Source organism: Bacteroidota bacterium (assembly GCA_026391695.1).
GTDB lineage: Bacteria > Bacteroidota > Bacteroidia > Bacteroidales > JAGONC01 > JAPLDP01.
The window spans coordinates 1-57,671 of record JAPLDP010000086.1 but is presented as its reverse complement, the minus strand read 5'-3'; the positions used below and the strand labels follow the sequence as shown (position 1 = coordinate 57,671).

At 42.0% G+C, this 57,671-nt stretch carries 48 protein-coding genes and 1 pseudogene (1 of these 49 running past the window's edge); 19 read left to right on the top strand and 30 right to left on the bottom strand.

Annotated elements, in window-relative coordinates:
* The 3 genes from metK to NT175_13365 form a co-directional block, all read right to left on the bottom strand.
* A protein-coding gene (gene metK / locus NT175_13375; protein ID MCX6235687.1) for a methionine adenosyltransferase crosses the window boundary here: on the bottom strand, window positions 1-1,190 show its 5' portion. The gene continues 154 nt to the left of window position 1, outside the view; only the first 1,190 of its 1,344 coding nucleotides appear in the window; its start codon is at window positions 1,188-1,190; its stop codon lies beyond the left edge, outside the window.
* 121 nt (window positions 1,191-1,311) lie between these two features.
* Window positions 1,312-2,223 (bottom strand): gliding motility-associated ABC transporter ATP-binding subunit GldA, encoded by a 912-nt coding sequence (gldA, locus tag NT175_13370; protein MCX6235686.1) that lies wholly within the window; start codon window positions 2,221-2,223, stop codon window positions 1,312-1,314.
* Window positions 2,224-2,265: 42 nt separating this feature from the next.
* Entirely contained in the window at window positions 2,266-2,988 is a 723-nt protein-coding gene (locus NT175_13365; GenBank protein MCX6235685.1) for a hypothetical protein, read from the bottom strand.
* Window positions 2,989-3,118: 130 nt separating this feature from the next.
* On the opposite strand from NT175_13365, the gene rplM reads away from it, so the two are divergent.
* From rplM to tsf, 4 genes are all read left to right on the top strand, one after another.
* Window positions 3,119-3,574 (top strand): 50S ribosomal protein L13, encoded by a 456-nt coding sequence (rplM, locus tag NT175_13360; GenBank protein MCX6235684.1) that lies wholly within the window; start codon window positions 3,119-3,121, stop codon window positions 3,572-3,574.
* Window position 3,575: 1 nt separating this feature from the next.
* On the top strand, window positions 3,576-3,962 hold the full coding sequence (gene rpsI, locus NT175_13355) for a 30S ribosomal protein S9 (GenBank protein MCX6235683.1): 387 nt from the start codon (window positions 3,576-3,578) through the stop codon (window positions 3,960-3,962).
* 99 nt (window positions 3,963-4,061) lie between these two features.
* Window positions 4,062-4,991: a 30S ribosomal protein S2 gene (rpsB, locus tag NT175_13350; protein MCX6235682.1), complete on the top strand. Its 930-nt coding sequence runs from the start codon at window positions 4,062-4,064 to the stop codon at window positions 4,989-4,991.
* A 64-nt stretch (window positions 4,992-5,055) separates the two neighbouring features.
* Window positions 5,056-5,892, top strand: coding sequence for a translation elongation factor Ts (gene tsf / locus NT175_13345; protein MCX6235681.1), 837 nt, complete (start codon window positions 5,056-5,058; stop codon window positions 5,890-5,892).
* 15 nt (window positions 5,893-5,907) lie between these two features.
* Here tsf and NT175_13340 read toward each other — a convergent pair whose 3' ends face one another.
* From NT175_13340 to mraZ, 14 genes are all read right to left on the bottom strand, one after another.
* Window positions 5,908-6,354, bottom strand: a complete 447-nt coding sequence (locus tag NT175_13340; GenBank protein MCX6235680.1) for a GatB/YqeY domain-containing protein — start codon at window positions 6,352-6,354, stop codon at window positions 5,908-5,910.
* Between the two features lie 68 nt (window positions 6,355-6,422).
* Window positions 6,423-8,003, bottom strand: coding sequence for a cell division protein FtsZ (gene ftsZ, locus NT175_13335; GenBank protein MCX6235679.1), 1,581 nt, complete (start codon window positions 8,001-8,003; stop codon window positions 6,423-6,425).
* 90 nt (window positions 8,004-8,093) lie between these two features.
* A complete protein-coding gene (gene ftsA / locus NT175_13330; protein MCX6235678.1) occupies window positions 8,094-9,368 on the bottom strand; it encodes a cell division protein FtsA in 1,275 nt (424 codons plus the stop codon).
* A 4-nt stretch (window positions 9,369-9,372) separates the two neighbouring features.
* Window positions 9,373-10,182: a hypothetical protein gene (locus NT175_13325; GenBank protein ID MCX6235677.1), complete on the bottom strand. Its 810-nt coding sequence runs from the start codon at window positions 10,180-10,182 to the stop codon at window positions 9,373-9,375.
* Between the two features lies 1 nt (window position 10,183).
* The gene (murC, locus tag NT175_13320; protein MCX6235676.1) at window positions 10,184-11,557 is read right to left on the bottom strand and encodes a UDP-N-acetylmuramate--L-alanine ligase; all 1,374 of its coding nucleotides are present in this window, start codon (window positions 11,555-11,557) and stop codon (window positions 10,184-10,186) included.
* Window positions 11,558-11,560: 3 nt separating this feature from the next.
* Entirely contained in the window at window positions 11,561-12,688 is a 1,128-nt protein-coding gene (murG, locus tag NT175_13315) for an undecaprenyldiphospho-muramoylpentapeptide beta-N-acetylglucosaminyltransferase (protein ID MCX6235675.1), read from the bottom strand.
* Entirely contained in the window at window positions 12,675-13,835 is a 1,161-nt protein-coding gene (locus tag NT175_13310; GenBank protein MCX6235674.1) for an FtsW/RodA/SpoVE family cell cycle protein, read from the bottom strand. Before NT175_13310 ends, murG begins: the two co-directional genes overlap by 14 nt.
* 37 nt (window positions 13,836-13,872) lie before the next feature.
* Complete coding sequence (murD, locus tag NT175_13305) at window positions 13,873-15,258, bottom strand: UDP-N-acetylmuramoyl-L-alanine--D-glutamate ligase (GenBank protein ID MCX6235673.1); 1,386 nt, start codon at window positions 15,256-15,258, stop codon at window positions 13,873-13,875.
* Between the two features lie 16 nt (window positions 15,259-15,274).
* Window positions 15,275-16,525, bottom strand: a complete 1,251-nt coding sequence (mraY, locus tag NT175_13300; GenBank protein ID MCX6235672.1) for a phospho-N-acetylmuramoyl-pentapeptide-transferase — start codon at window positions 16,523-16,525, stop codon at window positions 15,275-15,277.
* Window positions 16,526-16,534: 9 nt separating this feature from the next.
* Complete coding sequence (locus tag NT175_13295) at window positions 16,535-18,004, bottom strand: UDP-N-acetylmuramoyl-L-alanyl-D-glutamate--2,6-diaminopimelate ligase (GenBank protein ID MCX6235671.1); 1,470 nt, start codon at window positions 18,002-18,004, stop codon at window positions 16,535-16,537.
* A 13-nt stretch (window positions 18,005-18,017) separates the two neighbouring features.
* Window positions 18,018-20,135, bottom strand: coding sequence for a penicillin-binding protein (locus NT175_13290; protein ID MCX6235670.1), 2,118 nt, complete (start codon window positions 20,133-20,135; stop codon window positions 18,018-18,020).
* A gap of 19 nt (window positions 20,136-20,154) precedes the next feature.
* Window positions 20,155-20,556: an FtsL-like putative cell division protein gene (locus tag NT175_13285; protein ID MCX6235669.1), complete on the bottom strand. Its 402-nt coding sequence runs from the start codon at window positions 20,554-20,556 to the stop codon at window positions 20,155-20,157.
* 2 nt (window positions 20,557-20,558) lie between these two features.
* Window positions 20,559-21,455, bottom strand: a complete 897-nt coding sequence (rsmH, locus tag NT175_13280; GenBank protein MCX6235668.1) for a 16S rRNA (cytosine(1402)-N(4))-methyltransferase RsmH — start codon at window positions 21,453-21,455, stop codon at window positions 20,559-20,561.
* Window position 21,456: 1 nt separating this feature from the next.
* Window positions 21,457-21,918, bottom strand: a complete 462-nt coding sequence (gene mraZ, locus NT175_13275) for a division/cell wall cluster transcriptional repressor MraZ (GenBank protein ID MCX6235667.1) — start codon at window positions 21,916-21,918, stop codon at window positions 21,457-21,459.
* Window positions 21,919-22,154: 236 nt separating this feature from the next.
* Between mraZ and NT175_13270 the strand changes: the two genes are divergently transcribed.
* From NT175_13270 to yihA, 3 genes are read left to right on the top strand one after another with little or no spacing between them, the layout of a single operon-like run.
* Complete coding sequence (locus NT175_13270) at window positions 22,155-23,066, top strand: glycerol acyltransferase (GenBank protein MCX6235666.1); 912 nt, start codon at window positions 22,155-22,157, stop codon at window positions 23,064-23,066.
* Between the two features lie 32 nt (window positions 23,067-23,098).
* Complete coding sequence (locus NT175_13265; protein MCX6235665.1) at window positions 23,099-24,034, top strand: GNAT family N-acetyltransferase; 936 nt, start codon at window positions 23,099-23,101, stop codon at window positions 24,032-24,034.
* A gap of 11 nt (window positions 24,035-24,045) precedes the next feature.
* The gene (gene yihA / locus NT175_13260) at window positions 24,046-24,666 is read left to right on the top strand and encodes a ribosome biogenesis GTP-binding protein YihA/YsxC (GenBank protein MCX6235664.1); all 621 of its coding nucleotides are present in this window, start codon (window positions 24,046-24,048) and stop codon (window positions 24,664-24,666) included.
* Window positions 24,667-24,679: 13 nt separating this feature from the next.
* On the opposite strand, the gene NT175_13255 is transcribed toward yihA, so the two are convergent.
* From NT175_13255 to NT175_13245, 3 genes are all read right to left on the bottom strand, one after another.
* The gene (locus NT175_13255; GenBank protein MCX6235663.1) at window positions 24,680-25,009 is read right to left on the bottom strand and encodes an acetyl-CoA carboxylase biotin carboxyl carrier protein subunit; all 330 of its coding nucleotides are present in this window, start codon (window positions 25,007-25,009) and stop codon (window positions 24,680-24,682) included.
* 124 nt (window positions 25,010-25,133) lie between these two features.
* On the bottom strand, window positions 25,134-26,684 hold the full coding sequence (locus tag NT175_13250) for an acyl-CoA carboxylase subunit beta (protein MCX6235662.1): 1,551 nt from the start codon (window positions 26,682-26,684) through the stop codon (window positions 25,134-25,136).
* Window positions 26,685-26,875: 191 nt separating this feature from the next.
* Window positions 26,876-29,308: an endonuclease MutS2 gene (locus tag NT175_13245; GenBank protein ID MCX6235661.1), complete on the bottom strand. Its 2,433-nt coding sequence runs from the start codon at window positions 29,306-29,308 to the stop codon at window positions 26,876-26,878.
* Window positions 29,309-29,659: 351 nt separating this feature from the next.
* Here NT175_13245 and NT175_13240 point away from each other — a divergent pair, with 351 nt between their 5' ends.
* Both NT175_13240 and NT175_13235 read left to right on the top strand, forming a co-directional pair.
* On the top strand, window positions 29,660-30,235 hold the full coding sequence (locus tag NT175_13240; protein ID MCX6235660.1) for a sigma-70 family RNA polymerase sigma factor: 576 nt from the start codon (window positions 29,660-29,662) through the stop codon (window positions 30,233-30,235).
* A complete protein-coding gene (locus NT175_13235) occupies window positions 30,232-30,990 on the top strand; it encodes a tetratricopeptide repeat protein (GenBank protein ID MCX6235659.1) in 759 nt (252 codons plus the stop codon). Before NT175_13240 ends, NT175_13235 begins: the two co-directional genes overlap by 4 nt.
* Before the next feature lie 17 nt (window positions 30,991-31,007).
* On the opposite strand, the gene NT175_13230 is transcribed toward NT175_13235, so the two are convergent.
* Entirely contained in the window at window positions 31,008-31,538 is a 531-nt protein-coding gene (locus NT175_13230; GenBank protein ID MCX6235658.1) for a hypothetical protein, read from the bottom strand.
* Between the two features lie 85 nt (window positions 31,539-31,623).
* Here NT175_13230 and NT175_13225 point away from each other — a divergent pair, with 85 nt between their 5' ends.
* Together NT175_13225 and NT175_13220 are read left to right on the top strand one after the other, a co-directional pair.
* Window positions 31,624-32,547: a DUF362 domain-containing protein gene (locus NT175_13225; protein MCX6235657.1), complete on the top strand. Its 924-nt coding sequence runs from the start codon at window positions 31,624-31,626 to the stop codon at window positions 32,545-32,547.
* 4 nt (window positions 32,548-32,551) lie between these two features.
* A complete protein-coding gene (locus tag NT175_13220) occupies window positions 32,552-34,189 on the top strand; it encodes a 4Fe-4S binding protein (GenBank protein MCX6235656.1) in 1,638 nt (545 codons plus the stop codon).
* 46 nt (window positions 34,190-34,235) lie between these two features.
* Here the strand turns inward: NT175_13220 and NT175_13215 are convergent, their stop codons facing one another.
* On the bottom strand, window positions 34,236-35,249 hold the full coding sequence (locus tag NT175_13215; protein MCX6235655.1) for a dihydroorotate dehydrogenase-like protein: 1,014 nt from the start codon (window positions 35,247-35,249) through the stop codon (window positions 34,236-34,238).
* Between the two features lie 224 nt (window positions 35,250-35,473).
* Between NT175_13215 and nifJ the strand changes: the two genes are divergently transcribed.
* A complete protein-coding gene (gene nifJ, locus NT175_13210) occupies window positions 35,474-39,013 on the top strand; it encodes a pyruvate:ferredoxin (flavodoxin) oxidoreductase (GenBank protein ID MCX6235654.1) in 3,540 nt (1,179 codons plus the stop codon).
* Window positions 39,014-39,091: 78 nt separating this feature from the next.
* Window positions 39,092-39,559, top strand: coding sequence for a heme-binding domain-containing protein (locus tag NT175_13205; protein MCX6235653.1), 468 nt, complete (start codon window positions 39,092-39,094; stop codon window positions 39,557-39,559).
* Window positions 39,560-39,597: 38 nt separating this feature from the next.
* On the opposite strand, the gene NT175_13200 is transcribed toward NT175_13205, so the two are convergent.
* From NT175_13200 to sppA, 4 genes are read right to left on the bottom strand one after another with little or no spacing between them, the layout of a single operon-like run.
* On the bottom strand, window positions 39,598-40,302 hold the full coding sequence (locus NT175_13200) for a PCMD domain-containing protein (GenBank protein MCX6235652.1): 705 nt from the start codon (window positions 40,300-40,302) through the stop codon (window positions 39,598-39,600).
* Between the two features lie 13 nt (window positions 40,303-40,315).
* Complete coding sequence (locus NT175_13195) at window positions 40,316-42,724, bottom strand: TonB-dependent receptor (protein ID MCX6235651.1); 2,409 nt, start codon at window positions 42,722-42,724, stop codon at window positions 40,316-40,318.
* Window positions 42,725-42,764: 40 nt separating this feature from the next.
* A complete protein-coding gene (locus NT175_13190; GenBank protein MCX6235650.1) occupies window positions 42,765-43,706 on the bottom strand; it encodes a hypothetical protein in 942 nt (313 codons plus the stop codon).
* 6 nt (window positions 43,707-43,712) lie between these two features.
* Complete coding sequence (sppA, locus tag NT175_13185; protein ID MCX6235649.1) at window positions 43,713-45,491, bottom strand: signal peptide peptidase SppA; 1,779 nt, start codon at window positions 45,489-45,491, stop codon at window positions 43,713-43,715.
* A gap of 99 nt (window positions 45,492-45,590) precedes the next feature.
* Here sppA and folK point away from each other — a divergent pair, with 99 nt between their 5' ends.
* On the top strand, window positions 45,591-46,076 hold the full coding sequence (folK, locus tag NT175_13180; GenBank protein ID MCX6235648.1) for a 2-amino-4-hydroxy-6-hydroxymethyldihydropteridine diphosphokinase: 486 nt from the start codon (window positions 45,591-45,593) through the stop codon (window positions 46,074-46,076).
* A 52-nt stretch (window positions 46,077-46,128) separates the two neighbouring features.
* On the top strand, window positions 46,129-46,764 hold the full coding sequence (locus NT175_13175) for a deoxynucleoside kinase (protein MCX6235647.1): 636 nt from the start codon (window positions 46,129-46,131) through the stop codon (window positions 46,762-46,764).
* Between the two features lie 57 nt (window positions 46,765-46,821).
* Here the strand turns inward: NT175_13175 and NT175_13170 are convergent, their stop codons facing one another.
* Both NT175_13170 and NT175_13165 read right to left on the bottom strand, forming a co-directional pair.
* The gene (locus NT175_13170; GenBank protein MCX6235646.1) at window positions 46,822-48,594 is read right to left on the bottom strand and encodes a hypothetical protein; all 1,773 of its coding nucleotides are present in this window, start codon (window positions 48,592-48,594) and stop codon (window positions 46,822-46,824) included.
* A 285-nt stretch (window positions 48,595-48,879) separates the two neighbouring features.
* A complete protein-coding gene (locus NT175_13165; GenBank protein ID MCX6235645.1) occupies window positions 48,880-50,454 on the bottom strand; it encodes an OmpA family protein in 1,575 nt (524 codons plus the stop codon).
* Between the two features lie 694 nt (window positions 50,455-51,148).
* Between NT175_13165 and NT175_13160 the strand changes: the two genes are divergently transcribed.
* Together NT175_13160 and NT175_13155 are read left to right on the top strand one after the other, a co-directional pair.
* The gene (locus NT175_13160) at window positions 51,149-51,760 is read left to right on the top strand and encodes a sigma-70 family RNA polymerase sigma factor (protein ID MCX6235644.1); all 612 of its coding nucleotides are present in this window, start codon (window positions 51,149-51,151) and stop codon (window positions 51,758-51,760) included.
* Entirely contained in the window at window positions 51,723-52,472 is a 750-nt protein-coding gene (locus tag NT175_13155; protein ID MCX6235643.1) for a tetratricopeptide repeat protein, read from the top strand. The genes NT175_13160 and NT175_13155 overlap by 38 nt, the downstream gene beginning before the upstream one ends.
* Here NT175_13155 and NT175_13150 read toward each other — a convergent pair.
* Both NT175_13150 and NT175_13145 read right to left on the bottom strand, forming a co-directional pair.
* Window positions 52,469-55,801 (bottom strand): CHAT domain-containing protein, encoded by a 3,333-nt coding sequence (locus tag NT175_13150; GenBank protein MCX6235642.1) that lies wholly within the window; start codon window positions 55,799-55,801, stop codon window positions 52,469-52,471. The genes NT175_13155 and NT175_13150 overlap by 4 nt on opposite strands.
* Window positions 55,802-56,492: 691 nt before the next feature.
* Complete coding sequence (locus tag NT175_13145) at window positions 56,493-56,831, bottom strand: hypothetical protein (GenBank protein MCX6235641.1); 339 nt, start codon at window positions 56,829-56,831, stop codon at window positions 56,493-56,495.
* Window positions 56,832-57,007: 176 nt separating this feature from the next.
* Here NT175_13145 and NT175_13140 point away from each other — a divergent pair, with 176 nt between their 5' ends.
* Both NT175_13140 and yidD read left to right on the top strand, forming a co-directional pair.
* On the top strand, window positions 57,008-57,400 hold the full coding sequence (locus tag NT175_13140) for a hypothetical protein (protein MCX6235640.1): 393 nt from the start codon (window positions 57,008-57,010) through the stop codon (window positions 57,398-57,400).
* Between the two features lie 14 nt (window positions 57,401-57,414).
* Window positions 57,415-57,552 (top strand): annotated as a pseudogene (gene yidD / locus NT175_13135) (membrane protein insertion efficiency factor YidD).
* Window positions 57,553-57,671: the final 119 nt, after the last annotated feature.

Below are 57,671 nucleotides of genomic sequence, written 5' to 3'. Positions count from 1 at the left end.
TGATCTCTTCCAAAATGCCCATAGGTAGTTGTCGCAAGGAAAATGGGATTTTTCAGCCCGAAGCGCTTAATGATCTGAAATGGTTTAAGCGGGAAGATTTTTTTTACTTTCTCTGATATTTCCCCGTCGGTCATTATATTACCCTGTCCGTTCCTGACATGGGCCGTATTAGCGGTATTGACATAAACACCAATCGGATCGGCGATGCCAATGGCATAGGCTAGCTGCACATGAATTTCATCCGCAACGCCGGCAGCGACAAGATTTTTAGCGATATGACGCGCTGCATAAGCTCCTGAACGGTCCACCTTGGAACAATCTTTTCCTGAAAATGCACCACCCCCATGTGCCCCTTTGCCACCATAAGTGTCGACAATAATCTTGCGGCCTGTAAGCCCTGTGTCACCATGAGGCCCTCCAATGACAAATTTACCGGTTGGATTTACATGAAGAATAAAATGGGAATCGAAAAGATTTTTTAATCGGCCAGGCAGTGTATTGACAACCCGTGGAATAAGTATGCTCAGGATGTCTTCCTTGATCTTCATCTGCATGGCCTCTTCGGCTTTTTTCAGGGAACTAATAGTGTCGTCATCCGGAAGGATGAATTCATCATGCTGTGTTGAAAGTACAATCGTATGTATTCTTAAGGGTTTGCCATTTTCATCGTACTCGATAGTCACCTGTGATTTTGAATCGGGGCGGAGATAGGTCATCTCTTTTTTTTCTTTTCTGATACCTGCGAGCTCCTGTAACAGGATATGCGCCACTTCAACAGGCATGGGCATATAGTTATCCATTTCCTTTGTGGCCATACCGAACATCATACCCTGATCTCCTGCACCCTGGTTTTCACCGTCATTGTCCCTTTCGACTCCCTGACGTATGTCGGATGACTGTTCATGGATAGTAGAAATGATGCCGCATGAACCCGCATCAAATTTGTATTCGGCTTTTGTATAACCTATATCACTGATGGTTTCCCTCACGACCCTTTGAATATCAATATATCCGTTCGTATGCACCTCACCGCTGCAAACGACGAGACCGGTGGTGACCAGCGTTTCACAGGCAACCTTTGAATTCGGATCATAACGCAAAAATTCGTCAAGCAAGGCATCGGATATCTGATCAGCAATTTTATCGGGATGACCTTCGGATACTGACTCGGAAGTGAATAAGTAACTCATTTTTTCTTTATGTTATTTTTATAATACCTCACCCCCCGGCCTCTTTTCCTCAATGAGAGGGGGAAATAGGTGGAGAAGCGGCAAAAGTAGGAATTTATTTTATTAAGGACTTTACAGGGAATCATTTTTTTGTTAATGACTGAAAGACCTTTTCAATGCTTTGTTCTTCTTTTCTAAGGGAAAGTACGGTGAGGTCATGTCTGACAGCGAAATGGAATATGTCCGGCCTGATATCTTTGCCAGGTTGGGCATGTATGATCCATGCATGTTCAGCGTCATGGATAATTTCTATAATTCCAGGGATGTCTGACAATGCAGCCAGATCTATTGCACCGCTGAATTCAACGTGGATGCTTTCATACCCGGCCGACAGATGCGATAAGCGGGATGTGAGGTCATCAGCCACGATTTTTCCGTTATCAATGATGATCGCCCTGCCACATACCGCTTCGACCTCTTGCATAATATGTGTTGACAACATCACGGTCTTTTCTTTCCCGACCTTTTTGATCAGGTTGCGGATCTCAATAAGCTGATTCGGATCAAGTCCCGATGTCGGTTCGTCCAGAATCAGAACTTCAGGATCATGGATAAGTGCTTGCGCGAGGCCAACACGCTGACGGTAACCCTTCGACAATGCCCCGATCTTCTTATTCTGCTCAATATCCAGGCCGGTAATGCCAATGATTTCTTTGATGCGATGCTGTGTTTTCTCTCTGAGTTGATGAATACCTGCAATAAATTCAAGATATTCCTTAACATACATCTCAGGATAAAGAGGATTATTTTCAGGCAGGTACCCTATTTTTTTTCTGACCTCAATGGATTTTTCAAAAATATCGAAGCCATAAACAATTACATCCCCGGCAGTAGGAGGGATAAAACAGGTGATGATCTTCATCAGCGTCGATTTTCCGGCACCATTAGGACCAAGCAATCCTGCCACCTCACCGGGGTGGATAGTGAAGGTGACGTCATCAAGGGCTTTCTGCTGTCCGAAAAGCTTCGTGATATGTCTGACTTCAATGGACATGATGATGATCGAATTTATAATCCGGACGTTCGAACGGCGAAATTACTGAATATTACTTTTTAAATGCCATCTCCTGAAATAATGAACGACAGCCACGATGTGTAAAATCGCTCCTACTGCAAAAATATACCAGTTAAATTTTTGCGGAATAAATCTGAAAGCATAAGCAAGAACTTCATCTTTCCTTGAAGAAGATAATATTTCAGAAAGACTGAATTCACTGGTCACATACCTGATATATTCTTCTGTATATGAAGTGATAATGACCAATGAACCTGCAATAAGCAGGATCCATTCAGTGATATTTATCATTGGGTTCTTTCCCCTGTTTGTGAAATGAATGATCAGCAAAGCCAGGAGAATCATTGTCAGAGAATTAATGATAGAACATAGCACCGGTCCAACCCATACTGATGGGATAAGAAAAAGTATATCCCATGTCATTAATGATTCCGGCCAGTTGAGTATGATTTTTAGAAATAGATAATAAAAAATATCCCAGATGCCAAAGCCCAAGATGAAATATCCAAATCGTTCCATATTGTTTCTCCCTGTTATTATCCCGGCAGTTAATAACATGATGATGGTGGCCGCCTCTCTGAAGATTTCAGTACCGGCTATACGGGGATCCATCAATTTCAGTGGAAAATCAAAACCTCCGGGGTAGTATAGTGCCCGCAAATAAATGACCACAGCGCTCTCAAGAAATGCCATGGCAACAGCGAAAAAAACAAAACTTATCAGAATTTTTGGCCTTTTGTTCATACTGAACATTTTGGTGAGGATATTTCCAAAATTAGGTCATAAAAATTATCATAACCAAATTTTTGTTTAATAAAAATATAATCCTAACTTTGCACCCCTTTTTGCAGGGTGATTTTGAAAACTTAATACGATGGACACGATAAGCTATAAAACCAGAAGTGCTAACAAGCAGACAGTGATTAAGGAGTGGTTGCTGGTCGATGCCGAAGGCCAGATTCTGGGTCGTCTGGCCTCCAAGGTTGCCATGTTACTGCGTGGTAAATTAAAAACGGATTTTACACCACATGTGGATTGCGGGGATAATGTTATCGTTATCAATGCAGAGAAAGTCAAACTGACCGGTAAAAAGATGACCGATAAGGAGTATTTACGTCACACCGGTTATCCCGGAGGGCAGCGTTCCGTTACACCTCAGGTGCTGATGGTTAAAAAACCTACCGCGGTAGTTGAAAAAGCCATAAAAGGTATGCTGCCAAAGAACAGGCTGGGCAGTGAATTATTCCGGAACCTATATGTATATGCCGGAAATGAACATAAACACCAGGCTCAGAATCCAAAAACCGTTAATTTAACATCAATCAAATGATATGGAAGTGATCAATTCTTTAGGCAGGAGAAAGACATCAGTTGCAAGAATATATCTTCAACCCGGAAAAGGTAAAATAACGGTCAATGACCGTGCTTTCGAAGAATATTTCCCCACCACATTTCTTCAGAATATTGTTCGTCAGCCATTTGAAATCACAGGCACACAGGATAAATACGATATTAAGGCGAACATGACCGGCGGTGGCTTTAATGGTCAGGCTGAAGCGTTACGCTTAGCCATTTCAAAAGCCCTTTGCACTATCGATAAGGAATTCAGGCCTCCACTTAAGGCCAAAGGTTGTCTCCGCAGGGATCCGCGTATGGTGGAACGTAAAAAACCGGGACAGAGAAAAGCCCGTAAAAGATTCCAGTTCAGCAAACGATAGTCCTTTGAAATCAAGTTTAGTATCTAAATTGCTGAGACTCACGTACTGTGGCTACCCGGCAATTGATTTAATCAGAAAGTAAACTTAAATCCAGAATAAATGTCAAGAACAAGTTTTAATGAATTACTCGAGGCGGGTGTTCATTTCGGTCATTTGAAAAGAAAGTGGAATCCGAACATGGCACCGTACATTTTCATGGAACGTAATGGTATCCATATCATCGACCTGTATAAAACCATGGCTAAGATTGATGAAGCTGCCTCTGCCATGAAGCAGATCGTCAAATCAGGTAAAAAGGTGTTGTTTGTCGCCACTAAGAAACAGGCTAAAGAAATTGTCGGGCAGCATGTCAGAAGGATAGGCATGCCTTATGTGACAGAACGCTGGCCCGGCGGTATGCTTACAAACTTCGCCACCATCCGTAAAGCCGTGCGAAAAATGGCCTCTATCGATAAAATGATGAAGGCACCTTCTTTCAAGAACCTCTCAAAAAGAGAACGTCTTCAGATCACCCGTGAAAGGGCTAAACTGGAAAAACAACTGGGTAGCATCACCGACCTTAACCGCCTGCCCTCAGCTCTGTTTGTCGTGGATATCCTTAAGGAACATATCGCGGTATCGGAAGCCAAAAAGCTCAATATTCCGACGTTCGCTATCGTCGATACCAATTCAAATCCCAATGCTGTGGATTTTCCAATACCATGCAATGACGATGCATCCAAAGCTATTGACCTCGTCGTCAAAATCATGGTCGATGCTATCGAGGAAGGCCTCAGCGAACGGAAATATGACAGGGATAAACGCGCCGAGGAGGAAAGGGAAATGGAAGATGAAATCAGCACAAGATCAAAGATCATTGAGGAATTGGAAGCTGCTGAAGAGGAAGCGGACGCCAAACTGGCACGAAAGGAATTTGAAGTTGAACCTAAAAAAATGAAGGACATTACCGAAGAGGAAGAAGAAGTGAGAATACCCGGCCGCAGACCCAGAAAAATCATCTCCAAAAGTTCTAAAAAACCTATTAAATAAAATATAATCCAATTATTCATATTATTGATCATTGTTAATTATTAATCGTTAATTATTAAAAATCATGGCAAATATATCAGCAGCAGATGTTCAGAAACTCAGACAACTGACCAGTCAGGGAATGATGGATTGTAAGGAAGCACTCATTGAATGTGATGGTGACTTTGAAAGATCAATTGATTATTTAAGGAAAAAAGGATTGAAGGTTGCATCCAAAAGAGCTGAACGTGAAGCCAACCAGGGCATTGTCCTGTCCGGCGTCAGCAAAGACAATAATTTCGGTATTAATGTGATGGTAAACTGCGAAACCGATTTCGTTTCCAAAAACGAAGAATTCAGCCTTTTCGTCAGCCAGATCGTTGTTCATGCACTGGATAAAAAACCCAGATCGCTTGAGGCTTTCGTTAACATGGATATTAACGGCAGGACAGTAGGGGAGAACCTGACCGACTGGATTGGAAAAACCGGTGAAAAGATGCAGATACCGCATTATGAGGTAATTGAAGCTCCAAGGGTATTTTCATACAACCATTATGGTAACCGTCTGGCAACATTAGCCGGATTCAATAAGACTACCGCTAATAACTTTGAAGAGGTGGGTCATGAAGTGGCTATGCAGATCGCTGCTATGGCACCGGTTGCTATTGACAGGGATGATGTCCCGAAGGATGTCATCGACCGTGAGATTGAAATCGGTAAAGACCAGGCACGTCAGGAAGGGAAACCGGAAAGCATGATCGAAAAGATCGCTCTCGGCAAGCTCAACAAATTCTATAAGGAGAGTACCCTGTTAAACCAGGATTTTGTGAAGGATAATTCAAAGACTGTGAAGCAGTATATTGAGGAAAATGACAAGGAACTGAAGGTCACGGCTATCAGCAGGCTGATGCTGGGAGCCTAAGGAGCAGACCTGCCATCAGCTTAACAATTCTCTTACGACCATTGCAATCATCCTATTCTCTGCTTTACCGGCAAGTTTTTTCGTTGCTATACCCATAACCTTTCCAAGGTCTTGTATGCTTTTAGCGCCAGTTTCAGCGATGATCATTTTGATCTCCTGCTTTAGCTGTTCCTCACTCATCTGTTCAGGCAGATATGCTGAGATGACTTTTGCCTGGAACAGTTCCGTATCAGCAAGGTCCTTACGGTTTTGTGCCAGGTATATCTCGGCTGATTCTTTACGTTGTTTTATCAGCCGCTGTATAAGTTGCATGGCACTCTGCTCATCCAGTTCATGTGCCGACCCCTTCGTCTTTTCCAATAATATAGCTGCTTTTACAGCCCGCAGGGCGTCCAGTTTATCTCTCTCTTTATTCAACATCGCAGCCTTGATGTCTTCAGTGATTTTATTTTCGAGATTCATGATACAGAGAAATTAAATGTCATTAAATGGCCCACTCCTTCAGGAGTGGGATTGGATTAAGCAAGCATCTAATCCACATTGTCATGTAAAAACGAATTGTTCGTTTTGATCTCCGGATTGTTTTCTTCATCTGATATCAGGACATAACGCGCAACAGATGAGCTTTCAGATGGCGGAACATCAGTGAGTGTTACATTTCTGCGAATATAGGCTGGTTCATTTTCAAGCTCAGCCAGACCACCCGGAGTTTTTAGCTTGATACTCAGATCCTTCAGCTTCCTGATCCGATCCATCGACTTGAGTTCCATCTCATCCCTTTTAGTGTCTGCCTGGAGAATGTCCTTTGCCGTGTCATATGGATGCTGTCCTTCTGAGGCCAATGAACTGGTAATGGTGACTTTTTTTTCTGTCTCTTTACCGGCAGATGTGTCACTGTGATCATCATGTTCAATATTATCTTTTACTACATGGTTAATGTCAAAAACAAAAGTTCTGTCATCACTTTCCGGCTCTGCCGCGGTACCCTCCGTCATGTCGCCAGATTCTGGTGTCTTGGTGATGAGAGTAATCTCATTGTTCAGCACATCAATAGGTTCTTCTCTCTTAGGATAGACAGGTTCCAGAGGAGATTCATCAAGTGTATGAATGATTTTCATGCCTTCTTCGTCAATGTCGGTTGGTCTTTTACTATGGGTCCCAAAGCCTGTGGCAATGATGGTGATGCATATCTTCTTCCCAAGCGATTCTTCGGAGGAGTTGCCCCAGATGATCTCTGCGCCGTTGCCGGCTTCATTCTGAATATAGTCAGTGATCTCGCTGACCTCATCCATGGTGATTTCATCCTTGCCCGAAGTGATATATAAAAGAATGTTGCTGGCGCCTTTGATATTGCTATCGTTCAGCAATGGCGAGGAGAGCGCTTCTTCAATGGCTTTATGTGCCCTGTCTTCACCTTCGGCAATGCCGGTTCCCATAATGGCTACTCCACTGTCTTTCATAACAGTTTTGGCGTCCTCGAAGTCAACATTGATGTGACCCGGAACCGTGATGATCTCAGCAATACCTTTGGCAGCAATGGCCAGGATATCATCAGCTTTGCCGAAAGCTTCTGATAATTTGACATTACCATAAAGTTCACGGAGTTTATCATTACATATCACCAGCGACGTATCAACATATTTTTTCAGTTCCTCAATACCCTGTTCTGCCTGTTGCCGTCTTTTACGGCCTTCAAAAGCAAATGGAATGGTAACGATGCCAACGGTAAGAATCCCCAATTCCCTGGCTATGGCTGCTATTACCGGGGCGCCTCCGGTTCCTGTTCCGCCACCCATGCCGGCAGTGATAAATAACATTTTAGTATTGGTTTCGAGGATAGCTTTGATCTCTTCAATGTTTTCAAGAGCTGCCTCCCTTCCCACGGAAGGAATAGATCCTGCCCCAAGGCCTTTGGAACCAAGCTGGATTTTTAAAGGTACAGGGCTTGTAGACAAAGCCTGGGCATCGGTATTGCAAAGGATGAAATCCACCCCTTTGATACCCTGCTTGTACATGTGGGTGACAGCATTACTTCCACCACCACCAACACCAATGACTTTAATTATGGATGATTGATTCTTGGATGAATCAAATGTCAGCATTTCAGTCATAATTTCAGGTTTTAAATTTATAGTTAATATATTCAGTGAATTCTCTATTAATTATTTATTTATCCACAAAAAAGACGAGATTTATTCACATCACTCTCCGGTCTCTTCATCGAACCAGGCTTTGATCTTGTCAAAGAAGCTGGGTCGATCTTTTTTTGGCGTACGTTTTTCCTTTTTCATCAGATGTGCTTCACGCTTAGACCTCTCTTTTTCAGATCTCTCCAGTCCGATCATGACTAATCCCACACATGTCGCGTACATCGGGCTGGCTATTTCTTCCGGCACATCAGGACCCAGATGTTCATTAGGATAACCGATCCGGGTGTCCATGCCGGTCATGAATTCGGTCAACTGTGCAATATGCCTGAGCTGTGCTCCTCCTCCTGTCAGCACGATCCCTGCAATGAGTTTTTTCTCATATCCCGAATTCTTGATCTCGAAATAGATGTGCTCGACGATCTCTTCCATTCGTGCCTGGATGATATGCGCCAGATTTTTGAGGCTTATTTCTTTAGGAGGACGTCCCCTCAAGCCTGGTATGGCAACAATTTCCTCTTCCTTGTTTTCGCTGGCCAGTGCTGAGCCGAATTTACACTTCAACTCTTCTGCATGGCGGTGGATGATCGTGCACCCCTCTTTTATATCTTCGGTGATCACTTCTCCTCCAAAAGGTATAACTGCTGTGTGGCGGATAATGCCATCCTGGAAAATGGCAATGTCGGTCGTTCCGCCACCAATGTCAACCAGCACCACACCGGCTTCTTTCTCTTCTTCACTGAGGACGGCTACAGCTGATGCCAGCGGCTCCAGTATCAGCCCGCTGACCTCAAGATCGGCTTTTCTTACACATTTGTAAATGTTCTTTGCTGCCGTGGTTTGCCCGGTTATAATGTGGAAATTGGCTTCCAGCATGATGCCCGACATGCCTTTTGGCTGCTTGATACCGGGTTCCTCGTCAAGTGTATATTCCTGCGGGATCACATCAATAATCTCCTCTCCGGGATTCATGATCAGTTTGTACATCGACTCGGTCAACGCATCAATTTCATCATGGCTGATCTCCTCATCATTACTGCTGCGGATGATGCTGCCATGATGTTGCAGGCTTTTAATATGCTGGCCTGCAATGCCCACATTCACCGTTTCGATCTTTACACTAGACCGTTGTTCAGCCTCATGCACGGCTTTCTGTATAGAGCTTACTGTGTGTTCAATATTTGATACCACACCCCTCTTTACCCCAATTGACTCTGTTCTTCCAACACCCAGGATCTCTATCTTTCCGTTTTCATTGCGCCTGCCTACTATAGCAGCTATTTTTGATGTGCCTATGTCTAAACCGACAATAATTTCTGATGACTCCATAGTTTTAGTGTTTTGAACAAACAACCTGATTTTTATATTCCAGATTAATAGTATCGTACCTTTCCCATCCGGTTTTTTGAATGGCCTGCATATAGAATGCGGTCAGGTTCTTAAGTTTTTCTGCCATATCGCTTGTATCCCCGAAAATGACCAGATTATGGCCCACCTTGGGTATCAGTTCAATTTTATTTTGACTGGTGATATAGACCTGTTCGATCTGTGCAGTCAGAAATGAACTTTTATTGATCTCTTTTGTCAGCAGGAATACCTTATTGAGTTCCGCTTCCGCCGCCGATCCATCAGCCCTGCACCGAAAATTCCTTGTGTTGATGACCTCATCACTCAGATTTGCCCGGATGTTGCCACTGACTATCAGTAGCCTCGTTATATGCTCAGGGTGCAGCGCCATCAGCCTGCCTTTATCATCAAGGTAACAGCTTCGGTTCAGCGTGTCGAAGATGCGCAGGAAAGGTTTTCTCTGTACGACGTCAACCTTGATGATGCCGTTGATAGTGGAAAATGCTTTGGCATCTTCCACATACGGATTGTTTTTGATCACCTTCATGATCCCTTCGACATTTACTTTTGACATAGGCTGTCCTACAAGCGAGCCAAAAGCATTGTTCAGACCCATCGTGATATCTTTATCGGAAATGAATTGTTCAGCATCCCTGTATTCAATGTTGATGATGAGGTCGCGGCAACGGGAACTATCCTGTTTTTTTGTGATGGACCCAAGCGAAACCCCTATACCGGCTATAACACTCAGCCAGAGGAAAACCGATAAAATCCGTTTGAATTTTTTGCTTCTCATATTATTTCGCCTGATCGGTATACTTACTTTTTAATAAATTTTCAATGGGCTGAACCAACTGGTCAATATCTCCTGCACCAAGTGTCAATACGATCTCTAAATTTCTCTCTTGCAGCATATTAAACAGATCGTTTCGTCGGGCCATTGTTTTATTTGATTTCCTGATCCTGTCGAAGATCATCTTAGAGCTTACGCCTTTAATTGGTTGTTCCCTTGCAGGATAAATATCCAGCAGGATGATTTCGTCCAATTTTTCCAGGCTGAGTGCAAATTCCTTTGCCAGGTCACGCGTTCTCGAATAGAGGTGTGGCTGAAAAATGCCCGTGACCTTCTTTCCCGGGAAAAAATCTCGTACGCCGCTGATGCAGGCGCTGATTTCTTCAGGATGATGAGCATAATCATCAATGAAAATGATTTCGGGTGCCTGGATCCGGATATCAAACCTTCTTTCCACACCCCTGAATGACCCCAGCCCTTTTCTCAGCTGCATCTCGTCAATTCCGAGTTCAAGGGCTACAGCACTTGCAACAATGGCATTTTCAATATTGTATAGCCCCGGTAAAACAATTGAAAGATCTCTTATAATCCTTTCACCGGCTTTAAGATCAAATTGTTGAAAGCCATTCCTGATGGAGTGGCTGATAATCCCTATATCAGCTTCTTCGGTGACACTATAGTGTTTTATATCCGTACCGGCTTTTATATGAATCGGCAATCCCTTTTTCAGAAATACTTTTCCATGGGATTTTACCTGTGTGGCAAAAGTGCAGAACGATTCCAGCAGCTTATCCCTGTGAATGTAAATATCCAGATGATCGGCATCGATAGATGTGATGACTGCGATATCCGGGTACAAATTAAGGAATGAACGGTCAAACTCATCTGCTTCGACAACCATGAACCGACTCTTCTCCGACATGACGAGATTCGAATTATCGTTTTTGTATATTCCCCCGATGAATGCCGTTACAGGTTTCCCGGCTCTTTTCAGTAAATGTGTGATGAGCGATGTGATCGTAGTTTTGCCATGGGTCCCGGCTACAGCAACTGTAAACTGATCCTGTGTCAGAAGGCCAAGGATCTCCGCTCGTTTCCTCACTGGCACTCCATGATCCGTAAAATGCTGAAATGCCGGGTGATCCTCAGGCACAGCAGGCGTATATATGGCCAGATCGACATGGGGTGGGATCAGGGTAATATCCTCAGTAAAATCTATCGTGATTCCCTCCATTCTTAGCTGATCTGTCAGATGCGTGGGGGTTTTATCATAACCGCATACCATCTTTCCTAAAGCATGGAAATAGCGTGCCATTGCGCTCATGCCTATGCCGCCGATGCCCAGAAAATAAATCGTATGCGTGTTTGCAATGTTCATTTTTTACTGTGAGTTTTTCTTTTTCCGATTTATCAGACCGATGATTTCATCAGCTATGCGGTCGGCTGCATGCAATTGTGCCATACGTCCGATGTTTTCGGCTAGTTTTGCACACTTCAATGTATCCGCTATCAGATCAGAAACAGTGTGTCCTAAACTTACTTTTGCTTTGCTATCTGTTATCATCAGGGCAGCCTCGTGATGAACCAATGCCATGGCATTCTTTGTCTGATGATCTTCTGCTGCAGTAGGTAAAGGAATAAAAATGACGGGTTTCCTGACAGCGCACAATTCCGATACAGTTATGGCTCCGGCCCTTGATATCACGACATCTGCCACTGCATAAGCATAGTCCATCCTCGTAATGAAAGCCTGAACTTTGACTCCTTCATATTTTTTACTGCTAACCAGTTCCAAAGCCTTCGGATAATAAAGCTTTCCAGTCTGCCAGATGACCTGCATCCCCTGATGGGAAAATAATTTCAGGTGATAAGCGATGCTTTCATTCACCGATACCGCTCCCTGGCTTCCTCCAATGACTAGTAATGTCCTTTTACCTCTTTCTAAACCGAAAAATTCCAGTGCCTTATCTTTCTTGTTTATAGTGTCGACCATATCCTCCCTGATGGGATTCCCTGTAATGATGATTTTTTCTTTTGGGAAAAATCTTTCCATCCCCTCATAAGCTACGCAAATCCTGTCGGTTTTCTTTGCCAGAAGTTTATTGGTTATACCGGGATAAGAGTTTTGTTCCTGGATGAGCGTGGGTATGCCTTTCCAAGCTGCAACACGCAATGTTGGTCCGCTGGCATATCCTCCAACACCAACGGCTGCTGCAGGTTTGAACCTGCTGATAATAATGTTGGCTTTTATAAGGCTGATGACCAGTTTCAGGGGTACTAGAAAATTTTTTATTGTTAGCTTGCGTTGCAGTCCACTGATCCACAGCCCTTCAATAGCGTAACCTGCCTCCGGTACCTTTTCCATCTCCATGCGGCCTTTTGCACCAATGAACAGGATTTCTATCTGTTCAAGCTTCTTTTCAAGGGCATTGGCAATAGCTATCGCAGGGAAAATGTGTCCTCCTGTTCCCCCTCCGCTGATGATGATCTTATACTTACCTTCCTGCATAAGCGACTTCAGCCTCCGGATTGGTTTCAATTTCTTTACTTACGCTTAATATTATACCTATTGCTATGCTGGTGAACCATAGGGATGTTCCTCCCATGCTCACCAATGGCAATGTTTGTCCTGTGACAGGCAACAAATTAACTGCCACTGCCATGTTGATCATGGCCTGGAATACCAGGCTGAATGTTAATCCGATAGTGAGAAAGGCCCCGAAGTGGCGGGGACATTTGATAACAATTCTTACTGCCCTATGGAGAATAATGATGTACATCAGTAAAATAATGATGCCTCCGACCAGTCCGAATTCTTCAATAATAATGGCATAGATATAATCGGAATAAGCCTGGGGCAGAAAATTTTTCTGCGTGCTGTTGCCTGGCATTTTACCAAAAATCCCCCCATTTGCAACGGCAATCATAGCCTGTGCAGGCTGGTAATTGCCCGCAATGCTGTCACCCCCGCTAATGAAATTTTCTACACGGTTACTCCAGGTCTCCAGTCGCCCGACATTGTGAAAACTTTTACCCAGCAGGAAAATAATGGCCATCATGACACACCCCAGGCCTACAAGTGAGAGAATATATTTCATTCTTACCCGCCCGATGAACATGAGCACCAGTGATGTGGCAAAAAGTATAGCCGCTGTTGAAAAATTTGCCGGTAGGATTAATCCGCAAACCACTAAAACAGGAATGGTTATTGGCAGAAATCCTGTCTTGAAATCTTTGATTTCATCCTGTTTCTTTGTCAGCAGTCTGGCCAGGAACATGATCAGGGCAAGCTTGGCAAGATCTGATGGCTGAAAAGATAAATTGATAACCGGCAAAGTGTACCACCGTGCAGCTTCATTTATCGATTTACCAAATAATAGAGTATATAATAGTAATGGTATGGCAATGATCAGAAATATCTGTGAAATCCTGGAATAGTAGCTGTATTTGATGAGGTGTGCCAGGTACATGAGAACAAAGGCCAGGATGAGGATGCCAAAATGCTTGAAAAGATAATATTCCGTATTGCCTGCCCTATACTTATACGCCAGGGTGCTGGTAGAACTGTAAACAGCAATTAGCGAAAAAACCGACAGGACGATCACCACCATCCAGATCACCTTGTCACCCCTCATATTTTTAAAGAATGCAAACATCTGTTGTTGTCTGTTTTTAAACTATTTAAATGTTAAATCATAAATTTCTCACTGCAATTTTGAATTTCCTCCCTCTGTCTTCATAGTTATTGAATAAGTCAAAACTGGCACAGGCCGGCGAAAGTAAAACCACATCGCCCTGTGTGCCCTCCGAATATGCTGTATTGACAGCTTCTTCTGCCGAATGGGTTTCATAGATGACAGGTACGAGGTCGGAAAATGCATCGATGATTTTCTTGTTATCCAGTCCCATGCACACAATGGCTTTGACTCTGGCTTTGACCAGTTCCCGGAGCTGCGAGTAGTCATTACCCTTGTCTATGCCACCTGCTATCCAGATAATTGGCTTGTTTATCGATTCCAGTGCATACCAGGTCGAGTTGACATTGGTGGCCTTGGAGTCATTTATAAATTCAATTCCATGGATTTTGGCGACATACTCGAGCCTGTGCTCAATATTCTGAAAATCAGAAAGGCTTTCTTTTATGACCTCTTTGCGAAGGTCAAGCACCCTGGCAGCTATCCCTGCCGCCAGAGAATTATAAATGTTATGCCGCCCCTGTAAGGCTAAATTTTCTAATGTCATTTCGAAAATTTGAGAGTTTATGTCAATTCTTAACTTATTGTCCTTTATATATTTATCATCAGATGAATACGGTCTCTCCAGATATCCTCCTTCACCGGAGATGGATTTTAACACCGAAAACGGATACCTGTGCGATACAATCCTTCGTTTCATCAGCTCTGCTTCAATGACCTTATCATCTGCGCAATATATAAAGGCATCATGTTCAGCCTGATTTCTTGTTATTCTGAACTTTGTATCTATATATTGCTGAAAATCATAATTATACCGGTCCAGATGATCGGGCGTGATATTCATTAGCACCGCTACTTCAGCCTCGAAGTCCCACATGCCATCAAGCTGAAAGCTGCTGATCTCCAGCACATAATAATCATAATTCCCAGTTGCAACCTGCATTGCAAAACTGTTCCCGACATTTCCTGCCACGCACACATTCAGGCCGGCTTTTTTCAAAATATGACCGGTCAGTAATGTTGTCGTCGTTTTTCCATTGCTCCCTGTAATGCATATCTTCCTTGCATTTGTGTACCTTGAGGCAAATTCAATTTCCGAGATAACCGGTATCCCCAGTTTTTTAATTTCCATTATGACAGGCATGTTCTCAGATATGCCCGGACTTTTGATCACTTCATCTGCCTCCAGTATGATCTCCTGCGAGTGCCGTTGCTCTTCAAATGGTATATCAGCATGTAAAAGAACTTTTTTGTATTTTTCCTGAATGGAGCCATTGTCACTTATGAAAACATCCTGTCCCTTCTTCCTGGCCAGTATGGCTGCTCCAATTCCGCTTTCACCGGCACCAAGTATTACAATCCTCTTTATCTCATGCGTTTTCAATTTATCATTTCTTTAACTACCTGATCTTCAATGTTATTATGGTAAAAACCGCAAGCAATATCCCAATGATCATAAATCTCTGGACAATTTTTGGCTCCGGTATTCCTTTCATTTGAAAGTGATGATGTAATGGCGACATCCTGAATATTCTCCTTCCTTCGCCATATCTCCGTCGTGTATATTTGAAATAGCCGACCTGCAAGACTACTGACAGATTCTCAACAAGAAAGATCCCGCAAAGGATAGGGATCAGGATTTCTTTCCTTAAAATGATGGCAAATACGGCAATGATACCTCCCAGCGACAGGCTGCCGGTGTCACCCATAAAGACCTGTGCGGGGTATGAGTTATACCAGAGGAATCCCACACAGGCACCGACAAAAGCACTTATGTATATAGCCAGCTCCCCGATATTTGGGATATACATGATGTTCAGGTAATCGGCAAAAATGATGTTACCCGATACCCATGCCAATATACCCAGTGTGGCTCCGATAATGGCCGAGGTGCCTGTGGCCAGGCCATCCACTCCGTCAGTCAGGTTCGCTCCATTCGAAACCGTCAGAATAATCAGGATAACAACAGGTACAAAAATCACCCACGCCCACTTCCTGTAATCTTTTCCAATGAACGAAATCAGCATGGCATAATCAAATTCATTATTCTTAAAAAATGGAATAGTCGTTTTTGTCGATTTTACCGCTTCTTTTGAAAACCGCATTGAAGCAGGCACCTTCGCATTTTCCAGGGATTCTTCAACCGAAACCACCTGTTTCTGAGGCAGCTTCTCCCTGATGACGATGGAGTCATTAAAATACATGGTGAATCCGACAATTAAACCCAGTCCGACCTGTCCCAGGATCTTGAATTTAGCGGCCAGGCCTTTTTTATCTTTTTTATATACTTTTATGTAGTCGTCAATAAAACCAATGACTCCCAACCAGGTTGTCGAGATCAGGATGAGAATGATGTAAACATTATGCAGTTTGGCAAAAAGCAGTGTCGGAATCAGTATAGCTCCAAGAATGATCAGCCCTCCCATTGTCGGCGTGCCCTGTTTCTTCTTCTGACCTTCAAGGCCAAGATCCCTGATCTCCTCTCCAACCTGCTTTTTCCTGAGAAAATTGATCAGGCTTTTACCAAAAACAAGTGAAATAACCAATGAAGTGATCACTGCCAGTGCCGCACGGAAAGAGATATACTGAAACATACCGGCACCTGGAAAATCTGTGGCTTTCTGCAGATATAAAAACAAATAATAGAACATACCGTATAATTAATTGTCTGTTGCAGGCATTAAAATGTCTTGTAATACTCTTTTATCATCAAATGGATATCGTATACCCTTGATCTCCTGATATTTTTCATGGCCTTTCCCTGCTACAAGGATGATGTCGCCTGGACTGGCCATCGCACAGGCCGTCTTGATGGCTTCACGTCGGTCAACAACAACAATCGTCCTGCGCAGGTGATACACCTCCAGATCACTGGTCATTTCTCGTATGATTTGTTCTTGTTCCTCTGAACGGGGATTGTCAGAAGTGAAAATAACCCGGTCACTTTTACTGCATGCTATTCTGCCCATGACAGGCCGTTTTGCCTTATCACGATCCCCTCCAGCGCCAACAACAGTGATGAGTTTCCCTTGCCCCCTCCTTATGGCATGTATGGTGTCCAGCACATTTGACAGCGCGTCTGGTGTATGGGCATAATCCACAATGGCAATAATATCATCCGGGCTCCTCATATAATCAAAACGGCCTTCTACAGAAGTTTGATTGCTCAGAACTGTGAGAATATGTTTTTTCTCCTCACCCAGTAGAAATGCCGTGCCATATACAGCCAGGATGTTGTATGCATTAAATTGACCTGTCAGCCTGAACCACGTCTCTTCTCTGTCGATGTTTAAAAGCAATCCTTCAAACTGGTTTTCAACAATCCTGCATTTAAAATCGGCAGGACTTTTCAGCCCATACGTGTATTTTAAGGCACATGTATTCTGCAACATCAGCGATCCGTTTTTATCATCCGCATTGGTCAGGGCAAACGCATGCCCCGGAAGTCCGTCAAAGAATGCCTTCTTTGCACCGATATAATCCACAAACGTTTTATGGTAGTCGAGATGATCATGGGTGATATTGGTGAATAATCCTCCTGAAAATTCAATACCCGCTATCCGGTTTTGTACTATGGCATGTGAGCTGACTTCCATAAAACAAAAACGGCATCCCTTATTCACCATCTTGCTGAGAAGATTATTCAGCTCAATGGCATCAGGGGTAGTATGTGATGAAGATACGATGGCATCATCTATTTGATTGTGTATCGTGGATATCATACCTGCATGATAACCAAATTCACGAAAGATCTTAAAAAGCAGGGTAACCGTGGTCGTTTTGCCATTGGTGCCTGTTACACCGATAAGCTTTAACTTGCCGGAAGGATGATCATAATAATTTGAAGCCAGGATGCCTAGAGCCATGGCACTGTTTTCAACCTGGATATAGGTAATATTTGTGGAGATCTGATGTGGGAATTCTTCACATACTATAACTACAGCGCCTTTTTCAAGTGCTTGTGTTATATAGTTATGTCCATCACTGCTTGATCCTCTGACAGCTGCGAAGAGACTGCCGGGTTTCACAATTCTGGAGTCGAATCCAATTCCCTTGATCATCCTGTCTACCGGGCCTGTCAGGTTCAGTACCGAAATATTTTTTAATATGTCTTTTAGAGCTTTTTGCACGTGATTCAGATATTTATAGTGGTGCCAGTGTCAACCGGATATGATCGCCACGACTACATGTGTCTCCCGGCAACAACGACTGTTCCTTTACAAATCCTTTTCCTGATATCTCAGGCTTTAATCCCATTATTTCCACCAGGCAAACAGCATCCCTGACGCCAAAACCGGTGAGATCCGGAATAATCATGCTGTCGATGACCATCTCTTTGAATACGATATTTTCCTCCACCACCAATACAGTCAGCCACTCTTCAGACTTGGGAGGGATCATAACCGGTATCTGCAAGAGGGTACAAATGGTCTTGAATTCCTCTGAATAGCCCCCTGCCATCGGAGGGATATCAGCCTTGGTTGTATCTTTGATATGTTCTGGTGACAGGGCGAAATGAGCAGAGAATACTTTATCGGCAATGACTTTAAAAACAGGCACAGCTACCTCACCCGCCAGGTATTTATCCTTTGATGGTTTATTGATCGTTACAATGCATGAGTATTTGGGCTTGTCAGCAGGGAAATAACCGACAAATGAAGGACAATATATTTTTTCGCCATAGCCCTGATTGTTTGCTGCCACCTTGGCTGTACCGGTCTTACCTGCAACTTTATAAAGTGGATTCTTTAGCTTTGAAGCTGTGCCCTCCTCAACCACGCCTTGTAGTAATTCCCTGACTTTTTTTAGTGTCGATTCCGAACATATGGCCGGATTCAGAATAACAGGTTCGAATACTTTTACAACCTGACCCGAACGCCGTATCTCCTTGACGAAGAGCGGCCTAACCATCTTGCCGCCATTTGCAACGGCATTATAAAAAGTTAAGAGCTGCAGTGGAGTGATACGCACTTCGTACCCCGTCGCCATAGATGGTAGGCTCTGAATTGACCATAATGAATTTTCAGGCGTATGTATGGTCGGTTTGACCTCCCCTTTGATTTCTAATCCAAGTGCCTCATTCACACCGAACTTGCCTAACCTGTCGGTAAATGTTTTGGGATTACTCTCGAATCCATTGATTATGATTTTCGACATCCCAATATTTGAAGAGTATTGGAATATATCTCTGACACTGGCGCTGCCCCCCGGAAACTTATGAACATCCTTGATTTCCCTGCCATGGTAAAAGAAAGTTCCATTTCCAACATATATCATATCGTTCAGATCAGCTTTCTTTTCTTCAAGCGCAGCCATGAGACTGACCAGTTTAAATGTCGATCCTGGCTCAAGGCTTTCTCCAATAGCATAATTAAGTTCCTCTCCATATTGTCCATCCTTGTTTTTTCCTATATTGGCAATAGCTACTACCTGGCCGGTCTGTACCTCCATAACTACCACGCACCCATGGTCAGCATCCTGCGTAATAAGCTGCTCTAAAAGAGCACTTTCGGCAACATCCTGAATGTTGATATCTATGGTCGTAATGATGTCGGCACCATCTTCAGGTTCTATCTCATTTTCATCATTGACCGGAATCCATATATTACCGGCAACTTTTTTTACTAGTCGTTCGCCGTTTTTACCCTGCAGATAGTCATTATATGCTCCTTCCAATCCAACAAAGGCGCCTGCATTATCTGACTGATATCCGATTGTCCTCCTGGCCAGCAGCCTGAAAGGCATTTCACGCCTGCTTTTCGTCTCAATAGATATAACCGCTTTGTTTTTCCATAACCTGTATGCCCGATTATCTTTGAGCAGGTTCATTTGATCATAGGTGACTTTTCTTTTCAGCAGATAATACCGGTCACCTTTTTGCCGCGCAGTCACTATCGCCTGTTTGTAGTCCCTGGAGGTACGATCTTTAAAAACCCGGGCGAAACAATCGGTAAGGGAATCAATATTTTTATAGAAAAATTCATCCGATAACTCACGTTTTGGCTTTGCCGCATCAATGATGATGTCGAATATGGGGATGGAAGTAGCCAACAGGCTGCCATCACAGGTATAAATGTTCCCGCGCATAGCTTCAACGTTCTCAAATCTGATGGTCTGATCAGCAGCTTTTTCCCTCCACATTTTTCCCTGGTAGAATTGAATATAGATAATGCGGCCGACAATGGCCAGCCCAAAAAGGAACATCACCACATAGATCAGATATACCCTCCACAATATGTCTTTTTTTATATCTTTTACCATCTTGCCTGGTATTGGCGGTTTATTTCCCCTTGCCTTCAATAAGCTTGAAGGCCGGTTTTGTTGCTTCCTTGAGACCCGTAGGTTTGATTCTTTTCGACACTTCCGACTGTTTGCTGATGAACATAAGCTGTGATTTCGTCGTGATATAATTGTATCTTAACTCTTTCATCTCTTTCCTTAACCTGTCTGTCTCAATCACATTCTTTTCGGCATAAACCGAGTTGGTGATATAAATGATTGCCAGAAAAGCCAGGTAGAGAAGGAAAGGCAACTGGCGGATCATACTCTCTCTGGTGAGAAATGTCCCGTCCAGGATGGAATGCGCCGTCTTACCAATAGCTCTCTTGCTATTTCCGTGTTTATCCTTCTTTGGCTCCTTCTTTTCAAGAAGGGTGTTTTTTCTTCCAGTTATATCATTCATTTTTAAGTCCTCTCAGCAATTCTCATTTTAGCACTCCTTGAACGTGAATTGGCCAGAATTTCTTCATGATTTGCCACTATCGGCTTCCGCGTGATAATCTGGAAAGGCCTGTCAAAGTGCCCAAATAGGTCTTTGTTGATTTCCCCTTCGAAATTGCCTGAACGCATGAAGTTTTTAACTATCCGGTCTTCAAGGGAGTGATAGGAAATGATCACTAGCCGGCCCCCTTTTCTCAGGACCTCCAGGGTTTGATTCAACATTTCCTTTAATGCCATCAGCTCCTCGTTCACCTCAATACGCAGAGCCTGGAATACTTGGGCAAGATATCTGTTCTCATTTCCTCTGGTAATGCATCCGGCAATAGCCTTTTTAAAATCTTCTGCTCTGTCAATGGCTGTATCGCTCCTGTGTCTTATAATGCTATCTGCAAGCTTTGCAGCGTTTGGAATCTCACCGTATTCTATAAATAGATGACGTAAATATTCCCTTGAACCGGTGTTGATGATCTCCCCGGCTGTCCGTTTTATTCTTCTGCTCATCCGCATATCCAGCAACCCGTCGTACCGCGTCGAAAACCCCCTTTCACCTTTATCCAGCTGATGCGACGATACCCCGAGGTCAGCAAGAATACCGTCAACAGGCAGCAGATGGTATAACCTTAAGAAGTTTTTCATATACCGGTAGTTATGATTGAGTAATATCAACCGTTCATCGTCAACGATATTTTGCATGGCCTCTTCATCCTGGTCAAAAGCAAGGATCTTCCCCTGTCCGAGCCTCTTCAGTATTTCTTTTGAATGACCGCCGCTACCGTATGTCAGATCGATGTATGTTCCGTCAGGTTTGATATTCAGACCATCGATACTTTCATTCAGTAATACAGGCAGATGATAATTCATGCTAATCCTGCTGTTTATCATTATTACCCATCACATCTTCCGCCAGCCGCGCAAAGTCTTCGGGTTCATTTGTTAGTAAGGTGTTGTAAGTATCCTTATCCCATACCTCTATCCGGTTTGAATAGGCAAAAAGCACAATGTCTTTCCTAATTCCTGCATAGTCAATCAATGTTTTTGGCAGCAGAAGCCTGTTATTCCCATCGAGCCTGAACTCTGTTGCACCCCGTTGAAAATACCTGACAAAGTCCCTGTTTTTCTTGACGTACAGATTCAGCCTGTTAATATCCTCACTGATGCTCTTCCATTCATTCATCGGGTAAATGACCAGACATTTCTCAAATCCCCTGTTGATCACAAACCGGTCTTCTGCCTCTGGCGGTATCTGCTTCTTCAGTGAAGAGGGAAGCATGATCCTTCCTTTGGGATCAAGCTTGCATTCATATTCACCTATGAGATTCAGCATGGTTTCTTTTAATGGTGTAAATATATAAAATCTTTCCCACTATTTCCCACTTTTTACCACTTTGTTGATAAAAAGTTCCATTTTTTTAACAAAAAATCATTATTTATTACGTAAGTATAAGTTAATCAGCGATTAAACAATTTACTCTGAACCTCCAGGTTTTGGATCATTTCTGAGTATTACTGATGATACCTTGAAATTATCATCATAACTTTTTAAATTTGTATGGTTATAAAATGGGTAAAGGAGAAATTTGGGATTTGCTAACAGGAGGAGAGGATGTCATGAACCAGGAAAACAGAATTACAGCAAAGAAGTTTATTGATCTGGAAAGCGTTATTGCCAGTAAGAATCCACGGTTATTAAAAGTACTTCCACGCTTTGTGCTTAGCTATCTTAAACGGATACTCCACATCGATGAGATTAATGATTTCTTAAACAGGAACAATGATAAACATGGACTGGAATTCATCAACTCAATACTGACAGAATTACATGCTACCAGTGAGCTCGTCGGATTTGAAGATGTTCCTTTTGAAAAAAGATTCATTATTGCTTCCAATCATCCTCTTGGCGGTCTGGATGGTCTTGCACTGATGCATGTCATCGGGAAAAAACGTAAAGATCTCATTTTTCCTGTTAATGATATCCTGATGAATATTCCAAATATTCGAGAACTCTTTATCCCAATTAACAAACACGGCAAGAACCTGGAGAATATCCAGATTATGGATCAGACTTTTGCATCTGATGTTCCCATTTTATATTTTCCTGCAGGTCTTTGCTCCCGGAAACAATCCCACGGAATCATCGACCTTGAGTGGAAAAAGACTTTTATCAGTAAATCCAGAAAGTATCAGCGGGATGTCATCCCCGTGCATATCTCGGGCCGGAATTCCAATTTTTTCTATAATTTGGCAAATATCCGGAAACGGCTGAGAATTAAAGCCAATATTGAAATGTTATACCTTGTTGACGAAATGTACAGACAACGCAATAAAACCCTCACAATAAGGTTTGGGAAACCTGTACCTTACACAACTTTTGACAGGAGATATTCTGATCTGGAGTGGGCCAGCCGTATTAAAAAATACGTTTACACTCTGGGAGAAGGTAATATACAGTCGTTTGTTGAATGGAATAAATAATAATTTTACGTGTAAATTCATTTTATTAAGATATGGAGCCGATTATCCCGCCTGTTGATCCGGCATTAATTGAGGCAGAACTTACAGAAGATAAATTCGTCCGTGATACGAATAATGGACATAAAAAAATCTTCATTATCACTCATGAAGATTCACCGAATATTATGATGGAACTTGGGCGACTGAGGGAGATCAGCTTTCGGGAGGCAGGCGGTGGTACAGGAAAGTCAGTGGATATCGATCAGTTTGATACAGATACTGTAGATCCCTTCAAACAATTGATTGTCTGGAGTCCCCAGGACAGAGAAATCGTCGGGGGTTATCGCTATCTTGAAGGTTATAATATCCGATGCGATGCTGAAGGGAATCTGTTTAGCCCTACAATCAAGTTATTCAAATTGTCAAAAAAATTTATCGACGACTATCTGCCTTATTCTATTGAGCTTGGCCGGTCGTTTGTTCAACCCGATTTCCAACCCCTGTTTAATATCCGTAAAGGAATCTATTCACTTGATAACCTTTGGGATGGATTGGGCGCCCTGACTATTGATAATCCTGACATCAGGTATTTCTTCGGTAAAATGACTATGTTTCCCCGGTTTAATATAACTGCACGGGATATGATACTCTATTTTCTGGATAAATATTTCCATGACACAGATAATCTCGTTCAACCACTTGAACCAGTTGGTATTACAACTGACTCAGAGGAATTGAAAAATATCTTCATAGGCCAGAATTACGATGAAGATTACAAGATCCTGATCAGGAATGTACGAAGGTTCAACGAAACCATTCCGCCTCTGTTTAATGCCTATATGAATCTGTCGCCAACCATGCTCGTATTCGGAACTTCTATTAACCACCCATTTGGTCATGTGGAAGAAACTGCAATCCTCATGGTTATCGAGGATATTTATGACATAAAAAAAGACAGGCACGTTTCTTCCTATAAGAAGAAACACTAACCCCCCTATCCATGTTCATAAAAACCTCATCCTTTGTCTTAAGTAGTACTGATGTGATGAAATGCCCGAAACCTGAGTATCCGGAATATGCATTTCTGGGTAGGTCGAATGTGGGGAAATCATCACTTATCAATATGCTGCTGGAAAGGAAGAACCTGGCCAGAATATCTGCTGACCCGGGCAAAACCCGGCTTATCAACCATTTCATGGTCAACAATGAGTGGTACCTAGTGGATCTTCCCGGGCTTGGCTACGCCCGCGTGGCTAAAGGAAAAAAAAGAGAATGGCTGAAAATGATCACCGCGTATTTGCTGAAACGGGAAAGCCTGTTAAATCTTTTTTATCTTGTTGATGCCCGGCTTGAACCCCAGACTATCGACGTTGAGTTCATTAACTGGCTGGGATATCACCAAATACCCTTTACACTGGTTTATACCAAAACCGATAAGGTAACAGCTAATGAACTGGCTTTGACAATGAAATTCCTGATGAAAAAATTGTCGGAAACCTGGAAGGAGCTGCCAATGATAATTCAAACGTCTTCAAAAACAAAGTCAGGAAGGGATGACATTCTTCAATTCATCGAAAATACGAATCCTATTTTTCGGATAAACAGGGAATCCGTAAACTAAACAATCCGGGAAATCATCTGAATTCGAGAAGTATACAGGCTTTAGGGACTGTGTCTCCCGGTTTGACATTTACTTTCCGGATGACTCCGTCGATGGGTGACAGAATGTAATTATTCATTTTCATAGCCTCAAGAACCATGAGGCGGTCATTGACTTTGACCTTGTCGCCAGGTTTGACATTGACTTTTCTGATGGATCCGGGAATGAACGACAAAACTTTTTTTGGGTCACCGGGGCTAAAAGATTTGCGGGTTAGAAACTTTTGGGTCAGCTGCGTCCGGTATTTAATACTGTCAATAATTAAAGTCTTGAAGTTGTTTGTTGAATCGTCAAATTCTTTCATAAACATCACTTTAATTACTATTTGTTATTTTTGGTCTTTTGCAAATCAGAGGCGACTATTCTTAGGCTGCCTGTTTTGCAGATGAGAATGATCGTCCTTGAAGATCAGGTTATTACTTTTTTGGTTAGAAAGGCGGTATGCCGTGTTTCTTGTTAAACCGCTCTTCACGTTTGTTAACAGATATATCAAGTGCGTGCAGCAGCATCTTTCGCGTTTCACTGGGATCGATAACGGCATCAATATAACCATATGCTGCTGCAACATACGGATTGGCAAATTTTTCTTTGTATTCCTTGATTTTTTGCCTGCGCATCTCATCAGGATTTTCAGCATTCTGTATCTCGGTCTTGAAGATGATGTTAGCAGCTCCCTCAGGTCCCATGACGGCAATTTCTGCGGTAGGCCAAGCAAAAACAAAGTCAGCTCTGAGATGGTGAGAGCACATGGCGATATATCCGCCACCGTATGCCTTTCGCAGAATGACTGTGAGTTTGGGAACAGTGGCTTCAGAATAGGCATATAAAACCTTGGCGCCGTGACGTATCACTCCGGCATGCTCCTGGTCAACTCCGGGAAGATAGCCCGGCAGGTCGACTAAAGTGATGAGCGGGATGCTGAAGGCATCACAGAACCGAATGAACCGGGCGGCTTTATCTGATGAATCAACGTCCAGCACACCTGCCAGGACAAGAGGCTGATTGGCTACAAAACCAACAGTCTCACCATTCATCCTAGCAAAACCTATGACAATATTCCTTGCAAAACGCTCCTGCACTTCAAAAAATTCTGAATCGTCACAGATGGCCATGATAATGTCCCGGATATCATATGGTTGGCGGGGATTTGAAGGGAATATATCATCGATTTTGTAGTTCCGCGACTTTGGTGACTTTTTAGGGAAGGGCTGAGCTTTCCTTTCATTATTCCAGGGTATGTAACTCACCAGTTGTTTGATCTGTGCGAAGCAGTCGGTCTCACTTTCAGCATAAAAATGGGCGTTCCCTGATATTTCAGAATGAACCTTTGCGCCACCTAATTCTTCCATCGTCACCTCTTCCCCGATAGTAGCTTTGATGACTTCCGGCCCTGTGATGAACATCTTGGATATTTTATCAACCACAAAAACGAAATCGGTCAAAGCGGGAGAATAAACAGCACCACCTGCACATGGTCCAAGTATCACCGAAATTTGAGGGATAACACCGGAGGCCACGGTGTTACGGTAAAAAATTTCACCATAACCGGCTAGGGAGTTGACGCCCTCCTGAATACGGGCGCCTCCCGAATCATTAATGCCGATTAGAGGCACTTTCAGCCTCAATGCCAAATCCATGATCTTAGTGATTTTCTTGGCATGCATATATCCAAGAGAACCACCGGCTACTGTGAAGTCCTGTGCATAAATACAGACTGGGTAACCGCTGATTGTTCCAGCACCTGTAATGACACCATCACCCGGCAGGTACTTCTTATCCATATCAAATTCCTTACCGGCGTGCTCAACAAATAAATCGGCTTCATGAAATGATTTGGGATCGAGAAGTGTGATGATGCGTTCACGGGCAGTCATCTTACCTGTCGCTTTCTGCTTATCTATGGCCTTTTGTCCTCCACCTTTCAGGGCAAACCGCATCCTTTTTTTAAGATCAGAGGTCTTCTTTCTTAAAGTTGACATGAAAAGCGATTTTGTTAGATGAAAATCTCCCTCTGATGACAAAATTACGTATTAATTTCATATAAGCAATTAAAAAATTATTGCTGCCATCAACACGTTAGGTCATTATCAACCTGTCAGGCTGATAATGAGAAAAAAAGAAAAATTTAATGGCATCTTTTTTTTATTTTTCTATCTCTCAAGATTCCTGATCAGAACTTTACCAGAGTTATCCCATCCCCTCCACGTTCAATATGTTCATCGGAGAAGTGCTTTACTTGTGGAATAGTCTTTAAGAAATCCCTTATCTGTGTTCTGAGGATGCCATTACCCTTGCCATGAAGAATGCTGATCTCGGGTAGGCCAAGGAGAATGGCATCATCAATATATTTTTGAAGTTCAGCCAACGCTTCATAGGTTCTCTTTCCACGCAGATCTATACTCAGTTTAAAATTGGCCATGCGGCTATTGATTTCATCGGCAATATTTTTTGAGGTTCTGTAATGTGTGGGTGTTGTGACCGTTCTGATATCCGGATTGATTTTTTCAAGTTTGTCTGTATGGACTTTAATGATGGCCTGGCCAAAGGCAATCGTGGCTTCCTGCCCTTTAATTTCAAGAATCTCTCCCAATATGTCCTGTCCGCTGATTTTGACATAATCACCTTTTCCGATGCCGGCCTTTTTTACAGGAGTAGATTTTTTTTGTTCTTTTGGAATTGACTGTGTTGCTTCCTCCTTTGATTGTGATGGCCTCTCAGCTTCTTCAAGCTGGCTGGCAAAAATTTTAATGTCTTCTCTCAATCTCTTTGTTTTCTCTTTTGATGCTTGTTGTTCCCGGATTTCCCTGATGGTATTTTCGATCAGACGATTTGCTCCATCAATGATCCTGCGGGCTTCTTCGCGGGCTTCAGAAAGTATCTTTTGCCTGGTATTCTCAAGCTCCCGGTTAAGTGTTTCATACTTGCTAATTACCTCAGCAAGAAAATCGTCGGCAACATTAAGCTCAGTTTGTTTCTTGCTTATTTCTTCCTTTTCGATCTCCAGTTGCTGTAACTGCTGGTCAAAATCAAGCTGTGTGCGTCCTGTCTTCAGTTCAGCAGTTTTGAGGATATCTTGGGGGAATCCGATTTTGTTGGCTATCTCAAAAGCATAAGAGCTGCCGGGATAGCCTATCTTAAGCCGGTATAATGGTTGCATGAGACGCGAGTCAAATAGCATTGCACCGTTGACTACCCCATCCAGCTTGCTTTCAAGCAGCTTGAGATTTGCATAGTGCGTCGTAATTACTCCAAATGCATTCAATGCACTAAACCGCTCCAGCGCTGCTTCAGCCAGAGCACCTCCAAGCTGGGGCTCCGTTCCTGAACCGAATTCGTCGATAAGAAAAAGAGACCTTTCGTCGGTATGCGTGAGGAAATACTTTATGTTCAGGAGATGCGAACTGTATGTGCTGAGATCATTCTCAATGGATTGTTCATCACCGATATCAATAAAAAGCTTCGAGAATACTCCAGTCTCCGACATTTCATCCATGGGCACCAGCATTCCTGTCTGAATCATGAATTGCAGCAATCCGATGGTCTTCAAACAAATGGATTTTCCTCCTGCATTGGGACCGGAAATGATCAATATACGCTGCCGTTTGTTCAGACTGACAGTCTGGGGTACAACATTTTTTTTTTGTGCTATATGTGATAAGTACAGGAGGGGATGTATGGCATCTATCCACCTGATATATGGTTCCGGCTGGATAAGAGGTTTACAGCTTTTTGTGGCCAGGGCAAAACGTGCCTTGGCACGTATAAAATCCACCTCGCCAAGGAAATGATAGGCCTTCTCTAATTCATCAGTAAATGGCCTTAAGAAATCCGTTAAATCGGTCAGTATTTTTATAATCTCCCTCCGCTCGGCAAGTTCGAGTTCACGAAGGTCATTGTTATGATCAAAAACCTCTGCAGGTTCAATATACACTGTTTGACCTGAGGCTGACTCGTCATGGATGAAGCCTCTGATCTTGCGTTTATAGGTCGCTTGTACCGGCAGAACGGCACGTCCGTCCCGTATGGTCACTTCAGCATCTTCCCTGATCCAGCCCTCTTTCTTGGCCTGCTGAAGCGTCTGTCCTAACTTCTTGTCAATGATTGTCTGTATAGAACGCATCTCCGCCCTGATTTTCTTCAGCACAGGAGAAGCAGAATCACGGATCCGGCCTTTTTCATCAATAATGGATTCAATGCGATGGATGATATCTTTATCCAGCAACAGATCCCTGACAAGTATGTAAAGTGCAGGATACTTTTCCGGACCTCTTGATTTGAAGAATGTAATACAACCGGTGATGGTCCTGAGTGATGTCATCAGGTCCAGTAGCGTTTCTTTCTCGATGAAAGTGCCTTCCGTTCTGATTCGCTTTAGTTCTGGTGTCAGGTCGTAATAATCATCTGCCGGAAAGGATAACCCCTCAATAAGAATGTTCCTGAATTCCCATGTTTGCTTGACCATCAGGTTGATCTGGTCAAAACTATCCGTAAAAACCATCTGGTCGACAAATGATTCCCCTAATGGGCTCAGGCACTCTTGTTTCAGCAGATTCTTTATCCTGTCAAAGCCTATTTTAATCTCAAAATCAGAAGGGTAAAGCACGTTTGATTTTTTTACAAAGTTACGATATTATACAATGGGAGTTCCGATATAAGCCGGTTCCGATGAGAAGATTCCGGAGGATGGTGATCCGGAATTAAAATTGGAACTACCTTTAAATACCAGGCTGTCGCCTTATAACATGATAGAAATATGATTGCCTCAGGCAGTTGGGTGCAATACTTATGGAATACGATCATAAACCTGCTCCGTGTGATAAATGGTTTGTACATTTGCACATCTGTTATTAGGTCATACATGCTTATTAACATTTTACTGAGATGTTAACAAATGCGAAATAATTCTCATACATTTGTATTACCTTTTTGAAAATTTCCGATAAAAAGCAGTCTGATGATCCATTATAAAGATGAGGCTATCCTGAAGGGTATCCTCGCAGGCGATAAAAATATCCTGAAGTATGTGTATGAATGGTATTTCAAGACTATCAGGAGTTTGATCCTGAGAAACAGTGGCAATGAACAGGATGCAGAAGATATTTTCCAGGACGCCCTCGTTATAATTTATCAGAGAGTATTAGATAATGATTTAGTGCTCGATTGTTCTTTTAAAACGTTTTTATATTCGGTTTGCAGGCATCTTTGGTTACAACGCCTTGAAAAAGAGAAAAATCCGGCCAATATCGCGGATATCGAAAACCATATCGAATTATCAGATGAAATGGTCTTTGAAATCTATGATGAACAGTCGGAAAAATACAGGTTGTACCAGCAACACTTTGTCAAACTCAGTAAGGACTGTCAGAAGGTTCTTAAACTTTTTTACAGTCATACGACCTTAAAAGATATTGCTGACATCATGGGGTACAAAACCGAAAAATATGCCAAAACCAGAAAATATCTCTGTAAAGAAAATCTCAGACAACGGATACTCAGTGATCCAAAGTGTAAAAAATATTTAGCTCAATGAACGAAAAATATAAATATCTGCTCATGATCGACAGGTACCTGGTTGGCGAAATGGATAGTGCCGAAGCCAGAGCCTTTGAGCTGGAACTGCAGTCAAACAAGGAACTAATCCAGGAGCTGGCATTTGAAAGAGACCTTTCTGATCTTCTTAAACAGCAGAATATCATTGAATTCCGGCAGAAACTCAGCGATGCTATCTCGGAATCTAAACAGAAAAAATATCGGAACAGGATTATACCCCTTACGAGGAAAAGTTATGCCCTCATGGCTGCTTCAGTGACTATCCTGATCATGATTGCTGCCTCTGTCTATCTCCTGATGCCGAAAACCTATTCCAACAGCAGGCTGTTCAGCATGTACTATGATTCAGATAAATTGAATATTACTCGCTCCGAAGGCACTTATCTCGTTGAAGCTTTGCGCTTATACCAGCAAAAAGATTTTCCTACTGCTATCGACCTGTTTAATGACGTCATTGCCGATGATCCAAATAATGCTGCAGTCAGATTCTATCTCGCTATTTCATTTATCGAAACAAACCAGGTTGATAAGGCTATCATTAACCTTGAAGAGATTATTAATAACGGGAAAAATCTCTACGTCGAACATGCTCAGTGGTATCTTGGATTATGCCTGCTGAAAATCAATCAAACCGACCAGGCCATCGAACTTTTCAGAAATATGGCCTACGATACCAATAATTATTATAGAAACGACGCCTCCAGGTTGCTGAACCAGATTAAAAAATCAAAATAAACGCTTAACAAACAGCCTTAAACTTCTTTTGATTTCCGACTTTCCCTCAGCCTCAGAATGAGATAAATATATCCACTGTAAACGAAAGTAGTCAGAAGTTGATACATGATTGGAGTTGAAACCAATGGGCCTTCAATTAATTGTATATCAATGAATAAATACTTCAATCCATAATAAATCATCTTACCGGCAACGATGCTGATCAACATAGTGAAAAAGGCATTCTTAATCTTTTTCACCAGAAAATAAAATAAACCGGCGTTGAGCAATAACTCTAAACCCAGCAGGAGTGTTTTATACACCGAAGGATGCATGGCTGTCAGAAACATGAACAAAGGCAGAACCAGGGCAAGAATATATGCATTCCATCGGTTCATATGGGCTATGGCCAGAATAACGGCCAGCCGCATCGGTTCTATGACATAAAAGGGAATTCCGGTATACTTCGAAACATAAGGTATGGCAAATACAAATCCAAACGCCAGAATGTTGAAAAGTGCGGTTTGAATAAATGTTCTCCTGTCAAAGTTATTCGATAAGTTTTTCATATTTTTGAAGAAAAATATTTTGCAAAAATATTCATAAATCAATACAGGAAGGTTATCCTGTTTGATGATGAAAATGTGAACAATCATGAAAAGAAGAGATTTCATAAAAAAGACCCTTGGTGCGGGTGTTGCAGCCGGTGCCACTATGTCGATTGGGGGATTTACAAAACTCTTTGCCGGTACGCCCTATGTTCCGGGATTACCATTCGACATGGTCGCTGTCAAGGGAGGCGAACCGGAAGTCATGTTCGACAAAGCCATTGAAGCTATGGGAGGTATGGGTACGTTCGTTAAAAAAGGACAGAAAGTCGTCGTCAAACCTAACATGGGCTGGGACGTATCACCTGAAAGGGCTGGCAACACTAATCCCATGCTTATGAAACGCATTGTTGAACATTGCTTCAATGCCGGGGCAAAAGAAGTATATGTCTTCGATAATCCCTGCGATCAATGGGAAAAATGTTACTCCAACAGCGGCATTGAAAAAGCTGTGAAAGATGCCGGCGGAAAAATCGTTCCCGGCAATACGGAATCCTATTATCAAAATGTAACAATTCCCAAGGGTAAAAAACTGAGAGAAGCTAAAGTGCATGAGCTCATTCTCGAATCCGATGTCCTTATAAACGTGCCTGTGTTAAAACACCATTCCTCAACCCGTCTGACCATTGCCATGAAGAACCGCATGGGTGAGGTGTGGGACAGAGGATTCTGGCATCGCAATGACCTGCACCAGTGTATAGCAGACTTTGCTTCATACCGCAAACCCGACCTGAATATTGTGGATGCATACAGAGTGATGCTGAAGAACGGACCTCGCGGTGTTTCTGTTGACGACATTTCTCTGATGAAACAATTGCTCCTCTCTCCCGATATGGTTGCTGTTGACGCTGCAGCAGCAAAAATATTCGGATCAGATCCTTATGATATAGGTTATATCCGGATAGCCGAGGAAATGAAGCTGGGAACCACCAAATTGGATAGCCTCAATATTAAAAGGATTATCCTGTGATGTGATGAAACGAAACTGGCTCAAAGGGATTCGGATAGCTGTTTCATTACTGTTTTTCCTTCTCACCATCCTGATCTTTCTGAATATTAAAGGAATTGTAACACCGGGGTTTATCAGCGGGGTCGTTTTTCTGCAATTTGCACCTTCTCTCATCAAATTTTTCACTCTTCTTAGCTTCGCTGCATTTGGATTTCTTATCGTCTTGATTTTGACTGTTTTATTTGGAAGAATCTATTGTTCAACGATTTGCCCTCTTGGAACATTGCAGGATATGATCATTTATTTTAGGAGAAGATTTTTCCGCAGAAAAAAATTCCGGTTTCTTAAGGCACAGCAAGTTGTTCGGATTTGTATCCTATTACTAACTATCATTTTTATTCTTGCGGGTTCAACTTTCCTGTTGAATCTGCTTGATCCCTGGAGCATCTTCGGCAAGATGATGACCAACCTGTTCAAGCCTGCATTAATTGGCCTGAATAATTTAATGGTTTATCTGTTGGGGGATCAGACTATATCTTTCCTGACTCCTGTTGAATTGAAGAAAGTGAGCATCTTTTCATTATCCTTTGCGCTGTTGTTTTTATGTATAGTCGTTATCTTCTCGGTGGTGAGGGGCAGACAATACTGCAATCTGATTTGTCCTGTCGGAACATTATTGGGGTATCTATCAAAAATCTCACTATTCAGGATAACGCTGGATCAGGCCCTGTGTAACAGCTGTGGTGCCTGCCAGGTGAAATGCAAGGGCGGATGCATCGACAGCAGGAACAGGACCATGGATATCACCCGCTGTATAGACTGCTTCGATTGCCTGAAAACATGTCCTTCTGATGGAGTAAACTATAAATTTTCATTTTTTAAAGGAAGCCAAATAAAGATCAGGAGGAAGGAAGATTTTATCGACCCTTCTGATACAGGTGAATTTACTATGGCCAGGCATCGTTTCTTTCTGACCTCCGGTGCATTGATAATGGGCATATTTGGTTATTTATATGGCCGGCATCCACAGCCTGAAAGTGATTCTGACAGCACTCTTGCAAATGAAGGAGTCAATCTGTCTGATCCTCAGGGTGTGAATCCACATGTACAACCTGTAACACCGCCAGGTTCTGTCAGCCAGGCCCATTTTGTCCAGGTCTGCACAGCATGTCATCTGTGCATAGCTACTTGTCCTGCCCAGGTCATCCAGCCGGCAATAAAGGATTATGGATTGACAGGCATCATGCAGCCCAAAATGGATTATCATGTCAGTTTCTGCACCTATGACTGTGTGTTATGTACCCTGATATGCCCCACAGGTGCCATACTACCGCTTACTATTGACGAGAAGAAGACAATCCAGATCGGAAAATCACGGTTTATCAAAAAAGAGTGTATCGTCGACACAAAGAATACCGCCTGCGGAGCTTGTTCGGAACATTGTCCGACAAAAGCCGTTGCCATGGTTCCGTATCAATACGGATTGACGATCCCTGAAGTAAATAATGAAATATGTGTCGGTTGCGGCGCCTGTGAATATGCCTGCCCTACTGATCCCAAAGCCATCGTGGTGGATGCCAATCCTGTGCATCTGATTGCTAAGTTACCTGTTAATATTAAAATTGAAAAGAAAGTGGATTTTAAGGAAGACTTTCCGTTCTAATCACCTGAATTTTTTATTTTCATTCAGGTGAAAACTTTACTGGGGATCATCTCATCGGATACCTTTTAAAAATCTCATCCGATTTCAGCAGGATATCGACATACTGAGCCCGTTTATAAGCAAACGGATCTGTAGTGTTTTTCCTGGATAACTTACCTCTGAAATCATTAATGGTCTTATACTTCTTCGACTCCATCCATTGTGTCATGTCATTCAGCATTATGCCGATCTGCCCTGCATGGTTTTTATAAATGGTGCTTACCACCTGCACACAGTCGGCGCCTGCCAGAATCATGCTGATCACATCTTCACCTGTCAAGATGCCGGTGTTGCAACATAAGGAGGCATTGATATTGCCGTATAGCAAGCCTGCAAACCGCAACGATAATCGGTTATCCTGCTGCACACTGAGATTATACGGGAAATAATTCTCTTCAATGTCAATGTCAATATCCGGCTGGAATAAGCGGTTAAACAGCACGACCCCGTTTAATCCGAGATTATCCATTCTCTTTATTACGAACAATGGATTGGTGTAATAGGGGCTTAATTTGACACTGATAGGGATCGACACCACTCTTTTCACGGTTCTGACGATTTCCAGTTGTCCCTCGCTGATTTCTACACCAGGTAAATTAAAGTCAACAGGCGTGGAATAAAGATTTAATTCAAGTCCATCAACTCCTATTTCTTCGAGCAATAGTGCATATTCTTCCCAGCTTTCTAAATATATGCAGTTAAGACTGGCGATCAAAGGAATATGCAGAACTTCCCTGGCTTTTTTCAGGTTCATCAGAAATTCTTTCGGACCGGCATGTTCAAGATTTGGAAAGAGCGATATCATTTCGGCATTACGTTCGCGGTATTCGTCAAGCTGTTGGGATAGATCCAGGCTTTCGAGCTGGATTTGCTCTTCAAATAAGGATTTGTAAACAACAGCCGCTGCGCCGGCTTCTTCGATCTTTTTTAAAAAATCCGGATCTGTTACGAGGTTACATGCACCCATGATGATCGGATTTTTCAGTTCTAAACCCATGTATTTGGTTCTTAGGTCAACCATATATCGTAATATTTTTAACTTATTGACGGACAAATATATTAAAATATTTATATACTTCAACAATTGATTTCAATAATCTAAAATGAATTTAAATAAGTGCCACTGAAGTTTAAATTCCTGTTAATTTATTCACAGGATTGATTGAAATTTTATAATTTCGCCACGGCTGAAAATTCAAAACATCTAAATATCAAAGACTTTTGTTAACATAAATTATTCTTAGTATGACAAAAAAGAAGAAATTCATTACCTGTGATGGTAATATGGCGGCTTCACATGTCGCATATATGTTCAGTGAGGTGGCTTGCATTTATCCGATAACACCTTCTTCAACAATGGCTGAATATATTGATGAATGGGCTGCAACGGGAAGGAAAAATATTTTTAACGAGATTGTCGATGTCAGGGAGATGCAATCCGAAGCCGGTGCTGCCGGTGCTGTTCATGGTGCATTACAAGCCGGCGCATTGACCACAACATATACCGCCTCCCAGGGTTTATTGCTGATGATACCCAATATGTACAAAATAGCAGGGGAACTCCTGCCGGCTGTATTCCATGTCAGTGCACGGACTGTCGCAGCTCATGCTCTCTCGATTTTTGGCGACCACGGTGACGTATATGCCGTCAGGCAGACAGGTTTTGCCATGCTGGCCAGCAGCAGCATACAGCAGATTATGGACCTTGCTGCTGTTGCCCATCTTACAGCCATCAAATCGAGAGTGCCATTCCTTCATTTCTTCGATGGTTTCCGCTCTTCACATGAAATCCAGAAGATTGAAGCCCTTAACACTGAAGACCTTGCAGGTCTCATGGATACAAAAGCCCTTCAGGCTTTCAGAGATAAGGCCCTGAATCCCGAAAATCCGGTCACCAGGGGCACAGCACAGAATCCTGATATCTTTTTCCAGGCTAAGGAAGCCGGCGGCAGATTTTATGAACCAGTGGCCGATATCGTTGAAGAATACATGCAGGAAATATTGAAGCTCACTGGTCGCGAATACCACCCCTTTACCTATTATGGATCTCCTGATGCCGAGCATATCATCATTGCAATGGCCAGCGTAACTGAAACGACAAGGGAAGTGGTGGATTATCTCATTAAAAAGGGTGAAAAAGTCGGCCTGATAACTTGTCATCTCTATCGTCCCTTTTCGGAGAAATACTTCTTCAGGGTTTTCCCGAAAAGTGTGAAGAGAATAGCTGTTCTTGACCGGACCAAAGAACCGGGAGCCCCAGGTGAACCCTTGTACCTCGAAATCAAGGAAATGTTCTTCGATAAGAAAGAACGCCCCCTGATCGTGGGCGGACGTTATGGCCTTAGCTCCAAAGACACAACACCGGCACATGTCCTGTCAGTCTTTGAAAACCTTAAAATGAAGGACCCTAAAAACCATTTTACCATCAGTATTGTGGATGATGTCAACTTTTCGTCCTTGCCATTAATTCCTGAAATCAACACATCGACAAAGGGGACTTATGAAGCCAAATTTTATGGGATTGGCGCTGACGGAACTGTGGGAGCGAATAAAAACTCCATAAAAATCATCGGTGATACCACGCCAAAATATGTCCAGGCTTACTTTGCGTATGACTCCAAGAAATCAGGCGGTATCACCACATCGCACCTCAGGTTTGGCGACAATCCCATTCAGTCAACATATCTGGTCACCATGCCTGACTTCGTGGCTTGTCATGTCCCTTCCTATCTTGATAAGTATGATATGCTGAAGGGTCTGAAAAAGGGAGGCACCTTCCTGTTTAACAGCATATGGGATGTTGAGGAAACCAAGCGAAGACTTCCGGATAATATAAAAAAGTACCTGGCCGATAATAATATACAATTCTTTATTATCAACGCGACAAAAATTGCTGAAGAACTGGGGCTGGGGACCAGGACAAATACCATCATGCAATCAACATTTTTCAAAATATCCAATGTGATCCCCTATGAACAGGCGGTGGCTGAAATGAAAAAAGCCATCATCAAGTCATTTGGAAAGAAAGGCGAAGATATTGTCAGGATGAATTTTGCCTCCGTCGACAGGGGGGGAGAGGTTGTTAAAATTGACGTGCCGAAAGAATGGGCACAGATTAAAGTGAAAGAACAGGATTCAGGTGTCCGGAATGTTCCCGAATTCATCAGCAAAATGGTAGAGCCCATCAATGCCATGAAAGGTGACGATCTTCCGGTGAGTGCCTTTGCAGGCAGGGAAGATGGCACATTTCCACCGGGAACAGCGGCCTATGAAAAAAGAGGCATTGCCGTCAATATCCCGGTATGGATCCCGGCAAACTGTATACAGTGTAACCAATGTGCCTATGTATGCCCTCATGCATCTATACGCCCGTTCCTGTTAACAGAAGAAGAGCTTAAAAAGGCCCCGAAAGGAACAGTAACCATCACAGCCATCCCCAAGACCTTTGCCGGGCTGAATTTCCGTATTCAGGTTTCACCCCTTGACTGCACCGGCTGCGGAAACTGCGCCGATAATTGTCCGTCAAAAGAAAAGGCCCTGGTCATGAAACCTCTGGGAACGCAAATAGGCGAAATAGAACGCTGGAATTATCTTGAAACCCACGTCATCTATAAAGAGAATATCGTTAATAGAGAACTGAATGTCAAAAACAGCCAGTTTGCCCAGCCTCTCTTTGAATTTTCGGGTGCCTGCGCCGGATGCGGTGAAACACCTTATGTGAAACTGATCACCCAATTGTTCGGAGAGAGGATGATGGTTGCCAACGCTACCGGCTGTTCATCCATCTGGGGCGGTTCAGCACCATCCACACCTTATACGGTCAACAAGCTGAGCGGTTATGGCCCTGCCTGGGCTAATTCGCTCTTCGAAGACAATGCTGAATATGGATTCGGAATGGTTACAGCAGTGAAAAAGATGAGGGAACGAATAGCGAGGTTGATGCAGGAGAATATGAACAATGTATCATCAGGCACACAGGAAGTGTTTAAACTATGGCTTGAAGGTAAAGATGATGCCCGAAAATCGAAAGAGGCTACCGAAAAACTATTGCCACTTCTTAAAAATGAATTCCATCAGGCAGTCAAGGAAATTCTTGCCCTTAAACGGTACTTAGTTAAAAAATCGATCTGGGTGTTCGGTGGTGACGGATGGGCTTATGATATCGGTTATGGTGGCCTGGATCATGTGATCGCTGCAGGTGAAGATATCAATATACTGGTGCTTGATACTGAAGTCTACTCCAATACAGGAGGCCAGGCTTCAAAATCAACCCCAGTCGGCGCTGTAGCCAAATTTGCAGCATCGGGTAAGAAAGTCAGGAAAAAGGATCTTGGTGCCATGGCTATGAGTTATGGTTATGTATATGTGGCGCAGATCGCGATGGGTGCAAGCCAGTCACAGACACTGAGGGCGATCAGGGAAGCAGAAGCATATCATGGACCTTCACTGATCATCGCTTATTCACCTTGCATAAACCACGGTCTGAGAGCAGGCATGAGCAAGACACAGGAAGAACAGGAAAGAGCTGTCGAGGCCGGCTACTGGCAAAATTACCGCTATAATCCTTTACTTGAGAATGAAGGTAAGAATCCATTTCAACTGGATTCCAAAGAACCCGACTGGAGCAAATTTCAGGATTTCCTGAATGGGGAGGTGCGATATACGTCTTTGAGGCAGGCATTCCCTGAAGAAGCTGTCATCCTTTTCCGCGAGGCTGAAAGAACCGCAAAATGGCGCTATAAGCATTATTCCAGACTGGCTAATATGGATTTTTCTGAGAAATAGGATTGACCAACCTGTTTTGACTGCCATACAAGCCAGTCAAAAAATGATAAGGCAAAATTTAAGCTCAATTTTTCAAAAATGAAAAAATTTCTGTATACTTTCTTTTCGGTTCTGATCCTTTTATTGATCATTATTCAGTTTTTTCGGCCTGCGAAAAACAGTGGTGATCATGATAATCATTCAGACCTTTTGACGCAGGCAAAAGTGCTGCCACTAGATCTCAGGAACAGATTGGTCACGTCGTGCTATGATTGTCATTCTGATAATACCCGTTATCCCTGGTATGGAAGGATAGCTCCTGTATCATGGCTGTTATACAGGGACATCAAAGAGGGGAAGGAAAATGTCAACTTCTCAGGATGGGCAAATTATGACGCCCGTAAGAGGATAAGTCTGCTTTCCAAGATGCATGACGAACTTGAAGAAAGAAGCATGCCGTTGAAAATTTATTTATGGATGCATAAAGATGCGCGAATGAGTGATGCAGAATATGAAACGCTTATGAAGTGGACGATTGATGAAGCAGAAATCCTTCTAAAGAATTGATATCATTTCATGCCCTCAATAAGGTATGAGATATGCTGTCATTTCCTGTTATAGATCAATTCAATATCGTCAAATAAAGCTTCGCTTCCATCTATGGCATCAATGCCATACCCTGAATTCAGAATGATTAAAATATGTTGGGGTCGCTGGTTATTGTAATATGTAAAAGGAACCGAGAACCTTGTCCATTTATCAGTTGTCACAGGGGACGAAACAAATAATGCCTCACCGATCCAGTTTGCTTTGGTCCCGAATTCAGGTATGGATCCTTGTCCTGTGTGCAGTATTGCCCAAACCATTATTTTATCATTCTCTTTCGGGAAAAACTTAAACCATCCTGTAAGACTATCAGGCCTCGAAGTAAAAGGAGTGTATGAATTACTTTCATTGGGATTGGTGTATACATATCCTTTTTCCGGTTTAAAATCAGGATGTATGGCTCCATTGGTCAACGTTCCCGTTGCAACAACATTCATAGTTGATTTGTTGATCAATTTAACGGAGTATGTTCCGTTATGGGCATCAGTGCTCCTGATCAAGCCATCCGGTGCAAGCCTGTTCATGAAATAGCCGCCATCACTGTTCTTCAGCGAGGTCCAACCAATAGGTTCTTCAATGCCATTTCTGATTATTTCCCATTTTTCAAATCCTGGATTCTTCAACTGCTCCTGCCCCAATGAAAAATTACAGGCTGTCAAAAAAATGCCCATCACCATCGAAGCCTGAACTAAATGGTTTTTCATTTCTGTGTTAATTTCAGAAAGTCAAGGTATACTGAACCATCATCGTTCTCATTTGCTCAGCTTTTAAAGGCCTTAAAGAGTATGTCCGGTTTAATAGGTTCTCACTGATAAGAGCAATCTTATGCCGGTCTGAAAACTGATAGCTGATTCTTCCGTCCATGATCACATTCCCATTGTTATGGTGGTAAAAATAATCCATATATTGAATGGGTTGTAATGATCCTCCTGAGTTAATTGTTGCCTGTTCAAATTCTTCAATAGATTTATCCAGGTTTTCGATTTTACTGAAAAACTTCAGGGTGTAGCCGAAAGCCCACTGTGCGTGTTGATAATTCAGGTCAGCCTTGATGGTGTGCAGGAACCTGTATTTCAAAATTCCATGGCCCGGATCCACACTGGTGGTATTATAACTGAAATCGGTATGACCTCCCGGATTATAATCATGGGCAAATACATAATCCGGTTCGAGTGTTTTAGGTAATATATAATTATATCCGATCACCAGGGTAAACTGTCCGGCATCACCGATTTTAGCCACGCCTGAAACAGAAATATCAATGCCGGTTATTTTGGATTTACCGGTGTTTAAAAATCTAAATCCTGCTACGGCAAAAGTATATGTCGGATCCCAGAAACCGAAAAGATATTCAATGGTATTGCGGTATTCCTGATAGAAAGTAGCAATGTCGATATACCCGAAATATTTCCAGAATTTAAAGGCCTGTTTGATACCCATTTCAGCATTCCAGCTGCTTTCAGGAACAAGGCCGGGATTATCAAACACTGCAATTGCACCCATAGAGGTTTTGATAAATCTTTCGGCGATGGTCGGATACCGGTAACCCTGGCCATATGAGAAACGCAGGTAAGTCTCCTGAAATAATTTCATGTTGGCCCCCAGTCGGAAGATAGGTTTGACATCCGTCACCGAGTCATTGAGCCTGAAATATTCGATCCTGGCACCTAAAGTCAGGTTGACCGTCTTATAGAGATTATCCTCCAATTCGCCATACACTGAAAAATTAAGTAGGGTATTATGAGGCGACCCTCCCCCGGCATACATTTTTGCTAATGAATTGGTGTATTGAGCCGATAATCCACCGGTGAATTCAAGATTATTCATGAACCCGTAGGTCTTATGGAACTGGTAATCCGTAAAGAATACGGTGCTGCGGTTCGACTGGTCATTGCTCATGTCATTGTCGAGGTGAAATATCCTGGCTTTGAGGCTGTGTTTTATGCCTGTTTCAGAAAAAAAGCTGGCGAAGGGATCCAGATAAAAGAGAAATTGGTCCTGAAGAATGGCAGCACCGGGATAAGCCCGATAAAATCCGGATGTGTCATCGAGCCATGCCATGACCATATTGGTGTTGTTTTGCATGATATTCCCATTGATCCCATAGTTAAGACCCTGAATACGTTTCGACCGGTACCGTATGTTGAAGTTAAACCTTGCCCAATTAGTTGCCATCTGACTATTAATGAAGTCGGAAACTGTATCAATGACTTTTGGCCCGGGTTTCGGAGGCCCCAGGAATCCATGATCAAAATTGACATTACCACCGATGACCAAATCTAAATTGCCTATCATTCTGGAGTGTAAAAAATTTACTCCTGCCAAATAAGGAAAGTCCTTCCACCATTTTGCTGCAGGATTTTCAGGAGGGGAATAAAACCCTCCGAAAGAGACTATTTTGGTGAGAGGTTTAATCTTTGGATAAGCCGACCGGATATAGATGGCTCCACTGAGGGCATTGGAACCTGAGAGGACGGAGGCGGCTCCTTTGACGACCTCAATCTGTTCAATGTTTTCAGTAGGAATAATGTCCCATAGAGGTCTGCCTGCATCACCGGTGAGTATTGACATCTCATCAATGAAAACTGCTACTTTGCTGCCAACACCAAAAGTAAATCCGCTTCCACCTCTTATCTGGGCTTCACCGTCAAGAATATTCAACCCGGGCGTTTGATCCAGGATTGTTTCAATACTTCTCGTGTTCTTGCTTTCAATGAGCTGAGCCTTAATGACCTCCATCGAGACAGTCAGGTCTTCAATATTCTTATCATATTTACCGACTTTAACCTCAATGCCTTCAAGTTCATTCACATAGGGTTCAAGACCGATTTCCCGGTAACATGTGTCGCCCGGGTTTATGGTCAGGTTAATGGTATCGGTCGCCATCCCGGTGAAACGGACAATAAAAGTATGTTTCCCGGGAAGAACGCTTATCAGGAACCTGCCCTCGAAGTCAGTGGCAGCACCAACAGAAGGATCTCTTTTTTGGATAATATTTACACCCACAAGAGGTTCCCTGGTCACTTTATCAAATACAACACCTTTGAAATATCCTTTATCCTGGCCTGTCACCAGGAGCACAGAACAGAGAGTAAAGAAGAGTATGAATGAATACCTGACTGCCATCTCTTGGATATTTGTCTTTAAAGACTGCTCAGGATACTTGTCAATCAATAAATATCTTCATGGATATGGTGTCTTTTTTATACGCTATTTTTCCGATGTAGATGCCAGCCGGAAGCTGAATATTAACAGGTAAAACATCAGAAGTGACAGGTTGCGTCAGAATAATATTTCCGTCAAGATCAATCAGGAAAAATGTGGAAGAATTAAATAAATCATCAGGTAATTCTTTGAGATAAATGCAGTGATCGTAATAATAGATATTCACGCCCCGTAAGCTGCTTTCATTTATACTTCCCGGATTATAGATCAGCTCAATATCATCAAAGTAGGCAACACTTCCTGCAATAGCCTGGGTGCGATACCCTGAGTTCAAGACAAGCAGGATGAATTGCGGTGCATCAGGCTTAAAATATTCGAACGGAACCGAAAAACGCATCCATGTATCCACTGTATCAGGAGGGAAAATATATTCAGCATGTGCAACCCAGTTATCCTGTGTTCCGTGTTTTGGTAATGCACCTGAATTCACATGCAGGATAGCTGTGAGTTTACCTTTATCATTATCGACGGGATAAAAACGGAACCATCCGCCGATACTGTCGGGTCTGCCGGTAAATGGAGTGCACCACCGCGGGTCATCAGGGATGGTATAGACATAACCGCTGTCGGCAATAGGGTAGGTATGGACACGGCCATTGGTGAGAGTTCCGGTTGCCACAATACCAAAGGTGGATTTGTTTTCAAGCCTCACCGAATAACTGCCGGTATGAGCTTCTGTGCTTTGTTCCCAAACCTGCGGAGCAGCATTGTTAAGCTGTTCATTATCCGAGGTCTTTATTGAACTCCAGTCTGTAGGTTCATCCACCACCGTTCCCGCGTTTTCCCACGACTCAAAACCCGGATTTTCCAACTGCGGCTGCGTCTGGGAAAATCCTGACAATCCCAAAACTATAAGTATCATTGTTAAGTAATGGTTTTTCATGATAGTCTAATTGATGGTCATTTCAAAAGGCATTCTGGCCTGAATACCATCTAAATGGGTGACATTTCTGATAAGTTGATAATATCTGTAATTTTCGCCAAGTTCTTTTTTAATGATGGAGGATTCACCTCTTCCAGTCAGCCCTTCAATGATTTGCTGGAAGAGATCTTTTTGTCGGGGAAGTGAGAGTAACTTATAATCGGTAATTCCGGCCATTTCCCCAGCCAGTTTTATGGCTTTTTCTATTCCTCCAAAATCATCAATCAAACCAATGGCTTTTGCATCGGAGGCACTCCAAATGCGGCCCTGTCCAATAGCATTTACACTGTCGGTTGTCATGCTGCGTGCGCCGGATACAAGATTCAGGAAATCCGAATAAGTATCATCAACATACGATTGCATAATGGAAGATTCGTAATCTGTCATAGGCCTGGTAACAGAAGGAAAGCCGGAATTTTTATTGGTCTGGACATTATCCATTGTGATACCCAGTTTTTTATTCAGAAGTCCCTGAAAATTTGGAATTATTCCCCACACTCCAATCGATCCGGTTAATGTTGTTTCATCGGCGATGATCTTGTCGGCGTTGCAGGATATCCAGTATCCTCCCGAAGCTGCCACATCGCCATAAGATGCGACAACCGGTTTAACTTTTTTTGCCAGTTCAATTTCGCGGCGAATGACATCTGATGCGAGGGCATCACCACCAGGTGAATTGACGCGGAAAACAATGGCTTTTACAGTGCTGTCTTTCCGCGCTTGACGGATAGCCTCCGACAACCTCTCCGATCCGATGCTGTTATCATCCCCTTCACCACCTGCTATATCACCCAAAGCATAAACCACAGCAATTTTATTGGACGTAAACTTCGGCTTTGTATCTTTCAGTATAACCCCATCATATTTCGACAGCTTGACAAGGCTGATCTTTTTGTTTTCCGGCAGATTCAGAAGATTTCTGAGTTCAGCCTGTAACTCATCCTTATACATCAGTCCATCAATAAATCTGTATTTTAGTGCATCCTCCGAATTTTTGACCAACAGGCTGTCGGCAATGGCATTTATTTCATTAACCGGCAGGTTCCTGCACTCCGATACGCCCTTCACGATATGGTTCCATACATCACCAACATAAGCCATGATCTGTTCACGGTTGGCATCACTCATTTTTTCAAGGAAGAATGGCTCAACAGCACTTTTATATTTATTTCCTGCAGGCCGGATGATCTGAACCTGAATATCAAGCTTTTCGAGCGTTCCCTTGAGGAACATCAGCTCGGCATTCACACCCTTGAACTGCATGACTCCTTTAGGATGCATGTATATTTTATCGGCAATGGTAGCCATATAGTATGCCCCTTGCGTGAATACTTCACCATAACAGATGATGAATTTACCCGATTCTTTGAATTCCAGTAACTTATTGCGTATCTCTTCAATGGTGGAGATGCCCGATGGAATAACACTCAGTTCAAGGTAAATGCCTTTTATGTTAGGATCATTCTTGGCTTTTTCAATGTTCCTGAGAATATCATTCAGCCCCATGATCTTTTCGAAAGCAAAGTTTGAAAAGTCAAACGGATTGATTGATTTTGGAGCCCGGTCAGGAACAGGGTTTTCGAATTTCAGATAAAGTAATGATTTTGCCGGTATCATCACCACATCCTTTGAGCCTGACATGGAAACAGCAGAAAAGACAATCACGATGAAAATGAGAAACAGGATAATCAAAGTCAGAATAAAACCCAACATTGATGCGAACATAAATTTGAAAAAATCTTTCATTTCCGGTTAATTTTAAATGTGGGTATGAAATTATAAAAAAGTAATACACGATTCCAATCTTATTGTATTTTTGATTATCCTTTTTTCAGATATTTCAATATGAGTAAAGTATATCTGCTTCTGGGGAGTAATTTAGGCGCCAGGGAGGTCATGCTGAAAAAAGCCGCTCTTCAGATCAGGCAACATATTGGACATATCTTGAATCAATCATCCGTTTATGAAACTGAACCGTGGGGTTTCGCCGGTGAAAATTATTTTCTGAACCAGGTGATCATTGCAGAAACATCTGCCACCCCGTCAGAGATTCTTGAAACTGTCCTCCTGATCGAAAATTCCCTCGGAAGAAAGAGATCTGAAAATCGTTATGCTTCCCGATCTATTGATATTGATATTTTATTTTTCGATAACCAGGTCATTTATGAAAAAGATTTGATCGTCCCTCACCCGGAATTGCACAAAAGGCTTTTTACACTTATTCCTTTGGCAGAAATAGCACCAGACCTGGTACATCCTGTATTCAATAAACCTGTATCTGTTCTTTTAAATGAATGTGATGATCGACTTAAGGTTTCTAAAGTCGGATAAATTTCCGAATTTCATAAAACATGAATCATTAATCATTAATTGTTCATAGTCAATGCTTTACAATTATATTTGCATCGAAGGCAATATCGGAGCCGGTAAGACTTCGCTGGCTACACAGATTGCTCAACAGTATAATGCAAAATTGATACTGGAACAATTTGAAGATAATCCTTTTCTTCCCAAATTTTATAAAGATCCTGATAAATATGCCTTTCCTCTCGAATTATCCTTTCTGGCAGCCAGGTATCAGCAGTTGAAAGTTGATCTTTTACGTCAGGATCTTTTCCGGTCATTTACCATTTCCGATTATTATATCAACAAATCACTGATTTTTGCGCGGCAGACTATTCATGACGACGAAATGTTCTTGTTCGCAAGACTTTTTAATATTATCATGTCAAATCTACCTAAGCCTGATCTGCTGGTATATTTGCATGTGGATATTGACCGGCTTCTTCTGAATATCAGTCTGAGGGGACGGTCGTATGAGCAGAGCATACAGTCATCATACCTGGAGGTCATTCAGCAAAGCTATTTTGATTATATAAAGCAGCAGCAGGATTTGCGGATACTCGTTCTTGATGTCAACAGGATTGATTTCATCAATAACCCGGCACATTATGCCGCAATAAAAGAGGTAATTTTTCAGGAGTATACAGTAGGCATTTACCGGATCCGGCTGGGGTAAAAAAAATCCCGGAGATTTGATGAAATCCCCGGGATCCATAGAATGTAGAATGGATGATTATTTCACCGCATTCTGGAAGTTGGGTTCGTTGAAATACTTAAGGAATTCTCTGTCTCTTATGGCCATTGCCTTGTAAGCGCCATCAGCATTGATGGCCTTGCCCAGATTGTCATACAGCATGGTGGTATTGTCGGTTCTGGCACCCAGAACGGCTTTCAGATAAAAAGTCTGGGCATTATCCGGAGCACACTTTAATTCAGCCTCGGCACCTGAATTATCTCCCTTGATTAATTTGGCAAGAGCGATATTATAATTGCATTTCTTGCCTGCCATCATGGTAAGGGCCTTATCAAATTCACCTTTGGGAATAAGCATGATACCCATATTATAATCTTCCTTTACACCGAGGTTCTTAGCCTGTCCGTAATAAGTTTCAGCCTTGGTAAAATCTTTATTTTTCGAAGCAACTGCGCCCAGGTTGTTGATAATCATCGGATTATTCGGCTTGACCTGATTGGCTTTTTCAAGTAATGGCTGGGCATCGCCAGGTTTACCTTGCATCAGATAAGCCCATGCGGTATTATTCAATCCTTTCCAGTCATTTGGATACAGGTTGATATACGCTTTGTAAATCTGTAGTTTGGTATCCAGATTTTCGGTTAGTGTTCCGGCATAAAGCAATTCCTTATCCGTTAACGCAGAAGGATTTGTGGTTGCCAATCTGGCGATCTCCTCGTCTGATTTTTTTGGCTCATAGCAGGTTACTTTCATCATCACCCTCCTGAGAGCAGGAAGGATCTCATCTGCTATCTCTTTATACACTAATGTCATATTGCGGATCTCCTGTTCCCTCTTGTTAACATCAGGCTGAGATCTGACCACATTAAGTATGGTATTTTTTTCCTTGATACCGGATCCTTCAACTGCTTTCACGAAGCCATCCCAGTCTTCGCCATGGCCAACAGGAGTAAGCTGAAGTTCTTTTTCAGGATCTTTAATAGTAACCTTTGTTTCTTTTTGTTTGGCCAGTTCCTTTATCATATCAATAAAGTATTTCTTGCCGGTTTCTGCCCTGCGGTTCGACAGCCCGGCATTAAATGTTTCTTCACCTTCAGGTGAGGCCCATGCATCGAGATTTACACTCTTGATCTTCCAGCCCTGTGCAATATAATCTTTGAAAGCTTTGAGCTGTTCAGCAGCTTTGGGATCTTTATTTAAAGGCAGTTTCAAATCCAGATTATTCATATTAACCTTAAAGTAGATAATGCCCGATTTGCTTATGAGAGTTTCTTTCTCATAATACTCCGAACAATCCATTTTTAAGGCTTCGCAGGTTTTTCTGTCAGCATGCAAAAGATCCTCGTCATGCATAATAAAGTCTGACGTATGAATGACCCCGTCAGCGAGTTTTACTTCAGCAAGCTGTACAAGGTTTTTCCCCTTTTTGTAGAGTTTCGGAGCCACCATCAGTTCTGACACATCCATATCAGGTACATAATCGATAATATCACTGTATTTGATTGTGCCACCTGCCTTTTTATAAATAACGTCGCCTTCCCCTTTGTACTTTTCACCAACAAGGGTAATGGTCTTGAGCTGTTTTTCCTGCCCGGCATACTTTAGAACAGGAGTAAATTCTACCTTATCTTTCTTATTAAAGGATTTCGGCGGGATAGTCGCCTGAACACTGACATCAATTTTTCCACCTTTCATTTCCAGTACCGGAGGCGTTGTTTTATAGGCTTCCGGTAATTTTGTTGTAACACAACTGGATAAAAAGAAGATGAAGATGGAAAGAAAAGCTAAAACGCGTAAATCAAACTGTCTCATAGTTTTATTATTTTAAAAATTAGTAAAAAGATGTATTCGGTACTTATGAAATTAAACACGAAGATATTAAAGATAATATTTATATCAAATAGTAAAATTAAAATTTATTACAATACAATAATTTTTTTATTTCACTATATTGAAAAAACATCAGGGTCCACCTTTAAAATACCTTAGTGATATTGGTTTTTATTGATAAAGATATTCCGGGTAACACATATAAAAAAGGGCAATCCGCAATAAAGTGGACAGCCCTTTTAATTATGAGCAGACTGTTAATTTGTACTATTGAGCAAGGTGTATTTCAACACGTCTGTTCCTTGCTCGGCCTTCAACTGTGGCATTGGTATCTCTGGGTCGCGATTCGCCATATCCGGCAGCAGCTAACCGGCTTCCATCGATGCCTTTATCAATAAAGTATTGCCTTACAGCCATGGCACGGTTCTCTGATAAGGTCTGGTTAGAAGCATCACTGCCAACATCATCGGTGTGACCATCAATGGTGAATTTTGAGTTTGGATATTCGCCCATGATCTTAACGATGTTATCAAGCTTCGGATAAGATATCGGCTTGATGACATACTTACCTGTTTCAAACTCAATGAGGTCAGCGAAGCTCTGCAGGGTTTTTTCAATTTGTTTAACCTTGACCGTATCAATTACCGTGATTTTCTCAATCACAGGACAGCCGTTATTTTCCTTAGGTCCTTTCTCTTTCGGGCATTTATCATCTTTGTCTATTATGCCATCGCCATCTGTATCAGGACATCCCTGTAATGCGATCACCCCCGGTTCTGTCGGACATGCATCATCAATATCCGGTATACCATCTTTATCTGAATCCGGGCATCCTTTAAATTCTACCGGTCCGGGTATATCAGGACACCTGTCATCAATATCCGGAATACCGTCTTTATCTCTGTCAGGGCAACCATTTGATTCAACAGGTCCGGGTATGTCAGGACATCTGTCATCCATATCCGGAATACCATCTTTATCTTTGTCAGGACAACCCTTTAATTCAACAGGTCCGGCTATGTCAGGACATTTGTCGTCGATATCCGGTATCCCATCTTTGTCCCTGTCAGGGCAACCTTTAAATTCGAGGGGTCCTGGTTGTGTCGGGCAACGATCGAGGCTATCCACCAAACCATCGCCATCCGTATCCGGGCAGCCATTAAATTTTTCAAGGCCCCATACATATGGGCAGGCATCATCCTTATCTGAAATACCATCTTTATCAGTGTCTTTTGCCTTTCCAAACCTGACTTTCAGGCCAACAGAATAATTCATATAATCTTGGAAATCAGTCAAATATTTATAAGCGGCTGTAAAATTAATGCCAATCAGTTTATAGGGCCAGAATTCAAGCCCAATGCCAGGACCGAAAGTGAGGTACGGTTTTTCATCAATACCGGTCGCACCAATTGCACCAAAAATGTAGGGTGTAAAAAAGGAATTTTTATTCAGTAGATATCCATTGGCAAACTGGTACTGTAATTCAATGTTAGCATACCAAAGGAAGTTATTAATCAGAAGGACCGAATCAGTAGCATGATTCGGGTTGCCACCCCAACGAATCTTCGAATTTTCATACTGCATAAATCCAAAGTTACCTTCTAAAGTGAGAGAGGGGATAAGAGAACGTCCGACCGATATTTTTGACGGTAATACCTCACCCACCCAATGGGCTTGAGTGAGCTGGTCGCGGACAGGTAATTCCACGGCCCAGAAATCGACCCAGTGCCAGCTTACACCGACAGCCCAGGGATACTTGTAATTCTGAGCATTTGCAGTTAAACTGACAAGCAATATCCCAATAAGGAAATGCAATCTGATAAGTTGTAACAGCTTTTTCATAGGCGTAGTTTTTGGTTAGATTTTAATTAATATTATAATTTAAAATTATATCAAATTCAATGGCAACCTATAAACGGTATTGTATAAAAAATGTTTACGTAAAGATACAAAAAAAGTGACCAAAAGCAAATTTTTTTTATTCCTGACTTTGAATCCGGTAAAATATTATAGTAATATATACAACTCTTACCGTATAAAAAACTCCGATCGATACAAGGTCACCTATTCATTTTTTCCGGATTGACATTTGAAAGCTTATTTCTGAGCATGAATAAATTTCACCAGCATAAATCAGTCATCATGAATGAAGAAAATGTGCCAATGGTTCCCGAAGAGGTGATTATGAGCAAGATCTATCTGATTAGGGGAAACTTACACTTTCATCATTGTCATTCTCATGGTAAATTGGCAATTGAAATTGGTTTTGGTAATTCGATATTGGATATTTTTCTTTCTTATCTAAGTTAATATAAGGCAAAAACCAATTGTCTCGGCTTCTGTTCTTCAAAATTACTTCATTATGGATACCCAACCGCTCAAGAAGGAGAAATTCATTTTTTATCTGATAAAGATGAATGTAATATCAACTTACAATAAATATTTATCAATTGACAATTTGTGATTAAGATAAATTATTTTATCTTTGCTTAAAAGGTTGTTTTGTAATTGCACCGGCAAATAAGCCATAACTAAGATGAGATACAGAGGGTCCGAAATAATCATTGACGGAATTAGACACTGCGACCGTAAGATTCTTAATGAAGTATATAGCGCCAATTATCCTCTGGTCGAACAATTTGTAATGAATAATTTTGGCAGCGTCGACGATGCCAAGGACATTTTTCAGGAAACAATTATTATAATCTATGAAAAGATAAAACATAGTGACCTTGAACTCACATGCTCTTTTCAGACTTTTTTGTTTTCGGTTTGCAAAAACCTGTGGTTTAAAGAGATAAGATGGCGCATGAAACAGTTTGATGAGGATAACAACGATTATGAGTGCCTGAGAAAAGAAGAAGTAGACGAATTATTCGCAACTTATATAATAAATCGCGAATCCAGGTTATTTTATAAACATTTTAATAATCTGAGTGAGGAATGCCGGAAAATTATAAAATTTTACCTGGAAAAAATCCAGACAAAAGAAATTGCCAGCATAATGAACTATGAAGGTGTTATCGACGTCAGAAGAAAAAAATACAGTTGCAAGGTAACCTTGATCAGAAATATCAGGGAAGACCCGGAATTTAAAGTAATGATGGAACATGAAAATCAACCGGAATTACAACTTGTTAATAATTGATTACCTAAATGGGGATTTGACAGGGAAAGAGCGGGAAGAGTTTGAACATGAACTTAATACCAATCCCGAACTGAACAGGATGTACCGGCTGCATTGCAAAGTGGACAAGGCTTTGATGCAGGATGACGTGAATAGGTTGAGGGACATGCTTGAAGAAATCCACCACGAGGTAGTAAATAAAAAACACTCCGTCGGGTGGTTGAAATATGCAGCGGCAGCCCTCATCCTGATTTCAGTTGCTACAGCGGCCATGTGGATCATTATGCCCGGCAGACATCAAGACAGTGACAAACTGTTTGCACGTTATTACCATGTTTATGAGACACCCGGCGATGTCAGATCCGGCATCAATCAAACCAACACAATTTTTTCAACAGGGTTGCAATTATATGATGTGCAGGACTACCAGGGAGCTTACTCCAACTTTATCCGCGTCAGGCAAACCGATTCATCGGATATGGCCACGCCGTTTTACACAGCCATCTCACTGATGGAACTTGAGAGATACAATGAAGCCATTCCTTACCTGCAGACTGTGATTGACCATCAGGATATTTTGTTTTCCGATCAGGCCCGATGGTATCTGGCTTTAACCTATTTAAAAACAGAGAATATACCTGGTGCGGAAGAATTATTGCAGGAACTTAAGCGAACAAGCCACCATTATCAAAAAATGGCCGGGACATTACTTTCAAAAATGAGACACGATTAATATCGCCTCTTTTTCCATTTCACCTTATACCCGCACCTTCTTAATAAACTTATCCCTGAAATACCCACTATAAGGATGATCAGCGTTAATACAAAGGCTGGGCGGTACTTATCGCTACATGGAACATTTGCCGGATTCCCTATGCTGGCAAATCCGGCCCAGAAATGAGGATGGCTATTCAGTGGATCGGCCGATTCAAGATACGCTAGTTTTGCAAGCCGTAACGATTCAATCTTGGATTTGCCCTTTTTGAGATAGGAGTAAAATGTTTTTATGATTTCAGCACTGCTTTTATCATATACCGGCCATCGTGTTGCAATAATCCCGGGACAACCGGCAAAATAAAATCCACGTGCTATGCTCATGATGCCTTCGCCATTAATATAGTGGCCCGAAAAAGTATTACAGGCACTCAATACGGCCATCGTAGCGTTCAGAGTCAGGTTATATATTTCGTACGTATACAGATATCCGTCATCAACAGAGTCGTTATCTGAGGCAAAGATAAGTTTCGAATACATCGGATTATCTTCATCAATAAACCCATGCATGGCAAGATGAATGATGGAGTAATCACCGGCACATGACTTAAAAAGCGTTTCATTTGCATCGCTGTCTTTGAAAACATCTCCCCGGTATAACCTGGCAATAAACGACACTTCATCCTGCACGAACTTCAAATGTACCGGAGCGTCTTTTGATGTTGTATCTCTATTAGTTATTTTATCAGCGATAGTATGGTAGTTGTAATCGGGAGCAAAAGCCACCAGCCTGTTTTTTGCAACATTCCTGTGGAACCTTTCACCCGACAGAAGCGTCGCAGAGTAGCTGTATCCGATGGCATGTCTCTTCAGCAGGTACCCCAGTTTATAGTAATCATTTTGACTGACAGGCGCCTCGTCAAGCAATATCTCGAAAGGAATGTACGCTAACTTGCCGTCAGGTATGATGATCAAATCTTTATCTGTCAATAATGCCGAAACAGGCAATAATAATTTTGTATAGAGGTCGTATAAGGCGCCAGTAAATTCAGAGAATTCGCTCATGGACTGATGATCGAAATTTTCTGTATATAAATCATTTATGATCTCTTCGACTTGCGCATAAAAGCTGCTGTCGACGGTTTCAACGGCTACTGCAGATTCTCCTTCATCATTACAGGCAAAAATATAGATGAACAGATCTTCAACAACGTACTCAATAATGGCCTCGTTTGGACCCATATTTTTAAGAAGTCCGTCAAGAGTAATGACGTTCTGACCATATTTCAGGTCATAGTATAAAGGAAATTTCTTTTCAAGCTCTTTGACAAAATTTGTTCTCTCGTTTTTTAATTCAAAGAGTTTTTCATTCCACAGATCAATTTTCACACTATCGGGATTTTTTTGTAGTAATTCTTCTGAAACAAGCTGTTGAGATGCATAAATGGAATGATTGTATTCTTTTTCCTTGTCGATGTAGCTTGCCGGAACATTTCCCACAATTTTTGCCTCGGCATCTTTCATCGTTTCCTGTAAAATTGCTGCTTTTGATAATTCGGCGAAGGCAAAGGCATGGCTTAAAAATTCGACATTTTTTGTCACGTCATACAATTCCATTGCGATTTTAAGTCCGGTGATAAGTGTACTGCGGTAATTTTCCGTCACTGCGATTTTACTTTCCGGGTCAGTATAGGATATACGTAAGTATTGTATCAGATCGACAGCAAGCTGTGATGTTTTCAGGCCGGCTTCAAGCACCTGCAGGCTGTCGGGATAAAGCTGATAAAGCTTATAAAGGGCTTCGGCTTTCCTTTTTAATGTTTTGAGCAACTGGATCTCCGATAGGCATTCATGAATCGATGGATTTGAAAAATCATCCTCAACATTAAAATTCTTTGATACAGCTATTAAGGCCTTTTGGTAATAATCCAGAGCCTGACTGTAGGCTCCCTTGCCTGAGTAATAATCACCCATATACGTCAATACATTAGCAGTAGAAGGATGTCTTATTCCATAATTGAGGACATAAATATCATAGGCTTTTTGCATGTAATTAAAACACCTTGTACTATCATTCGTTCTCCATAAAAAAATACTATAACTGAGATAATCAAAGGCAAGATCAGGATGATGGCTGCCGGAACATTTAATTCTTTCTTCAATGGTCATTGAATAATATTGGCTGGCCATATCAGGATCATTAAGCATTACGTAACAGTCAGCCAGAGCAGCGTATGTATAGGGAAGATAGGAAGGACAAAATTTTTTACTGATATCGATACATTTAACAAATTCCGATTTTGCTTCTTGATATTGCTGATTATTGTAATAGATTAAACCGGTAGTGTATATAATGTCTGAAAATCTTGATTTGTTTGGAATATTATTTACTTCCAAGATGAGCCTTGCATTATTGTAATATTCTACTGACTTTAACCATTCACCTTTCAAATTGAAAATATTGCCAATATTTATGTATACATCCCCAAGTTTATAATAATTCGAACCAAGATGTGATTGATATATAAACGCCGCCTTATCAAAAATAATTAAAGCAGAATCATAGTTACCCATTTGTTCATAGATTCCGCCAAGTGTTATATATACCTTTGCCAAATTTACTGTATATGTAGTTGGGCTCAATTCATATATATCAATAGCTTTTTTCGAATAGCTAATGGCTTCGAGATAAGAACCTTTTACCAAATACGTAATGGCCACATTATTGTAATATGTTGCTAACTCATTATCATTACTGCCTTCCCCATTTTTTTTTAAATCGACAGCTGTCCGATAATATTCAAGTGCCATATCAATATCACCTAGCGTCCGGTAATTCAATCCGAGTGCGTTATAAAAAAGGGCTAAAACAGTATCTTTATTATTGGCCAGAGGTTTCCAGGTTTTAATGAACTCGTTTATAGTTTCAATTGATTCATGATAAGCTCCATTTTCAAATAAAATCATAGACTTGTTATATTCAATATCTGCGAAAAGAAACTTGTCTTCGATGTGCTTTACTTTATATAAACTGTCGGCTTTATAAAGAAATAACCCTGCATCAACAATGTCACCCTTTTTCCGGTAACATTTACTGATACCGGTTAGACTTTTACTATAAGTGGGCCAGTCACTGGCATGATAATAGAATTCAGAAGCTTTCGAAAAATAGTACAAAGCGCTGTCGTAATTACCTGATTGGTAAAAGCTTTCGGCCCGGCTAACGGTATCTTTCCGGATTGCACGCAATGAGTTATCGCCGGAGGCACCATAATGCACTTCACCTCCCAGTACATTTAATGTAATGACAAACACGATCAGGAAACTATAAATAGGCGATACTATCATACTAATCCCTGTCAGGTAAAATCTCTTCGGGCAGTTGAACCATCCCAGATTATAAAGATAAAAAAAGTTCTATTATAAATTACTAATTATCAACCATTTTGAAAAAATTTTATAAAATGTTGAAAAGTTTTTCCGTGTTAGCCCCGACCTTTTAGGGTGTTTTGGTATAAATAGATACAATGGCGCCATTGAAGCGGATGTCGAAAAGCTTAAAAAGAGTAGACAAACACTTCAAAATGCCAGAACTATGTACACTCAAAATCCGTTCTTTACTAAGAACCAGTATGACCAACTGACTTATTTTCAAATGAATAAGATCAGGGGAGGGGGGGATCCACCTCCACCTCCACCAATTAGCCCACCTCCAGGTCCCAAAAGTGATGATGATCCTTAAAATCTGGTAATTCAGAAGGACTTTAAGGTCTGAATCTAAGGATTCCTGCTTTTAAGTATTTCACTTGCCTGCCGTAGGTTAAATTGGGGTGGTGACAGGCAAGTGAATATTCTTAAGGGATAATTGGATGATTAAATCATTATGCACCAAGCGAAGTCGCGTTGCGATGGTGCGGCCATATCTATTGGGACTCAAACCGCGTAGCGGTTGGAGTCCCTTTTTGCTAAATCTTATCCGAAATTTTGAAATTTTTTCAAAATTATTCTCATTGATTATTAACGCTTTACGAAATATTTTTCATTTTGTTGAAAACTTTTTCACTTTTTGCCCCGACCTTTTAGGGTGTTTTGGTATAAATAAGAACAGAGGAGATAAATCATTTGTTACAACTATGGATGCGACATCAAGACCGGCACGTATGCACAACCCGGTCGCGCTCATGGCATCACCCTTTCCTGGGCAGACCTGAATAATTGCAAAGCAGTTGTCAGTGCGGCAATTACAGATGGTTTGAAACCGGTTGACTGTGACAAGGGATGTGGCTGCGAAAAGTGTCAGCACCCGGAGGCATTGGCTTTGTATCCTGGACATGATTACCATTGGTACCGGAAGGATCGTGATGGCAGGTGGTCCCACAAAATGGGCTGGACTTCTGCAAAAAATTCGGATAACAGTGGAAATATCATTACAGATTCGAGGACTAACGACCGGGGAGGCTATACGATCTTTTGCGGCTGTTTTTGCGTCGATAAGTCGGCTGTGGTCATAAACTGATCCAATCAATTTATTATCAATATTAAAGGGATTGAACCATGGAAGATAAAAATGATGTTATCGTAGTCAAGATCGGACTCTTCTCAGGACTACCTAATCCTGAAGTGAAATTGACAGGTGAAATGGCAGTTCAATATGCAAGGCTGCTGAAGTCAGCAGTGGGAAAAGAGCCTATTCATCAACCTCCGCCACCAAAGCTGGGAGAGTTTTATGGATTCCTGATTCTGGCACCTGAAAAGAGAGCCAGGGAATTGGACATCCCGGTTCAGGTAAATGTATTCAGCGGAGTGATAAATGACATGGCACCAAAGAAGCAAGCTTATTGGCGCGATGTATCCGGAATCGAACGGTTTCTGATCAAAGTGGTTTCTGATCAGGGTTTTGGCGAGCTTATGAGAAAGATAGGCTTTAAAGAGTCCGACTTGAGTTAAAAGGTTTTTGATACCGGTATACGCCCTCCTGTTCAGAGTATGCCTGCCAGGCTATTTACCGGCATGGTCTTTTTGCAGGACTGCCACTTATCCGGGAGCGATTATCGAGATGTAACCCTGACAATACAGGTGGTTTCGATCCGGTCCCCTGAAACGTAATAAACCGATCAAAGAAGTGAGTGAAATGAACTGTATAATCAATAAGACTCAAATTTTTCAAAAACGAATGAGACTATAAATCACTAAAAAAGGAGGTAATTATGTATGCACT

Bases quoted from the DNA above. Each gene is read 5' to 3' on its own strand.
- yihA (MCX6235664.1), top strand. From the start codon at position 24,046: ATGTTCATAAAAACCTCATCCTTTGTCTTAAGTAGTACTGATGTGATG.
- NT175_13140 (MCX6235640.1), top strand. From the start codon at position 57,008: ATGGAAGATAAAAATGATGTTATCGTAGTCAAGATCGGACTCTTCTCA.
- rpsB (MCX6235682.1), top strand. From the start codon at position 4,062: ATGTCAAGAACAAGTTTTAATGAATTACTCGAGGCGGGTGTTCATTTC.
- NT175_13215 (MCX6235655.1), bottom strand. From the start codon at position 35,249: ATGGTTGACCTAAGAACCAAATACATGGGTTTAGAACTGAAAAATCCG.
- NT175_13325 (MCX6235677.1), bottom strand. From the start codon at position 10,182: ATGAGAAGCAAAAAATTCAAACGGATTTTATCGGTTTTCCTCTGGCTG.
- NT175_13150 (MCX6235642.1), bottom strand. From the start codon at position 55,801: ATGATAGTATCGCCTATTTATAGTTTCCTGATCGTGTTTGTCATTACA.
- NT175_13165 (MCX6235645.1), bottom strand. From the start codon at position 50,454: ATGAAAAAGCTGTTACAACTTATCAGATTGCATTTCCTTATTGGGATA.
- NT175_13205 (MCX6235653.1), top strand. From the start codon at position 39,092: ATGAAAAAATTTCTGTATACTTTCTTTTCGGTTCTGATCCTTTTATTG.
- NT175_13270 (MCX6235666.1), top strand. From the start codon at position 22,155: ATGGGTAAAGGAGAAATTTGGGATTTGCTAACAGGAGGAGAGGATGTC.
- NT175_13290 (MCX6235670.1), bottom strand. From the start codon at position 20,135: ATGGTAAAAGATATAAAAAAAGACATATTGTGGAGGGTATATCTGATC.
- rplM (MCX6235684.1), top strand. From the start codon at position 3,119: ATGGACACGATAAGCTATAAAACCAGAAGTGCTAACAAGCAGACAGTG.
- NT175_13285 (MCX6235669.1), bottom strand. From the start codon at position 20,556: ATGAATGATATAACTGGAAGAAAAAACACCCTTCTTGAAAAGAAGGAG.
- ftsA (MCX6235678.1), bottom strand. From the start codon at position 9,368: ATGGAGTCATCAGAAATTATTGTCGGTTTAGACATAGGCACATCAAAA.
- NT175_13310 (MCX6235674.1), bottom strand. From the start codon at position 13,835: ATGTTTGCATTCTTTAAAAATATGAGGGGTGACAAGGTGATCTGGATG.
- NT175_13155 (MCX6235643.1), top strand. From the start codon at position 51,723: ATGAAAATCAACCGGAATTACAACTTGTTAATAATTGATTACCTAAAT.
- NT175_13235 (MCX6235659.1), top strand. From the start codon at position 30,232: ATGAACGAAAAATATAAATATCTGCTCATGATCGACAGGTACCTGGTT.
- tsf (MCX6235681.1), top strand. From the start codon at position 5,056: ATGGCAAATATATCAGCAGCAGATGTTCAGAAACTCAGACAACTGACC.
- NT175_13190 (MCX6235650.1), bottom strand. From the start codon at position 43,706: ATGAAAAACCATTACTTAACAATGATACTTATAGTTTTGGGATTGTCA.
- NT175_13200 (MCX6235652.1), bottom strand. From the start codon at position 40,302: ATGAAAAACCATTTAGTTCAGGCTTCGATGGTGATGGGCATTTTTTTG.
- NT175_13220 (MCX6235656.1), top strand. From the start codon at position 32,552: ATGAAACGAAACTGGCTCAAAGGGATTCGGATAGCTGTTTCATTACTG.
- NT175_13230 (MCX6235658.1), bottom strand. From the start codon at position 31,538: ATGAAAAACTTATCGAATAACTTTGACAGGAGAACATTTATTCAAACC.
- NT175_13340 (MCX6235680.1), bottom strand. From the start codon at position 6,354: ATGAATCTCGAAAATAAAATCACTGAAGACATCAAGGCTGCGATGTTG.
- murC (MCX6235676.1), bottom strand. From the start codon at position 11,557: ATGAACATTGCAAACACGCATACGATTTATTTTCTGGGCATCGGCGGC.
- NT175_13365 (MCX6235685.1), bottom strand. From the start codon at position 2,988: ATGAACAAAAGGCCAAAAATTCTGATAAGTTTTGTTTTTTTCGCTGTT.
- NT175_13170 (MCX6235646.1), bottom strand. From the start codon at position 48,594: ATGAGACAGTTTGATTTACGCGTTTTAGCTTTTCTTTCCATCTTCATC.
- folK (MCX6235648.1), top strand. From the start codon at position 45,591: ATGAGTAAAGTATATCTGCTTCTGGGGAGTAATTTAGGCGCCAGGGAG.
- rpsI (MCX6235683.1), top strand. From the start codon at position 3,576: ATGGAAGTGATCAATTCTTTAGGCAGGAGAAAGACATCAGTTGCAAGA.
- sppA (MCX6235649.1), bottom strand. From the start codon at position 45,491: ATGAAAGATTTTTTCAAATTTATGTTCGCATCAATGTTGGGTTTTATT.
- gldA (MCX6235686.1), bottom strand. From the start codon at position 2,223: ATGTCCATTGAAGTCAGACATATCACGAAGCTTTTCGGACAGCAGAAA.
- NT175_13175 (MCX6235647.1), top strand. From the start codon at position 46,129: ATGCTTTACAATTATATTTGCATCGAAGGCAATATCGGAGCCGGTAAG.
- NT175_13265 (MCX6235665.1), top strand. From the start codon at position 23,099: ATGGAGCCGATTATCCCGCCTGTTGATCCGGCATTAATTGAGGCAGAA.
- ftsZ (MCX6235679.1), bottom strand. From the start codon at position 8,003: ATGACTGAAATGCTGACATTTGATTCATCCAAGAATCAATCATCCATA.
- NT175_13255 (MCX6235663.1), bottom strand. From the start codon at position 25,009: ATGAAAGAATTTGACGATTCAACAAACAACTTCAAGACTTTAATTATT.
- murG (MCX6235675.1), bottom strand. From the start codon at position 12,688: ATGCAGGAAGGTAAGTATAAGATCATCATCAGCGGAGGGGGAACAGGA.
- mraY (MCX6235672.1), bottom strand. From the start codon at position 16,525: ATGTTCTATTATTTGTTTTTATATCTGCAGAAAGCCACAGATTTTCCA.
- NT175_13160 (MCX6235644.1), top strand. From the start codon at position 51,149: ATGAGATACAGAGGGTCCGAAATAATCATTGACGGAATTAGACACTGC.
- NT175_13250 (MCX6235662.1), bottom strand. From the start codon at position 26,684: ATGTCAACTTTAAGAAAGAAGACCTCTGATCTTAAAAAAAGGATGCGG.
- NT175_13195 (MCX6235651.1), bottom strand. From the start codon at position 42,724: ATGGCAGTCAGGTATTCATTCATACTCTTCTTTACTCTCTGTTCTGTG.
- rsmH (MCX6235668.1), bottom strand. From the start codon at position 21,455: ATGAATTATCATCTGCCTGTATTACTGAATGAAAGTATCGATGGTCTG.
- NT175_13240 (MCX6235660.1), top strand. From the start codon at position 29,660: ATGATCCATTATAAAGATGAGGCTATCCTGAAGGGTATCCTCGCAGGC.
- nifJ (MCX6235654.1), top strand. From the start codon at position 35,474: ATGACAAAAAAGAAGAAATTCATTACCTGTGATGGTAATATGGCGGCT.
- NT175_13225 (MCX6235657.1), top strand. From the start codon at position 31,624: ATGAAAAGAAGAGATTTCATAAAAAAGACCCTTGGTGCGGGTGTTGCA.
- mraZ (MCX6235667.1), bottom strand. From the start codon at position 21,918: ATGCTGAATCTCATAGGTGAATATGAATGCAAGCTTGATCCCAAAGGA.